General features: G+C 40.7%; 59 protein-coding genes (2 of these 59 cut by a window edge). 23 read left to right on the forward strand and 36 right to left on the reverse strand.

What is annotated here, in order from left to right:
• A protein-coding gene (locus GSQ74_RS08230) for a hypothetical protein (RefSeq protein WP_158992072.1) crosses the window boundary here: on the forward strand, positions 1-146 show its final stretch. It extends 253 nt beyond the left edge of the window; 146 of the gene's 399 nt are visible here — the last part of the coding sequence; its start codon lies beyond the left edge, outside the window; its stop codon occupies positions 144-146.
• 12 nt (positions 147-158) lie between these two features.
• On the opposite strand, the gene GSQ74_RS08235 is transcribed toward GSQ74_RS08230, so the two are convergent.
• Complete coding sequence (locus tag GSQ74_RS08235; protein WP_158992074.1) at positions 159-1,463, reverse strand: energy transducer TonB; 1,305 nt, start codon at positions 1,461-1,463, stop codon at positions 159-161.
• The gene (locus GSQ74_RS08240; protein ID WP_158992076.1) at positions 1,456-2,025 is read right to left on the reverse strand and encodes an RNA polymerase sigma factor; all 570 of its coding nucleotides are present in this window, start codon (positions 2,023-2,025) and stop codon (positions 1,456-1,458) included. Before GSQ74_RS08240 ends, GSQ74_RS08235 begins: the two co-directional genes overlap by 8 nt.
• 82 nt (positions 2,026-2,107) lie before the next feature.
• On the opposite strand from GSQ74_RS08240, the gene GSQ74_RS08245 reads away from it, so the two are divergent.
• Positions 2,108-4,081, forward strand: coding sequence for a VWA domain-containing protein (locus GSQ74_RS08245; RefSeq protein ID WP_158992078.1), 1,974 nt, complete (start codon positions 2,108-2,110; stop codon positions 4,079-4,081).
• Between the two features lie 67 nt (positions 4,082-4,148).
• On the opposite strand, the gene GSQ74_RS08250 is transcribed toward GSQ74_RS08245, so the two are convergent.
• Together GSQ74_RS08250 and pdhA are read right to left on the reverse strand one after the other, a co-directional pair.
• The gene (locus tag GSQ74_RS08250; protein WP_158992080.1) at positions 4,149-5,792 is read right to left on the reverse strand and encodes a dihydrolipoamide acetyltransferase family protein; all 1,644 of its coding nucleotides are present in this window, start codon (positions 5,790-5,792) and stop codon (positions 4,149-4,151) included.
• A 37-nt stretch (positions 5,793-5,829) separates the two neighbouring features.
• Entirely contained in the window at positions 5,830-6,825 is a 996-nt protein-coding gene (gene pdhA, locus GSQ74_RS08255; RefSeq protein WP_158992082.1) for a pyruvate dehydrogenase (acetyl-transferring) E1 component subunit alpha, read from the reverse strand.
• A 385-nt stretch (positions 6,826-7,210) separates the two neighbouring features.
• Between pdhA and GSQ74_RS08260 the strand changes: the two genes are divergently transcribed.
• The gene (locus GSQ74_RS08260; RefSeq protein ID WP_158992084.1) at positions 7,211-7,801 is read left to right on the forward strand and encodes a C40 family peptidase; all 591 of its coding nucleotides are present in this window, start codon (positions 7,211-7,213) and stop codon (positions 7,799-7,801) included.
• Between the two features lie 509 nt (positions 7,802-8,310).
• Here GSQ74_RS08260 and GSQ74_RS08265 read toward each other — a convergent pair.
• Positions 8,311-8,496 (reverse strand): hypothetical protein, encoded by a 186-nt coding sequence (locus GSQ74_RS08265; protein WP_158992086.1) that lies wholly within the window; start codon positions 8,494-8,496, stop codon positions 8,311-8,313.
• 87 nt (positions 8,497-8,583) lie between these two features.
• Here GSQ74_RS08265 and GSQ74_RS08270 point away from each other — a divergent pair, with 87 nt between their 5' ends.
• Positions 8,584-9,537, forward strand: coding sequence for an SPFH domain-containing protein (locus tag GSQ74_RS08270; RefSeq protein WP_158992088.1), 954 nt, complete (start codon positions 8,584-8,586; stop codon positions 9,535-9,537).
• Positions 9,538-9,541: 4 nt separating this feature from the next.
• The gene (locus GSQ74_RS08275) at positions 9,542-10,102 is read left to right on the forward strand and encodes a DUF922 domain-containing protein (RefSeq protein WP_158992090.1); all 561 of its coding nucleotides are present in this window, start codon (positions 9,542-9,544) and stop codon (positions 10,100-10,102) included.
• Positions 10,103-10,210: 108 nt separating this feature from the next.
• On the opposite strand, the gene GSQ74_RS08280 is transcribed toward GSQ74_RS08275, so the two are convergent.
• From GSQ74_RS08280 to GSQ74_RS08305, 6 genes are all read right to left on the reverse strand, one after another.
• The gene (locus tag GSQ74_RS08280) at positions 10,211-11,473 is read right to left on the reverse strand and encodes a hypothetical protein (protein WP_158992092.1); all 1,263 of its coding nucleotides are present in this window, start codon (positions 11,471-11,473) and stop codon (positions 10,211-10,213) included.
• A gap of 183 nt (positions 11,474-11,656) precedes the next feature.
• Positions 11,657-12,724 (reverse strand): hypothetical protein, encoded by a 1,068-nt coding sequence (locus tag GSQ74_RS08285; protein WP_158992094.1) that lies wholly within the window; start codon positions 12,722-12,724, stop codon positions 11,657-11,659.
• 119 nt (positions 12,725-12,843) lie between these two features.
• Positions 12,844-13,731: a class I SAM-dependent methyltransferase gene (locus GSQ74_RS08290; protein ID WP_158992096.1), complete on the reverse strand. Its 888-nt coding sequence runs from the start codon at positions 13,729-13,731 to the stop codon at positions 12,844-12,846.
• 24 nt (positions 13,732-13,755) lie between these two features.
• Positions 13,756-14,103, reverse strand: coding sequence for a four helix bundle protein (locus GSQ74_RS08295; RefSeq protein WP_158992098.1), 348 nt, complete (start codon positions 14,101-14,103; stop codon positions 13,756-13,758).
• 41 nt (positions 14,104-14,144) lie between these two features.
• On the reverse strand, positions 14,145-14,897 hold the full coding sequence (locus GSQ74_RS08300; RefSeq protein WP_158992100.1) for an ABC transporter ATP-binding protein: 753 nt from the start codon (positions 14,895-14,897) through the stop codon (positions 14,145-14,147).
• Positions 14,894-15,625 carry an ABC transporter permease gene (locus tag GSQ74_RS08305; protein ID WP_158992102.1) on the reverse strand — a complete coding sequence of 244 codons (732 nt, stop codon included), beginning with the start codon at positions 15,623-15,625 and terminating at the stop codon, positions 14,894-14,896. Before GSQ74_RS08305 ends, GSQ74_RS08300 begins: the two co-directional genes overlap by 4 nt.
• A gap of 204 nt (positions 15,626-15,829) precedes the next feature.
• Between GSQ74_RS08305 and GSQ74_RS08310 the strand changes: the two genes are divergently transcribed.
• From GSQ74_RS08310 to ispG, 6 genes are all read left to right on the forward strand, one after another.
• Entirely contained in the window at positions 15,830-16,534 is a 705-nt protein-coding gene (locus GSQ74_RS08310) for an SDR family oxidoreductase (RefSeq protein WP_158992104.1), read from the forward strand.
• Positions 16,535-16,553: 19 nt separating this feature from the next.
• Positions 16,554-17,099: a PspC domain-containing protein gene (locus GSQ74_RS08315; RefSeq protein ID WP_158992106.1), complete on the forward strand. Its 546-nt coding sequence runs from the start codon at positions 16,554-16,556 to the stop codon at positions 17,097-17,099.
• 3 nt (positions 17,100-17,102) lie between these two features.
• A complete protein-coding gene (locus GSQ74_RS08320) occupies positions 17,103-18,098 on the forward strand; it encodes a LiaI-LiaF-like domain-containing protein (RefSeq protein ID WP_158992108.1) in 996 nt (331 codons plus the stop codon).
• A 1-nt stretch (position 18,099) separates the two neighbouring features.
• Positions 18,100-18,723 (forward strand): RDD family protein, encoded by a 624-nt coding sequence (locus GSQ74_RS08325; protein WP_158992110.1) that lies wholly within the window; start codon positions 18,100-18,102, stop codon positions 18,721-18,723.
• A gap of 70 nt (positions 18,724-18,793) precedes the next feature.
• Positions 18,794-19,984, forward strand: coding sequence for an alpha/beta hydrolase-fold protein (locus GSQ74_RS08330; RefSeq protein ID WP_158992112.1), 1,191 nt, complete (start codon positions 18,794-18,796; stop codon positions 19,982-19,984).
• Positions 19,985-20,108: 124 nt separating this feature from the next.
• A complete protein-coding gene (gene ispG, locus GSQ74_RS08335) occupies positions 20,109-22,151 on the forward strand; it encodes a (E)-4-hydroxy-3-methylbut-2-enyl-diphosphate synthase (RefSeq protein WP_158992114.1) in 2,043 nt (680 codons plus the stop codon).
• 62 nt (positions 22,152-22,213) lie between these two features.
• Here ispG and GSQ74_RS08340 read toward each other — a convergent pair whose 3' ends face one another.
• The 3 genes from GSQ74_RS08340 to GSQ74_RS08350 form a co-directional block, all read right to left on the reverse strand.
• Positions 22,214-23,209 carry an MBL fold metallo-hydrolase gene (locus tag GSQ74_RS08340; RefSeq protein ID WP_158992116.1) on the reverse strand — a complete coding sequence of 332 codons (996 nt, stop codon included), beginning with the start codon at positions 23,207-23,209 and terminating at the stop codon, positions 22,214-22,216.
• A gap of 52 nt (positions 23,210-23,261) precedes the next feature.
• Positions 23,262-24,092 (reverse strand): alpha/beta hydrolase, encoded by an 831-nt coding sequence (locus GSQ74_RS08345; RefSeq protein ID WP_158992118.1) that lies wholly within the window; start codon positions 24,090-24,092, stop codon positions 23,262-23,264.
• Between the two features lie 74 nt (positions 24,093-24,166).
• Complete coding sequence (locus GSQ74_RS08350; protein ID WP_158992120.1) at positions 24,167-24,538, reverse strand: DoxX family protein; 372 nt, start codon at positions 24,536-24,538, stop codon at positions 24,167-24,169.
• 161 nt (positions 24,539-24,699) lie between these two features.
• Here GSQ74_RS08350 and hemA point away from each other — a divergent pair, with 161 nt between their 5' ends.
• The 9 genes from hemA to hemJ all read left to right on the forward strand — a co-directional run bounded on the left by hemA (position 24,700) and on the right by hemJ (position 34,314).
• Entirely contained in the window at positions 24,700-25,923 is a 1,224-nt protein-coding gene (hemA, locus tag GSQ74_RS08355) for a glutamyl-tRNA reductase (RefSeq protein ID WP_158992122.1), read from the forward strand.
• Positions 25,924-26,363: 440 nt separating this feature from the next.
• On the forward strand, positions 26,364-27,938 hold the full coding sequence (gene hemC, locus GSQ74_RS08360) for a hydroxymethylbilane synthase (protein ID WP_158992124.1): 1,575 nt from the start codon (positions 26,364-26,366) through the stop codon (positions 27,936-27,938).
• 87 nt (positions 27,939-28,025) lie between these two features.
• Positions 28,026-28,997 carry a porphobilinogen synthase gene (gene hemB, locus GSQ74_RS08365; RefSeq protein WP_158992126.1) on the forward strand — a complete coding sequence of 324 codons (972 nt, stop codon included), beginning with the start codon at positions 28,026-28,028 and terminating at the stop codon, positions 28,995-28,997.
• 104 nt (positions 28,998-29,101) lie between these two features.
• A complete protein-coding gene (gene hemL / locus GSQ74_RS08370; RefSeq protein WP_158992128.1) occupies positions 29,102-30,448 on the forward strand; it encodes a glutamate-1-semialdehyde 2,1-aminomutase in 1,347 nt (448 codons plus the stop codon).
• 6 nt (positions 30,449-30,454) lie between these two features.
• The gene (locus GSQ74_RS08375; protein ID WP_158992741.1) at positions 30,455-31,330 is read left to right on the forward strand and encodes a cell wall metabolism sensor histidine kinase WalK; all 876 of its coding nucleotides are present in this window, start codon (positions 30,455-30,457) and stop codon (positions 31,328-31,330) included.
• Between the two features lie 11 nt (positions 31,331-31,341).
• The gene (locus tag GSQ74_RS08380; protein WP_158992130.1) at positions 31,342-32,046 is read left to right on the forward strand and encodes a response regulator transcription factor; all 705 of its coding nucleotides are present in this window, start codon (positions 31,342-31,344) and stop codon (positions 32,044-32,046) included.
• A 9-nt stretch (positions 32,047-32,055) separates the two neighbouring features.
• Positions 32,056-32,580: a tetratricopeptide repeat protein gene (locus GSQ74_RS08385; RefSeq protein ID WP_158992132.1), complete on the forward strand. Its 525-nt coding sequence runs from the start codon at positions 32,056-32,058 to the stop codon at positions 32,578-32,580.
• Between the two features lie 86 nt (positions 32,581-32,666).
• Positions 32,667-33,692, forward strand: coding sequence for a uroporphyrinogen decarboxylase (gene hemE / locus GSQ74_RS08390; RefSeq protein ID WP_158992134.1), 1,026 nt, complete (start codon positions 32,667-32,669; stop codon positions 33,690-33,692).
• Between the two features lie 88 nt (positions 33,693-33,780).
• Positions 33,781-34,314, forward strand: coding sequence for a protoporphyrinogen oxidase HemJ (gene hemJ / locus GSQ74_RS08395; RefSeq protein WP_158992136.1), 534 nt, complete (start codon positions 33,781-33,783; stop codon positions 34,312-34,314).
• Positions 34,315-34,408: 94 nt separating this feature from the next.
• Here the strand turns inward: hemJ and GSQ74_RS08400 are convergent, their stop codons facing one another.
• The 3 genes from GSQ74_RS08400 to GSQ74_RS08410 all read right to left on the reverse strand — a co-directional run bounded on the left by GSQ74_RS08400 (position 34,409) and on the right by GSQ74_RS08410 (position 35,802).
• Positions 34,409-35,152 carry a hypothetical protein gene (locus tag GSQ74_RS08400; RefSeq protein WP_158992138.1) on the reverse strand — a complete coding sequence of 248 codons (744 nt, stop codon included), beginning with the start codon at positions 35,150-35,152 and terminating at the stop codon, positions 34,409-34,411.
• Between the two features lie 66 nt (positions 35,153-35,218).
• The gene (locus tag GSQ74_RS08405; RefSeq protein WP_216846706.1) at positions 35,219-35,623 is read right to left on the reverse strand and encodes a PIN domain-containing protein; all 405 of its coding nucleotides are present in this window, start codon (positions 35,621-35,623) and stop codon (positions 35,219-35,221) included.
• Positions 35,623-35,802 carry a type II toxin-antitoxin system VapB family antitoxin gene (locus tag GSQ74_RS08410; protein ID WP_158992140.1) on the reverse strand — a complete coding sequence of 60 codons (180 nt, stop codon included), beginning with the start codon at positions 35,800-35,802 and terminating at the stop codon, positions 35,623-35,625. The genes GSQ74_RS08405 and GSQ74_RS08410 overlap by 1 nt, the downstream gene beginning before the upstream one ends.
• Positions 35,803-35,924: 122 nt before the next feature.
• Here GSQ74_RS08410 and GSQ74_RS08415 point away from each other — a divergent pair, with 122 nt between their 5' ends.
• Both GSQ74_RS08415 and GSQ74_RS08420 read left to right on the forward strand, forming a co-directional pair.
• The gene (locus GSQ74_RS08415) at positions 35,925-36,731 is read left to right on the forward strand and encodes an outer membrane beta-barrel protein (protein ID WP_158992142.1); all 807 of its coding nucleotides are present in this window, start codon (positions 35,925-35,927) and stop codon (positions 36,729-36,731) included.
• Positions 36,732-36,767: 36 nt separating this feature from the next.
• Positions 36,768-37,769, forward strand: a complete 1,002-nt coding sequence (locus GSQ74_RS08420; RefSeq protein WP_158992144.1) for an ABC transporter ATP-binding protein — start codon at positions 36,768-36,770, stop codon at positions 37,767-37,769.
• Positions 37,770-37,956: 187 nt separating this feature from the next.
• Here GSQ74_RS08420 and GSQ74_RS08425 read toward each other — a convergent pair whose 3' ends face one another.
• The 12 genes from GSQ74_RS08425 to ilvD all read right to left on the reverse strand — a co-directional run bounded on the left by GSQ74_RS08425 (position 37,957) and on the right by ilvD (position 51,249).
• On the reverse strand, positions 37,957-38,742 hold the full coding sequence (locus GSQ74_RS08425; protein WP_158992146.1) for a methyltransferase domain-containing protein: 786 nt from the start codon (positions 38,740-38,742) through the stop codon (positions 37,957-37,959).
• Positions 38,742-39,992 (reverse strand): threonine ammonia-lyase IlvA, encoded by a 1,251-nt coding sequence (gene ilvA / locus GSQ74_RS08430; RefSeq protein ID WP_174236925.1) that lies wholly within the window; start codon positions 39,990-39,992, stop codon positions 38,742-38,744. The genes GSQ74_RS08425 and ilvA overlap by 1 nt, the downstream gene beginning before the upstream one ends.
• Before the next feature lie 2 nt (positions 39,993-39,994).
• Complete coding sequence (locus GSQ74_RS08435; protein ID WP_158992150.1) at positions 39,995-41,158, reverse strand: 2-isopropylmalate synthase; 1,164 nt, start codon at positions 41,156-41,158, stop codon at positions 39,995-39,997.
• 99 nt (positions 41,159-41,257) lie between these two features.
• Positions 41,258-42,013 (reverse strand): trans-aconitate 2-methyltransferase, encoded by a 756-nt coding sequence (locus tag GSQ74_RS08440; RefSeq protein ID WP_158992152.1) that lies wholly within the window; start codon positions 42,011-42,013, stop codon positions 41,258-41,260.
• 93 nt (positions 42,014-42,106) lie between these two features.
• On the reverse strand, positions 42,107-43,183 hold the full coding sequence (gene leuB, locus GSQ74_RS08445; protein WP_158992154.1) for a 3-isopropylmalate dehydrogenase: 1,077 nt from the start codon (positions 43,181-43,183) through the stop codon (positions 42,107-42,109).
• A gap of 72 nt (positions 43,184-43,255) precedes the next feature.
• Positions 43,256-43,852, reverse strand: a complete 597-nt coding sequence (leuD, locus tag GSQ74_RS08450; RefSeq protein WP_158992156.1) for a 3-isopropylmalate dehydratase small subunit — start codon at positions 43,850-43,852, stop codon at positions 43,256-43,258.
• A 5-nt stretch (positions 43,853-43,857) separates the two neighbouring features.
• Entirely contained in the window at positions 43,858-44,145 is a 288-nt protein-coding gene (locus GSQ74_RS08455) for an antibiotic biosynthesis monooxygenase (protein WP_158992158.1), read from the reverse strand.
• A gap of 107 nt (positions 44,146-44,252) precedes the next feature.
• Positions 44,253-45,668, reverse strand: a complete 1,416-nt coding sequence (gene leuC / locus GSQ74_RS08460) for a 3-isopropylmalate dehydratase large subunit (protein ID WP_158992160.1) — start codon at positions 45,666-45,668, stop codon at positions 44,253-44,255.
• 191 nt (positions 45,669-45,859) lie between these two features.
• Positions 45,860-46,918, reverse strand: coding sequence for a ketol-acid reductoisomerase (gene ilvC, locus GSQ74_RS08465; protein WP_158992162.1), 1,059 nt, complete (start codon positions 46,916-46,918; stop codon positions 45,860-45,862).
• Between the two features lie 105 nt (positions 46,919-47,023).
• Positions 47,024-47,674 carry an acetolactate synthase small subunit gene (gene ilvN / locus GSQ74_RS08470; RefSeq protein WP_254060833.1) on the reverse strand — a complete coding sequence of 217 codons (651 nt, stop codon included), beginning with the start codon at positions 47,672-47,674 and terminating at the stop codon, positions 47,024-47,026.
• Between the two features lie 48 nt (positions 47,675-47,722).
• Positions 47,723-49,462, reverse strand: coding sequence for a biosynthetic-type acetolactate synthase large subunit (gene ilvB / locus GSQ74_RS08475; protein WP_158992164.1), 1,740 nt, complete (start codon positions 49,460-49,462; stop codon positions 47,723-47,725).
• Between the two features lie 83 nt (positions 49,463-49,545).
• Positions 49,546-51,249 (reverse strand): dihydroxy-acid dehydratase, encoded by a 1,704-nt coding sequence (gene ilvD / locus GSQ74_RS08480; RefSeq protein ID WP_216846707.1) that lies wholly within the window; start codon positions 51,247-51,249, stop codon positions 49,546-49,548.
• A gap of 385 nt (positions 51,250-51,634) precedes the next feature.
• Between ilvD and GSQ74_RS08485 the strand changes: the two genes are divergently transcribed.
• Entirely contained in the window at positions 51,635-52,432 is a 798-nt protein-coding gene (locus GSQ74_RS08485) for a Fic family protein (RefSeq protein ID WP_158992166.1), read from the forward strand.
• Between the two features lie 53 nt (positions 52,433-52,485).
• On the opposite strand, the gene atpC is transcribed toward GSQ74_RS08485, so the two are convergent.
• The 7 genes from atpC to GSQ74_RS08520 all read right to left on the reverse strand — a co-directional run.
• Entirely contained in the window at positions 52,486-52,737 is a 252-nt protein-coding gene (gene atpC / locus GSQ74_RS08490) for an ATP synthase F1 subunit epsilon (protein ID WP_158992168.1), read from the reverse strand.
• Positions 52,738-52,862: 125 nt separating this feature from the next.
• Positions 52,863-54,368: a F0F1 ATP synthase subunit beta gene (atpD, locus tag GSQ74_RS08495; protein ID WP_158992170.1), complete on the reverse strand. Its 1,506-nt coding sequence runs from the start codon at positions 54,366-54,368 to the stop codon at positions 52,863-52,865.
• Between the two features lie 157 nt (positions 54,369-54,525).
• Positions 54,526-55,521: an NAD(P)H-quinone oxidoreductase gene (locus GSQ74_RS08500; protein ID WP_158992172.1), complete on the reverse strand. Its 996-nt coding sequence runs from the start codon at positions 55,519-55,521 to the stop codon at positions 54,526-54,528.
• Positions 55,522-55,573: 52 nt separating this feature from the next.
• Positions 55,574-56,317, reverse strand: coding sequence for a hypothetical protein (locus tag GSQ74_RS08505; RefSeq protein ID WP_158992174.1), 744 nt, complete (start codon positions 56,315-56,317; stop codon positions 55,574-55,576).
• Positions 56,318-56,319: 2 nt separating this feature from the next.
• Complete coding sequence (locus GSQ74_RS08510; protein WP_158992176.1) at positions 56,320-56,697, reverse strand: GntR family transcriptional regulator; 378 nt, start codon at positions 56,695-56,697, stop codon at positions 56,320-56,322.
• 1 nt (position 56,698) lies between these two features.
• Entirely contained in the window at positions 56,699-57,502 is an 804-nt protein-coding gene (locus GSQ74_RS08515) for a hypothetical protein (protein ID WP_158992178.1), read from the reverse strand.
• Positions 57,503-57,509: 7 nt separating this feature from the next.
• On the reverse strand, positions 57,510-57,671 hold the final stretch of the coding sequence (locus GSQ74_RS08520; protein WP_158992180.1) for an ATP-binding cassette domain-containing protein. Its footprint extends 678 nt past the window's final position; only the last 162 of its 840 coding nucleotides appear in the window; its start codon lies off the right edge, out of view — the gene reads right to left on this strand; it ends in the stop codon at positions 57,510-57,512.

The raw sequence follows: 57,671 nt of genomic DNA on the forward strand, positions 1-57,671 counted from the left end.
TAGCAGATGTATCAGGTGGGGGCAGGACTTTCACTTCAACTTCCTCAGAATATTTAATGAGCAAAGAGATTTATTTGAGTTCATCAGCTTATGCTTTGTACCTGAATACTTTAATCAACATTGAGAAAAAGCCCGCTAAAAAATAATTGCTATAGGATTTACCTTGTAGTAAACCTTATTTTCACTTTTACTACTTCGGGTTTGTGGTCGGTGTTAGTTAACCAATGCGGGCCATTTTGTATTAATTGAATAGCGGCGTTATCGGTTTCATCACCCAGGCTTTTCTTGATCTTAAAATCACTTAAAGCGCCATACTCATCTACTGTAAATGAAACTTTAACCACGCCCGCTTTTCCATCAGGCGATTTTGCATTATCTTTTAAATACTTTTTAAAATCACTCCAGCCATTAGTCGGATGTGCGCCTTCATATACTTGCTGCTCATCATCGCCATTATTCCGTTTAATTCCATAAGCATTAGTTACTACTACTTCGGCTAAACTATTGCTTGATGCTTGTAGGTTTACAGCTAATAAGTTCTTGTTCACAATAGGTACTTCTTTGGGCAAATAACCCACCATTGCAAAGATGAGCACTGAATTACCTGGTACAGAGTGTATGGTAAAATGCCCGTTGGCATCAGTTTGAGTGCCTAACGAAGTACCCTTAATTTTTACCGTTACACCCGGCATAGGCTGGCCATCTTCTTTTGCTGTTACTATACCGCTAATTGAGTTGTTTATATCTTTAGTCACAGTTATCCCTGCAACTCTACCCGAAAGTTCATTATTGACTGGCGATGTGTTGCCTTTTAATTTTAAGTAATCCGGTGAAATAGTTTGTACACTCGCGGTAATTGATGATTTTTTCTGAGTGCCGTAGCCAATAACGGTAACCTCGCCTAAGCTTGTAGTATCTTTTTTGGTTTCCATAACTTTAGCCTCTGCCAATGCGGGCGCATACATAGCATTATCTGCATTAATGTTAGGGGCTGCGTTGCGAGTGCTTCTGCTAATAGTATGAGGTTTATTTTTTGCTATTTGTTTAGTGATGATAGGCGTTGCTGTTATAATTGCTTCTGGCGTATCAATGCCTGATGGTTTGGTTAAAGGCGGTGCCTGTTTTGGTTTCGATATTTTTACAAATGTCTTAGTTATTTCATGTGGTTGATGCCTTAACAATAAGCCGCCAATAGTTAACACGATAAGTATAGATGCCGCGATAGCTATTATCCTCCAAGGGATTATGCGCCGCTCCGCTTTATGGGTACGGTCATACAAGCGCGTGTATACATCCGTCAGGTTTTGCTGCTGGTCAGCACCCGATTGCTCATAGCCCTCCAATGCTTCCATCAGGAAAGGATCATTCTGCGCTTCCTTTTCCAGCTGGTGCATAGCATGGGCATCAAGCTCACCTTTAAGGTACTTGTGTATCAGTTGCGATATGTCGTTTTTTTTACTCACCCTGCTTTTCTATGCAAATTTTAAGGTTTCGTTTGCCATTTTGTATATAACTTTTAACATCGTTCAAAGCGTACCCGGTATTATCTGCAATCTCTTTATAACATTTTTCCTCCAGATAGAACATTTGTACACTTTCCTTTTGTTTTGCCGGTAATTTATCCATGCACTTCTCTAAAACCTTCAAATATTCCTCGTTGTATTTATTGTCAGGATGCAAAACATGCTCACTTTCCATAACATCATCCAAGCCTACTACCTGCATTTTTTTATCATTCCGCAACTGCATCAGGCAATAATTTCTTGATAATACATATACCCAGGGCCTGAATTGTTTGATGTCATGCTGTTTAGCTTTGGTTACCAGTTCTTCAAATATCCCCATCACGGCGTCTTTTGCCAATTCTTCGTCCTTTAAATACTTTAAGCAAACCCCGTAAATAAGTGATACATATTTCTCATACAATTTACCCAGCACAGCAATATCGCCGTTCAGGCGATAGCTGTTCAGCAAATCTCCGTCATCTGCTTCATCGGGTTTAATTGTGCGGTTAAAGAAGTTCATGTATCGTGCTACAAAATAATTTTTTTATATGGTTTATGGAAATCGCTTTTTATCTGCATCCTGTAATAAAACACATACGATTATGAAAAAGCTATTATGTATTATTTTAATGTTCGCCGGTTTAACAGGGTTTAAACCGGATAGCAGCCGGACAATTACCGGTATAGTAACCGCCAGAGAAGATGGCCAGCCTATACCCGGAGTTACTGTCATCATTCCAGGTACAACGCTTGGCGCGCAAACTAATTCCGCAGGTAAGTATAGTATTAGTGTACCCAAAGGGTATCATAAATTGGTGTTTTCTTTTGTTGGATACCAAAGGCAGGTAGTTTCTATTGGTAAAGCTGACAGCCTTAATGTTGTCATGGTAGTATCCGGAAAGGAATTAAGCGAAGTGGTAGTTACAGGGTACGGTGTTCAGAGAAAATCATCAATTACCGCGAGTGTACAAACTATTTCACCGGATTATATGAAAAGCAAAGATATAAATGCTGCGTTGTCCGGCAGGGTATCGGGCCTCATAATCACTAAGCAAAATGCGCATGCTTATAATAAGGCTGTTCCGGCTTCGTCGGCATATACGAATAATGTTTCCGTTCCACCAACCTACGCGAACGATGAAAGCTATCAGTCAATAGTAGAAAACGGCTTTAATAATGCTAAGGATAACCCGCTTTCCACTTTTTCTGTTGATGTAGATAATGCCTCATACAGTAATATGCGCCGTTTTATTAATAACGGACAATTGCCTCCTGCTGATGCGGTGAGGATAGAAGAGATGATCAATTATTTTAATTATGACTTGTCGGGGCCAAAAGATAATGAGCCTGTTGCTATTCATACCGAATTATCATCAGCCCCCTGGAATCCTGCCCATCGCCTGTTGCGTATTGGATTAAAAGCAAAAACTATAGCCACTGATAAATTACCGCCTTCAAATTTGGTTTTTTTGCTGGATGTTTCGGGATCGATGCAGGATGCTAACAAGTTACCATTGGTTAAAGCCGCCATGAAGATGCTGGTTGATGAGTTGAGGCCTAAAGATAAAGTGACCATAGTTGCTTACGCCGGAGAAGCCGGACTAAGGCTGGCACCCACCAGCGGCGGCGATAAGACAAGGATAGATAGCGCCATTGATCAATTATATGCAGGGGGATCAACAAATGGCGGCGAGGGAATAAAACTGGCCTATAAAATGGCTGCAGATAATTTTATAGAGAATGGAAACAACCGCATTATTATGGCTACTGATGGCGATTTTAACGTTGGTCCATCAAGCGATGGGGACATGGAATCGTTAATAGTTAAGGAGCGGGAAACAAACGTCGCTATTTCAATAATGGGTGTTGGCATGGGCAATGTTAAGGATAGTAAAATGGAGACCCTTGCAGACAAAGGCAACGGTAACTATTTCTACATAGATAACATTACCGAAGCCCGGAAAGCACTGGTTAGCGAGTTTGGCGGTACCATGTTTACCGTTGCTAAAGATGTAAAACTCCAGGTTGAGTTTAATCCGGTTAAAGTGCAGGCATACCGCTTATTGGGTTATGAAGACCGGATATTAAACAAAGAGGATTTTAATAATGATAGAAAAGATGCCGGCGATATGGGTAGCGGCCACACCGTTACCGCGCTTTATGAAATAGTCCCTGCCGGAATTAAGGATGACTATTCTGTTTCAGTAGATCCGCTTAAGTATCAGAAAACAGATAAGGTGCAAAATTCATCTTCCGCAACCAATGAAATGCTTACTATAAAATTCAGGTATAAACAACCGGATTCCATGGTGAGTAAATTGAGCCAGGCTGTGGTAAATGATAATCCTGAGAATTTAAACAATACTTCTGCCGACTTTAAATTCGCTGCCGCGGTTGCTGAATTTGGGATGCTACTGAGAGATTCTCAATTCAAACAAAAATCAAACTATGATCAAGCTATAAGTCTTGCGCGTGCTGGCAAAGGAGAGGATAACGATGGTTATCGTTCCGAATTTATAAAATTGGCCGAAAGTGCAAAGTTGCTTGCGAAGAGTGAGCTGGTTTCTAATAAATAACAACAAAAACAAAAAGAGCGGCAAATCATTGATCTGCCGCTCTTTTATATTAAGGTCTTGATTCTGATTAAACTAAAAGTCTAACCGGTTCTTCAAGTAATGATTTTAATGTTAACAAGAAAGCTGAAGCCGTAGCGCCATCAACCACACGGTGGTCTGAGCTTAGGGTTACTTTCATTACGTTACCCGGTACAACAGCGCCGTTTTTAACAACCGGAACTTGTTGTATACCGCTTACCGCTAAAATACAAGCATCAGGTGTGTTAATAATGGCGGTGAATTCATCAACACCAAACATACCTAAGTTCGATATAGTGAAGGTTGAACCTTCCCAATCAGCAGGTTGTAGTTTTTTAGCTTTCGCGCGTTGTGCGAAGTCTTTTACCTCACCCGAGATCTGGCTTAATGATTTTCCATCAGCAAAACGAACTACCGGTACCAATAAACCATCTTCGATAGCTACCGCAACACCTATATTGATATGCTCATTAAAGCGAATTTTATCTCCCTGCCATGATGAATTGATTGCCGGGTGTTGTTTTAAGGCAACCGCGCAAGCTTTCAATACAAAATCATTAAATGAGATTTTAACCGGGGCAACTTCATTTATTTTGCCACGTGCCACGATCGCCTGGTCCATATCAATCGACATGGTAACATAGAAATGCGGTGCGGTAAATAAGCTTTCAGACAAACGTTTGGCAATAACCTTACGCATTTGGCTAACCGGTTTCTCAGTATATTTCTCAACACCAACATACGGTGCAGCTACTACAGCAGCCGGAGCTGATGGTGCAGGCGTTGGAGCAGCAGGTGCAGCAGCTGTTGATTTTGCAGTAGGCGCAGACGATGGTACAAATGATTCAATATCTTTTTTAACAATACGGCCACCTTCGGCAGAACCTTTCAACTGGTTAAGGTTGATGCCTTTTTCCTTCGCGATCTTACGCGCTAACGGAGATGCTTTAACACGGCTATCATCAGCGCTGAATTGTGGTTCGGCAGCAGCAGCTTCAGCAGGTGCTGATGGTGTAGCAGGAGCGGCTTCAGATTCTTTAGCGGCGGGGGTGCCAACACCATCCTGTAATAAAGGAGTAATATCAGTTCCTTCTTTACCAACAATAGCAATAATGCCATTTACCGGTGCAGCTTCGCCTTCTTTAGGGCCTATGTATAATAAGGTACCATCTTCGTAACCTACAACTTCCATGGTAGCCTTATCGGTTTCCACGTCAGCTAATGAGTCGTCAGACTTTACTTTATCACCAACTTTAAAATTCCATTTGTTTATAACACCCTCGGTCATGGTATCGCTCAGCGCCGGCATGCGTATTACAGTTGCCGGTATGCTTGATGTATCAACTTTAGGTGCTGCGGCTACAGCAGGTTTTGGCGCTTCGGCAGCAGGTGCAGCCTCAGCTTTTGCAGGAGCAGCATCAGGCACAGCGCTTAACGCGGCTTTGTAATCTTCTCCTTCTTTTCCTATCACAGCAATAACAGAATCAACAGGTGCACCTTGTCCTTCTTCAATACCGATAAATAGCAAAGTGCCATCCTGATATGATTCAAAGTCCATAGTGGCCTTATCTGTTTCGATCTCGGCAATTACATCGCCTGATTTTATTTTATCGCCAACTTTTTTATGCCACTTCGCTAAAACACCATCGGTCATGGTGTCGCTCATTTTGGGCATTTTAATTACTTCAGCCATTCTGTTTTGAATAGTTTAAATTCTGTGTATTATATAATTAGTCCCTAATGTAAGGGTAATCTGCTTGCACGTAAACATCAGTATAAAGCTCTGATGCTTCAGGCCATGGTGATTCTTCAGCAAATTTTACTGCTTCTTCAACCTCAGCTTTAATTTTGGCAGCTATTTCTTCAAACCATTTTTCATCAGCATAGCCTTCTTTTTCAATAGTTTCTTTAACCATTTCAATCGGGTCTTTTGCTTTGTAGCTTTCCAGTTCCTCTTTAGTACGATACTTTTGCGGATCTGACATCGAGTGGCCTTTATAGCGATAGGTGCGCATTTCTAAAAATGTTGGTCCTTCACCACGGCGTGCACGTTGTACAGCCTCGTCCATCGCGTTATGTACCGCAACAGGGTCCATACCGTCAACAGCTGATGATGGTATACCGTAAGGTAAGCCTAATTTATAAATGTCTGTTTGGATAGTAGTCCGTGCAACTGAAGTACCCATGGCGTAACCATTGTTTTCGCAAACAAAAATTACAGGCAATTGCCATAAAGCAGCCATGTTAAAGGTTTCGTTTAACGCACCCTGACGAACAGCACCATCGCCCATATAAGCAATGTTCACATTGTCGGTACCTTTATATTTTTCAGCAAAAGCAACACCTGCTCCCAAAGGGATCTGGCCGCCTACTATACCGTGGCCACCGTAAAAATGCTTTTCCTTACTAAACATATGCATACTGCCGCCTTTACCTTTTGAGCAACCGGTAGCTTTGCCATACATTTCGGCCATTATCGCATTTGACGGTACACCTTTAGCAATAGCATGCGCGTGATCACGATATGCAGTGATCATACTGTCCTCTTGCCTTATAACCGACATGGCTCCGGCTAACACAGCCTCCTGGCCTATATATAAGTGGCAAAAGCCCCTTATTTTTTGTTGTCCGTATAATTGCCCGGTTTTCTCTTCGAACCTGCGCATTAGCAGCATCCACTCGTACCACTTAAGGTAGGTATCTTTATTTATTTCGATCGAACTCATTTGTAAACAACCTATTTTTTTCTGAGTAAAGCGCAAATCTAATTATATCCTGCAAATTATCGAAACTACTATGCATTTCTTCAAAAAGATTTCTTAATTATTACACTACATTATAATAATGTACCTCCAGGAAAATGTTGAATTGACATTTATGTAACTATTTTGCTACAAAAAACGTAAGAATAATTGTTAAAAATTACAATTGTTTACTAATAGTTAATAAGTTATAGCAAATGGAAAGTTTTTCGGCATTGTATTTTTTTTTAAAAATGCCCCTTTTTATTTGCATAATTGAAAAATATGGATAGTTTTGTATCCTACGATGTACACATTGTATAATTTAATAAACATTTTGTTGACCTAATAACAACAAACTAAGGATTAAATGAAGAAAATATTAATTGTTATTGTCTTATTTTTCAGTGTTTTAGCTGCTCAGGCTCAAACAAAAATAATACCAGCCCAGCCTGTTGTAAAAACACAGGACGACGACGAAAGTTTAGCAAAAGATTATCTGTCACAAATTATGGGAGTTGCTTTATCCGCAACCTCAAACATGAAACTTTTCCATTTTGTATATGATTGGATCGGCACCCCTTACCGTTTCGGCGGAAGCTCAAAAAGAGGTATCGATTGCTCCGCGTTTACAAAAGAATTATACAGCGAGGTTTTTAACCTGGATATCAAACGTAACTCACGTGATATTTTCAGCATGGTTAGCCCTGTTGGTAAAGACGAATTAAAAGAAGGAGACTTGGTTTTCTTTAAAATACACAGCCGCCGTATATCGCACATTGGTATATACCTTGGCAATAACCGTTTTGCACACGCTTCCTCAAAAGGTGTAGCCATCAGTAGTTTGGATGACGCTTACTACAGCAGATACTTTTATAAAGGAGGCCGCTTGCTAAGCTCATTTAAAAGCCAGATAGACGATTCGCCCGATGCTGGCACGGGTAGTACTAGTACTAACTAATTCTAAACCTAAATATAAAAAGTCCTTTCAGCCGAAAGGACTTTTTTTTGAGTATTAATTAGTAAAGTTGTCAAAATAACTTATCCAAAATCTCCGCCTAACCCTCCAATGTCGTTAAGTTAAAGGAATATATTTTTTAATGCTTTTTTACCCTCTTTTTTGCTTGCAAAAGAGAGGGTGGCCGAGCGAAGCAAAGACCGGGTGAGTAAAATATACGAGCGATATTGGCGCAAATGCCAAGCGCACAGTTTACTCACCCGACTTCGCTGCGCTGGTCGACCTCTCTGCGCCTGCGGCGCAAAGAGGTGGAAAATAGTTGTTTTTGGGTTAAGCATTGACGCTTGATGGGTCGCGTAATTGTGATTTGTGGCTAAAGCTAAATAGTATCATTTATTATCCGTTGGCTGAAGCCAACGGCAATGAGTTAATTGAAATTGCCGTCTGCTTTAGCTGACGGTAAAATTGTTTTCCGCGATATTTTACAAACTCCGCCTATTTATAACGTCCTACTATGCTTCGTCCTTGGTGTTTTTTACCAGGCTTATCCCCGAAAAAAAGAATAGCAATGCAATTAAGCCAACTACAATAAGTGTGGTTGCGCCAGTCGTGTGGTTAATAATACCGATGCCGGCATAAATAAGCCCTATAATTCCAAGCACGGTAAGGATAGCACCGAAAGTACGTTTTAAGTTCATGGTTGATTTTTTTGTTATGATTGTTTTATTAAAAACAAATAACACACCAATAATTAGTTCTATATTAGATTATAAATTTTATCACCCATGTCAACTTCAATAATTGTATTATTTGTTATTGTTTTTATTGCGCTGATCATTTTATCGTCATGCTTTGTGACTGTAAAACAGGGCACTATTGCCGTAATTACGGTATTCGGTAAATACCGTCGCATCATGTCGCCGGGGTTAAACTTTAAACTTCCGCTTATCGAAAATGTATATTCACGCATCTCTATCCAAAACCGTTCGGTCGAACTGGAGTTTCAGGCTGTAACATTCGATCAGGCTAATGTATATTTTAAAGCCATGTTGCTTTATTCGGTACTCAATCAATCCGAAGAAAGTATAGTTAACGTAGCATTTAAGTTTGTTGATGAGCGTAACCTGATGCAGGCGCTCATTCGTACTGTTGAAGGTTCTATCCGTGCTTTTGTGGCTACCAAACGGCAGGCAGAAGTATTGGTGCTTCGTCGTGATATTGTGGAGCATGTAAAAGAGCAATTAGATGTAATTTTAGAAAACTGGGGTTACCATTTACAGGATCTGCAATTGAACGATATTACTTTTGATGACATCATCATGAAATCCATGAGCCAGGTGGTTGCCTCAAACAATCTGAAAGCGGCAGCTGAGAACGAAGGACAGGCATTATTGATTACCAAAACTAAAGCTGCCGAAGCTGAAGGTAACGCGATTAAGATTTCTGCCGAAGCTGAACGTCAGGCTTCACAACTACGCGGACAGGGTGTGGCCCTATTCCGTCAGGAAGTAGCCAAAGGTATGAGTGTAGCTGCTAAAGAAATGCAGGATGCGCATATGGATACCTCCGTTATCCTATTCACCATGTGGACAGAATCTATCAAGCACTTCGCGGAGAACTCGCAGGGTAATGTGATCTTTCTTGATGGATCAACTGATGCCATGCAGCAAACCATGAAAGAGATGATGAGCCTAAACCTTTTGCATAATGAGCAGTCGAAAGGGAAAAGTTCTAAATAATTAAATGAAGATTAATTTACCGGGGTTGATTTGTGCTGTTGTTTTGAGTTTGCCTGCTTTGCAAAAAGCATCGGCACAGAGTGATTCTTATCAAAAATTAACGCCCAACGATTTTCAGGGTATGCCATGTACCAATGGAGATGGGGTGGTTGCTTACACAAACTGTACTATTGATTTTCATTACGAAGCCAATCCGAAAGATAATTATTACCTGCTTAAATTCGATATTAAGGTAACCATGAACAGGAATAGGTCATGGATGAACCGCAGGATGATAAAATCACAAGATCAGCTTACCGAAATACTGAGACATGAGCAGGGTCATTATACAATTGCTTACATGGAGCAACAGGAATTATTACGCACGGTTGGCAAAACGGTGTTCTATGCTAACTACCGGCAACAAGCCCAGGCAATATTTGACCGGATTGATGCCAAGTACAAACAATTGAACTTGGATTACGATGCGGATACCGACCATATGGTAAACCGAGTACAACAAGCTAGCTGGAATGCCTACTTTGATAAAAAGCTGGCTTATATGCCACCGGTTAATGAGGATTAAGCGTGAGCCCTGCTTGTCATTCTGAACGGAGTGAAGAATCTGTAAAGTAGTTTACAAGCGTACAGATGCTTCGTTCCTCAGCATGACATTTGATGAAAGTTTCTAAGATTAAAATGCTTCGCCTACAGAGATAAATAAGCCTCGAGAGCCTTCGTTGCCAAAGCCATAGTTGATAGAGATATTAGTATTGGATACTTTATTCAGCTTTACACGTAAGCCCGGCCCGAAACCCGGCTGTATGGATTGTAAGCTTGTACCCCGTTCCGCGTTAAACGTTTCACCATTTAAAAATACAGTACCGCCAAGTACACCATCAGCCGTAATTTTGTAGCGATATTCTGCCTCGCCATATAGCATATCATTACCACGGAACCTGCCCTGGATGTAACCACGACCGGTAGCGAAATTCGCATCCCAGCCTGTTGCGGGCAGATCAAGATATGGTGGTTTACCACCAACAATCAGCCAGTCATAACTCCATAAGGCAAGTGTATTGTCCGATCCTTCAGGGAAATTAATGTATCTACGTACGTCAATAATTAAAGATTGCCAGTTTTTTGTCGCGCCAAAATTTTTGTCGCTATTTCGCAATTGTAGCCCTACGTATGTTCCTTTTGATGGGTTAATCGCGTTATCACGCGAATCAAACTGACCGTTAATTGTAAAACCTGATGATATAGTACGTGTTGCTGTACCGTATTTAGCATAGTCAGATTCAGACCCGTCAGGATTACCTCTTTCGGATATATCCCAATGGTCATCAAAATCATAACCAAGGCCTGCATAAAAATTCCCGCCAACATGCCTTAATATGGTTTCATAAAACTGTATTAAAGAATAATCCATCGGGTCATCGGCAGATATTCTTGAATTGCTGCCTAACCCATATGTACTTTGCGGGTACTTTAAATAGCTGTAATTGCCAACAAACTCATAGCTGTTATCCTTAGTCCAAAAGTTGGTTTGTATTGGCATAATAAACTGTTTATTTTCAGTATACGATGCGCTTGCTACTACGGTTGATATTCTGGATTGAGGGCCATTACGAAACGCTATATTACCCGATACCACAACTGCGAAGCTGGTTACCAGCGTATACCCAATTGCCGGTACTACCGAAACCTGCGGTTTTGAGGTAATAGAATCAATTTCGGGAGTGGTTTTATTATGGAATAGTTTATGTAAAACGTCGCCTATATCCTGTTGCTTTGTACCTCTAACCATAACGGTAGTATCCTTTGAACCAGGATTAATGCCGACAGGGGATAGTTTTGTAATAGGAATACCTGAAGATTGATTTTGCTGAGCATAACTATCCAGGCCAATAAACATGGCGAAGATAAATGCACTAAGAACAAAATAAAACTTCATTAGGGATGGTAAGTAATTAACAGATCTGTATTATTAGATAATATATTATAATCGGCGAAAATAATAATTATGCCTTATACGCTGATATTAAGTTTGTAATATTAGTTTGAGATGGCTTTACTTTAACTAAACAAAAAAGCCTCATCCGTTTAAGATGAGGCTTTTTGTTTATGGCAGATAAACCTATTGGTATTGTATGTAAATAGGGTAAGGCTTGTATTTTAATACCTCCTGTGGGGTTAGCATGTGGTGTGGGGCCTTTTTAATATCGTTTTTGTAGAACAATTTGAATCCTGTAAATTGAACCGGTTCAGGGTAAATAAAGTTACGGTAGGTGCCTGTTTTCAAGTCAGGTTCACCCCATCCATCCATGTTCATTACAAATTGAACTTCTTTATGTAATTTAATCTCTTTGTAATTGGTTACCATCTTCCTGGTAAAACGGTGCACTATGAAAATTTTCGGAGGCAGGTTATATTTGCGAACAACATTAGCCAAATAATCAGATACATAGTTAATATCAGCTGCATCAAAAGTGCCTATTTTTCTACCCGGTAAAGTTCCGTCTTTCATAGAAAATTCAGGGTCGATGCCGATATGTACTTGTGGCATTTCAATGTATTTTTCTAACAAAGGCAACTCAGCACGGATGTTACTTAATGATACCTGGATATCTAAAAATACAATAGCATGTGCTCTTTTGGCCAGATACAATACGGTATCAATTTGTTTAAATGGCATGCGGTGGCGGTATTTACCATCCTTACCCGGGTCGCCACTGGCAACAACGGCTATATAATGCAACGCAGGTTGTACCGGGGTTGATGGATCAGCTTTTTGCCATTCTTGTACCGCCTGGTGTAAACGAGCCAACATTTCATTCGGCGGAAGTTCGCCCAAAATGCCCATCTTTTTTGAATATAGGTTACCATAATAAGCAACCACACGTTTAAACGGTAAAATGGCACCCGGTAAAGGGTAAGGTGCATTTTTTACCGGCCATTTTCCTGTAGTGTCGCCATGGGCAAGTTTTTTCATTAACGAATCGTACAGCTTTTTATTAAGCGGCGGATAAGTTACGTGACTTACAGTAGTGTCGGTTTCCGTAGTGGTGGTAGTTGTTGTACCTATTGGTTTCGCAGTAGTTTTAACCGCATCTTTTGCCGAAGAACTGCTTTGACTGCAATTGGTGAATAATATTAAAGGTAATAGCAGAAAAGTGGCAGAAAAAATAATGTTTTTCAATTTCATAAAACGCGGGTAATGTATAAATAGCTAATTGTAATGTTGTTGTGTATTATTGGGGTTATGATTGATAAGCCATAATCAAAATAATACTATCGTGTAAATATAAATTTTTAACGGGCTAATTAATTTTTATTTTTATAAAACTTGCCAAACACACCCAACGGCAATTTTGGGCCCGATGTTGCCTGAAGATATAATTCGCCAATTTCAAGGTTTTCTACCTTAGTATAAGCGCCTCTGATCAGGTTTTCAATAATTACAGATGAAAACCCAAGAGAGTAAGTATTCAATATTAGGAAATGCTCTTCGGGGTCCAGCAGTTCCACTACATCATGCATCATTTCATTGATATGATCTTCCAGTTTCCATTTTTCACCATTAGGGCCATGGCCATAAGCAGGCGGATCAAGGATGATACCGTTATATTTTTTGCCGCGTTTAAGTTCACGCTTCACAAATTTTAATGCATCCTCAACTACCCAACGGATATTTTTTATACCCGATATTTCCTGATTTTCATTTGCCCAGGTAACTACCTGTTTAATTGAATCCACATGTGTGGTATCAGCACCGGCAGCAGCAGCTATTAATGATGCGCCACCTGTATAAGCAAACAGGTTAAGCACTTTTGGCTCGGGTATTTTAAATTGCTTAATGTTTTTGGATATATAATCCCAGTTAACCGCCTGCTCAGGGAAAATTCCCAAATGCTTAAACGAGGTCATTGCCAACCTGAATTTTATAGCGGCATCTTTATTTTTATATTCAATATGCCAGCGGTCGGGGATATTGGGGCTTTTCTTCACCCATTCGCCCGATGTGGCGGAGCGACCTTTAAATTTTATATGATGTAGTCGTTGCCATTCGCTTGCAGGCAAAGCTTTGCTCCAAACCGCTTGTGGTTCGGGGCGTATTAAAATTACGGTACCAAAACGCTCCAGTTTTTCAAAATCGCCGCAATCAATCAGCTCGTAATCTTTCCAGTGCGTAGGTGTGAGGAGTTGGATCATGTTTTTAGTATCAAGTAGCTAGTATCAAGTATTTAGACTTTTTTGCAAGCCGCTAATCATCTTTTGAATCTCGATGATCATATCGCAAATACTTTCTGCCTTTTCTGTTCTTATATAGTTAAATTCTCTCGCTATTATTATTTGTGTTTCAAGCTCAAATGATGAAACTAATGCAATATTAAGAAATTGATATAGTTCCTTATTAGATTTTCTTCCGCAGCCTTCAGCAATATTAGATGGTATTGAAACAGCTGAACGTGTCATTTGAGATATAAGGCCAAACTTTTCTTCATTTGGAAAACTACGTGTTAACTTAGTTTTCCAAATCTCAATCCCAGCTTTCCATACCTTTAATTCTTTGAAGTTATGCATCCCTAATGTCTTGCTACTTGATACTAGCTACTCCATACTTTCTAAAGCCTCGCTTTCGCTGCCCGCATAAATTTACTGGCGAATACGAAGTCGTTGAGTTCTTTGTTATCAGTATGCGCAATTTCGTCTTTGGTGCCTTCCCACCATTTTTTGCCTTGATGTAAAAAGATGATGTGATCGCCGATACCCATTACCGAGTTCATATCATGCGTTACAATTACGGTAGTGATCTGGTATTCTTCGGTTAGCTCATTGATCAGTTCATCAATCAAAATAGATGTTTTTGGGTCGAGGCCCGAGTTGGGCTCATCCACAAACAAATATTTTGGTTGCATGGATATGGCGCGGGCAATACCCACCCGTTTTTTCATTCCGCCTGATAGTTCCGAAGGATATAGTTTATTTTTGCCTTTCAGGTTAACACGTTCTAAACAAAAATTAGCACGGTCTAGTTTTTCCGCATGGGTTTGGTTGGTGAACAAATTTAAAGGAAATATGATATTTTCCTCAACGGTCATCGAATCAAACAAAGCCGAGTTTTGGAATAACATACCAATATGCGTACGGATAGGCACACGCTGCTCGAAACTCATTTCGGTAAAATTTTCACCATCAAAAATAACATCACCTTTTGTAGGTTCGTGCAGGCCAACAATGCATTTAAGCAATGTGGTTTTTCCTGAGCCTGAACCGCCGATGATGAGGTTGTTTTTGCCCGGTTTAAATTTTGCGCTTATCCCTCTTAGCACCTCATTATCGCCAAAAGTTTTAGTTATGCCTTTTATCTCGATCATAGCATTATACGGGTTATAACCAAATCGGCAAATAAAACCATAACGCAACTATATACAACACCCTTGGTAGCAGATTGCCCAACCTCAAGCGCGCCGCCATTAGTATAAAAACCCTGGTAAGCACATATCGAGGTGATAATAAATCCAAAAACTATCGCCTTAACTATGGCGACTCTAATAGTTAAACCTTCAAAGCCCTCATGTACACCGCTAAGGTAATCAGCAGGAGAAACGTCGCCTGAAAGTACACAGGCAAGCCAACCTCCGAAAATACCTAAAGCGATTGATGCAATAACCAATATCGGGAACATGGTAACACCCGCGATAATTTTGGGCGATATTAAATATCCCGGAGCATTTACGCCCATGATCTCCAAAGCGTCAATTTGCTCTGTAACACGCATGGTGCCAATTTGTGATGCCATGCTGGACCCCACACGCCCCGCCAATACCAGTGATGATATGGTTGGACTGAACTCTAATATCGTGGAATCCCGCGCGATACTGCCTGCAATACTGCGGGGTACTAACGGACTTGACAACTGGAAGGCTACCTGTATAGTAGTTGCCGCCCCGATAAATACCGAAATGATAGATATAATGCCTAGCGAACCCACCCCTACAGAAACCATCTCGCGCATTACTTCGGCCCAATAAACGCTAAATTTTTCAGGCTTCCTGAAACTTAAACGTAGTAAGAGTATATATTTTCCTAAGCTATGAAACATGTAAAACTAAAAAATCGGTTAAAAATACATCTTTTTAACAATAAGGCTTGCTGCTTGTTGTATTTCAAGTACATTTATTCTGTTTACCGTAATTATATGGCATTTTACCGACTTTTTAAATCGCTTTGCCAAAAGCTATAATAAAGCCGTGCCCATCCATATTACATTTGTATTGTTATAACAAACCAAATAATAAATTATAGAATGAAAAACGCACTTATCACCGCAGCAACAAAAGGAATTGGCCGGGCAATTACCATCGCGTTAGCCAAAGAAGGCATTAACGTAGCTGTTTGTGCACGCGGTGAAAAGGACCTTGCCGATTTAAAAGCTGAACTTTTTACCATCAACCCAAACATGAAAATATTTACCGCCGCTACCGATGTAAGTGTAAAAGCCGGAATACTAAAGTTTGCCGCTGATGCCGAAAAGGAGCTGGGTGCCATCAACATCATTGTAAATAATGCAGGTATATATGAGCCCTTCAGTATTTTAGATGATGGTGAAGATACTTTTCAAAAAAGCATCAACACAAACCTTGCCCCGGCTTATGAATTGTACCGTTACTTCGGTAAAAAAATGATAGCGGCAGGCGAGGGGCATATCTTCAATATCTGCTCTGTTGCATCGCTAAATCCGGTGGTTGAAGCGGGTACTTATAGCGTAACAAAATTCGCATTGTTTGGTCTAACCAAAGTAATGCGTTTGGAGTTACAAGCACATAATGTAAAGGTAACCGCTGTAATTCCCGGCTCAACATTAACCAGCTCATGGGATGGCGTTGCCGTAGATAAAAACGTAATGGTACTGCCCGAGGATATCGCATCGGCTGTAGTAAACATCTACAAGCTGAGTCCCGGTGCCAATGTAGATGAAATAGTAATAAAGCCGGTTAACGGCCAGGTTTAAAAATTTAATATCAAACAAAATGGAAAAGAAATTATATCGCGACCCGCACCACAAAATGATTGGTGGTGTTTGCGCAGGCTTAGCCGAATATTTAGACATGGATATTACCGTTGTGCGCTTATTATTCGCATTTGGGTTTTTTATAGCGGGTGTAGGCCTTATCCCTTACATTATATTATGGATTGTGCTGCCTAAAAAATATTATAACCCATTTATTACACCATCAGACCCGGCTACGGTTGATTATATTGTTCCGCCGATAACATCAAATCTGCCGTTGGGAACTATACCGCCCAAACAACGCTCAAATGCAGGTTTAGTAATTGGTGTGGTGCTGATATTTTTAGGCGCCGCTTATTTAATGCACGAATTCGATCTCATCCCCGATTTTCATATTCATCGCCTTTGGCCGGTATTTATAATTGCCATAGGTATAGGGTTGATTCTTAAAGGCCAACAAAAACAACCATGGGAAGATCCTAACTGGCAAAATCCTGTTAATGATGCTCCTAAGGCAGATGAAACAACAACTAATCCATCAACTGACAACACTCCAACTGTATAAATCATGAAAAACGATAAATTAATTCCAGGCCTTATCCTGGTACTCATAGGCCTCGCTTTCCTGCTGGATAATTTTGGCTACATCAACTTCCACTGGATGAATATATTACACCTATGGCCAATATTCCTCATTATAGCCGGTGTTAACCTGGTGTTTGTACATAATAATACACCTGTAGCTTACGCCGCAAAAATCGGGGTGATCATATTAGGTTTTGGTTTACTATTATTTGGCAATTTCGGCGACAGATTTAGTTTCCCATATAGTTATACCTGGCACAGCCATAATCATGACAATAATGATAGCGATGACGACGACGATGATGACGATGATACAACAGGTGTTAAGGGCATTGTAAAAATAGCAGGCAGCAGCAATTTTGTTTTACCTTATAGCGCTGATGCAAAAACTGCTGAATTACACATTAGCGGCGGTGGTACCCAATACAATTTAACCGATACAACTAATCAGTTGTTCAAGGCTGACACCAAAGAACACTTCAGCAGTTATGAGCTTTCACATTCAAATAACGGCTCAAACTATGTGCTTAACTTCGATATGAAGCAAAAAAATGGAGGCCACTTTAATTGGGGAAGTGACGATAATAAAAACGCGGTGAACTTTGAATTAAATAATAACCCGGTATGGAGTATTTATGTAGAAGCAGGCGCAGCAGGTATCGATTTTGATTTAAGTAACTACAAAGTGCAAAAACTTAAATTAAGTGGAGGCGCAGCATCTTTCAAAGTAAAATTAGGACAACCTTTAGCGACTACTGATGTGGAGGTTTCAACCGGTATGGCCAGCGTAAATATCAGTATCCCGCAAAATGCCGCTTGTGAAATTGAAACTGATTCAGGCTTGTCTTCCAATAATTTTGATGGGTTTGCAAAAACAAGCGATGGCAATTACCAAACTCCAGGCTTTGCATCCGCTAAAAATAAGATACATATTAACATCAGCGGTGGAATGTCCGACTTTAAGGTGAACAGGTATTAATATGCCGGATAATATTTCGGTAAACAAATACCTGCTGGTTATAAACGGTAAACCCGAAGGTCCGTTTAGTATAGATGAATTAAAACAGCGCAAAATCAAATCGACTGATTTTGTAAGATCATCCACCATGGATGATTACAAGGAAGCTCATGAAGTTGAAGAACTTCGTGGGCTTCTTGGCTTTAGTAAACAACACCTCGCTCCCCAATATTTTGCCGGTTTCGATCAGCGCTGGATGGCCTCGGCATTGGATTGGTTTATGGTATCGCTGGTATTTATATTTTTCGGGGTGATAGCGTTGCTGTTTATTTCAGAGAAATCCACACAAATAATTATAGCAGCAAGTGTATTAGGCATAATTCCGATAGCCAACCTCATCTACCACGTTATTATGGAAGCATCAGCAAAGCAAGGCACTTACGGCAAGCAAATACTCAAAATAAAAGTCACCGATATGCAAGGTGAACGCATTGACTTTGGACAATCCCTTGGCAGGAACCTCGCGAAGATATTATCCTTGCTTACTTTATTTATCGGATACCTGTATAGCTTTTTTAATGCCAAACAGCAATGCTTGCATGATGTGGTTGTGGGAACTTTGGTGATTAAAGACAGGTTGATTTAAGAAATTTTGAGTGTTTTCATTTATTACTAACTGTATGGCTATTGATTTTATTTAGCTTTATACTATGAATATGCAAGTTAAATTTGGAAGATATTTATTTTATGCTCGTTTAATAATCTTTGTAGCTTTTTGTGTCCCAAGGTTAGCTATTGCGCAGCTTGATTCTTTACCTAACCGGAATGAAACTGCAGTGTTACTAAAATCCAGGATACTGTCAGAAGACAGAAGCATTTGGGTTCACCTTCCCGCAAACTATAATAATACGACAGATACTTATCCTGTTATGTATTTGCTTGATGGGGAAGGTAATTTTAACTATGCCTCTGAAATGGTAAACTTTTTGGCGGGATATGATCGCAACAGGATACCTGACATGATCGTGGTAGCGATTGTAAACGTTAATCGTGGAAGAGACTTTACACCAATTTATTTAAAGAACGCAGATGGTTCTTCTGATACTAACAAGGTAATATCAACTGAAGGTGCGGGCAAGTTTCTTAAATACATTACCGATGAAGTACTCCCTTATATTGATACGCACTATCGGGTACAGCCCTATCGTATATTGGCTGGCCATTCTTTAGGTGGTTTATTTGCACTTTATGCTAAAGAAACCAAACCAGAGCTTTTTCCTGCAACAATACTGATAAGCCCTGCAATTTCTGTAGTTCATGACCATATGATCAATAATATCAGTTCATTTTTAACGGGATCACATCTTCATAATGGCAAGTTGTTTTTTAGTATTGGTAATGAAAATACCCAAAAAGTAGATCTATTGGCGGTTAAACTAAAGCAATCGGCTCCTATCTGGTTTAATTGGTATTACAAAGAATATGAGGATGAAAATCATTTTTCCGTTCCTTATAAAAGCCTTTTTGACGGGTTGAAGTTTATTTATAAAGATTGGTTTATTGATTATTATGGAAACAGCAGTCTTTCCTATCAGGATATTGTGCGACATTTTAATACGCTGTCGGTTGAGTTTGGCTATGAAATTAATCCAACTGAAGACTTTTTAAATAATTGCGGGTATAATCAATTGAGGTCAGGACATTTAGGAAACGCCACCGAAATTTTTGTCGAAAATGTCAAAAAACATCCGAAATCTTCCAATGCCTATGACAGCCTTGCAGAAGCTTATATGAAATCGGGTAGTACTGCACTTGCCATTTTAAACTATAAAAGATCTATTGAACTAAATCCTAATAACAATAATGGGAAAGAAATGCTCCAAAAATTGGAGGGAGCCAATAAATAATTGCTCTTTTATTTTATAAATAATGCAGTTAGAATTATTCTTAACCTAAACTTTACAAGCTTTAAACTATTCAGTGTTAAATCCATAAAACCTATTTCGTATTTTTGCATTATAAATTTCATGCATGAATACTGATGCCATTAAATTGCTGCAAGGCCGTTATTGTAATTCGTTAACTGAATATTCGCGTTTTGTAACCCGCGAGGTTTATATTGGCGATGTGCCAATGGGCGGTAACAACCCCATCCGCATACAAAGCATGACCACCACCGATACCATGGATACCATTGGTACGGTTGAGCAATCTATACGTATGATAGAGGCTGGTTGCGAGTACGTGCGCATCACCGCGCCAAGCATTAAAGAAGCCCAGAATTTAGCAGAGATAAAAAAGCAATTACGCCAGCGTGGTTATACTGCGCCCCTGGTTGCCGACATACATTTTACGCCAAATGCTGCCGAAGTTGCCGCACGCATAGTTGAAAAAGTACGCGTGAACCCCGGTAACTACGCCGACAAAAAGAAATTCGATCAAATAGATTATACCGACATTGAATATCAAGGCGAACTGGAACGCATTAATAAAAAGTTTGCGCCGCTGGTTAAGATATGTAAGGAATACGGTACTGCTATGCGTATCGGTACAAACCATGGTTCGCTATCCGACAGGATCATGAGCCGTTATGGCGATACCCCGCAAGGCATGGTGGAATCCGCCATGGAATTTATGCGCATGTGCGAGGCGCTGAATTACTATAATTTGGTGATCTCCATGAAATCCAGCAATCCGCAGGTAATGGTGCAAGCCTATCGTTTACTGGTTGAAACCATGGTAGCCGAAGGCATGAACTACCCGCTACACTTAGGCGTAACCGAAGCCGGCGACGGCGAAGACGGCCGAATTAAATCTGCAGTAGGGATCGGAACATTATTGGAAGATGGCTTGGGCGATACCGTCCGCGTTTCCCTAACCGAAGAACCCGAAGCAGAAGCACCGGTGGCAATTGCATTAGTAAATAGATATGTTGAAAGAAGTCAAAAGTCAAAAGTCGAAAGTCAAAAAACAGAAAAAATAAAAGTCTCCCCAACCGGGGGAGATTTAGAGGGGGCTCATAGCCCTTATATCTACAAAAAACGCGAAACCTATGAAGCCAACGCTTTCATCGGTGGGCATATGGTGCCTCGTGTAGTTATTGATCTGTCGAAAAGTAATCTAAAAGACCCATCTGTTTTGAATGATGCAGGTTATATGTACTCGCCACTACTGGATAAATACAATATGGCTGAGCAGTCGGTTGATTTTGTTTATTTGGCTGATGAGTTGCCATCTTTCACATTACCCGGCAACCTTAAGCAGCTTTACAATTATAATACCTGGCAAAAGCTTACCAATAAAACGCTTTGCCACCCGGTATTTACCTTACAGGAATATATTGGCGATGCCGACCGCTCATCAGCATTAAACTTGGTAAGGTTAAAACCAACCGACATCGATACCGAAGAATTCGGACGATTACCATTAAATAACACGCTAGTTTTTATACTCGAAACGGATGCCCTAAACAGTATGAGTGATCAACGCTCATTCTTCTTCAAAATGGAAGAGTTGAGTTTGGATGTTCCGGTTATAATAAAGAGAGACTATTCTTTTAATAACGAAGAAGCCAAAAAAGTCTCCCAAACCGGGGGAGATTTAGAGGGGGCTGCTACTCTTCTCCAACTCTACGCCGCTACCGATCTTGGTGCTTTATTAGTTGATGGTTTTGGGGATGGCATCTGGATAGACGCGCCACAACTACCTGCTAATATTATTACCTCCACAGCCTTCGGTATATTACAGGCTACACGTTCACGCATTTCCAAAACAGAATATATCTCCTGTCCAAGCTGTGGTCGTACTTTATTCGACCTGATGGAAACAACCCAAATGATCCGCAGCAGAACAAGTCATTTAAAAGGATTAAAAATCGGCATCATGGGCTGCATCGTAAACGGCCCCGGCGAAATGGCCGATGCTGATTACGGCTACGTAGGCTCTGGTCCGGGTAAGGTAACCTTATATCGAGGAAAGGAAGCGGTGAAGAAAAACATCACCAGCGATAATGCTTTGGATGAATTGATCGGTATTATCAGGGAAGATGGTAATTGGATTGAGGTGGAAGGATAAGCTAAAGAGGCTGTCATGCTGAGCGTAGTCGAAGCATGACAGCCTCGTTTTTCTTAAAATTTCTAACTCAAATATTCCTTCCACCACTCAGAATTATACTCCTTAACCTCGGTTGGCTCACCTGGTTTAGGTATAAAAAGCTTAATGTTTTTATCCTTACCGTACTGAACCAAACGTTCCACCGGTTCAAACCAGGCATGTGGTGCCAGGCTGAATGTACCCCAGTGTAAAGGCATCATTAGTTTTCCTTTAAGGTCGATGTTGGCATTGCTTGCATTATCCGGCCCCATGTGTATGTCCGGCCAGTATTTGCCATAGGCGCCAATCTCTAACATGGTCAAATCGAATGGACCGTACGCTTCACCGATTTCTTTAAAATCAGGAGAATACCCGGAATCGGCGCCAAAGAAAATATTATGTTTTGGTCCTTTAATAACAAATGACGACCAAAGTGTTTCATTGCGGTTAATAACTCCCCTACCCGAAAAATGCCTTGCAGGCGCAGCAGTTAGTACTACATCATGATCTATCATGGCGCTATCGCCCCAATCCAATTGGAAGATGTAATTCTCCAATATACCCCAGTTTTTCAAATATTGCCCAACACCCAGGGAGCAATAAAAAGGGATGCTTTTACCCGCGAAAAATTTGATAGTGTTCTTATCCAAATGATCATAATGATCATGCGAAACAATTACCGCATCCAAAGTCGGTAAATCATCCAATGCGATCGGTGGTTGAAAAAAACGTTTTGGCCCAAATGATTGAGAGAAAGATACCCTGTCGCTCCAAACCGGATCAGTTAAAATACGTTTACCGTCAATTTCAATCAACAAGCTGGAGTGGCCAACCCAGGTTATCCTTAAACCGCTTTCGGGCGGTGTTTGGTAAATACTTACATCCGTTTTAAATGGCCCTAATTGTTTCTTAGGTATGTTTTCGGCTTTGTTGTTAATGTACTCTTTTAGTATGGGTATCATTTTACCAAAACCCGCTTCATCTGTTGGTATAGTATTCTGATACTTCTTACCTTTTTTAGTTGACCCGCTTAAACTCATAAATATTATTAATCAATTACCAGGCATTGCCGTGGATTTATATTCAGGGGTATTATTTTTTGAAAAACTCGATCGACAGATCACAAAACTCTAATAAGTCCTTTGGTAAACTATCCTTCGCATAGGGGTGCGATCCGCCAAAGGTATGGTCTCCGCCTTTTATAATTACAAGTTCTGCCTGTTTATCTGCTTTTTTTAATTGCTTCGCGTGAGCTAACGGAACCGTAGGATCTTCATCACCATGCACAATTAGCCAGGGCTGTTTTATATGAGTGGCTTTTTCTAAAATATCAAGTTTGGTGGGGTTATTCATCCAATCATCCAAAATAGAAACCTTTAACGGCATGTCCTGTCCGGTACGCGAGTTGGGCATATACATAATTCCGGATAACCTCCATTGTTCTTCTGCTTCCTTTGTCCATAAATTGGCAAAGCTAGCCAAAGAAGCCATGGTAACCAGTTTTTTAACCCGATTATCACCGGCGGTTTGCAAAATACTGATGCCACCGCCCATACTGTGCCCGATCAAGTAAACACCAGTTACCCGTGGCATTGACGAACCATTGCACACAAAGTCGATCACATCATTCAATTCCTCCAACTCCATCGAAAAGGTGTTTTCGCTAAAAGCGATTAGATCAGCAAAATCAATTGGCTTGTCTGCTGTAGTGCCATTATGCGAAAAATTGAACTTTAAGTACCGGAAGCCACTCCTTGCAAAATAATCAGCTACCATGTTATGGGTACCCCAATCCTTAAAACCTTTAAAGCCATGCACAAAAATCACCAATGGCGCATTTCTGATAGCATCGTCGTAGGTTATATCCATTAACATACCGCGGCCTTTAACGCCGGGGATGTTGTAGTTTTCTTTTTTGATCATTTTGTTAATGAATATTGGAATAACATTACTGCTATTTGTTACAAGTGCTCAGGTCATGAACTATTAACCATCAACTAATTCCTCGTATGCCACCATGCCCACAAAATCAACACCGGTTGAAAAAACAACCTCGCCCAAGCCAAAACCGGTTGAACATGCGTAGCGCCGATTTGTGTGTGCCCCGACAGCATGGCGGTGTGTACCGGGATAAAAGCAATCAACAATAACACAATTCCCCATGCAGCAAATTGACGGGTTGATTTAAAAATAAGGCCCAGGCCACCAGCTATCTCGAGCACCCCCGCTAAGGTATTTAAAATATTCGGGAAGGGCATGTACGCTGGTATAATGCCGATGTAAAATTGTGGTATCCTGAAATGATTTATTCCTGCTGCTACGTAACCGATAATTAACAGTACTAAGCTGATTTTTTTTAGTGTCGACATATTTTATGTACGAATAAAGTTTCGTTTAGGTTTAATTGGCTGTATTTAAGTGCCTTTTGAACTCAATTTATAACCGTTCTAAATACTCGTGTTTGACAAAGTGTTGACATTGAATCCTGTTTATCCTGTTATTTTTGTTGGGTCAAATTTAAAATACTGCTTTGAAGTACTTAAAGGTAATCGCTTTTACACACAAACAGATCGAGCTGAAGGAATTGGGAAGATTGGTGATTTGCCAGGAAAATCTAACTGAGAAACTTCAACAGGTAAAAAATCAATTTCAAATTTCCGAGATTTTTTATTTGGCGACCTGTAACCGTGTTGAATTTGTTATTGTTACCGACCAGGTTGTTGATGCCGCTTACACCGAACAGTTTATTGATTCATTAAATATTGGTGTATGCGACCACTATATGGGCGTATTTTTAAAAGGCGCTTCTATTTATGAAGATCAGGAAGCGTTAAATCATCTGCTGCGTATCTCATGCTCTTTAGAGAGTTTGATCGTTGGCGAAAAAGAGATCCTGCCACAATTACGCAAGGCTTATGATTGCTGTCGCGAGGCCGGCCTGACGGGCGATTTTTTACGCATGGTGATGAACTGTGTGGTAAAAACAGCCAAGGAGGTTTATACCGATACCAATATCTCTAAAAATCCTATTTCGGTTGTATCATTAGCTTACCGCAAACTGCGCGATCTTAAATTGTGTACCAATGCCCGTATCCTGATCATCGGCGCAGGCGAAACCAATTTTAATATCTCTAAATATCTTCAGAAACATAAATTCTCAAACTTCTCGGTGTTTAACCGTACCATATCCAAAGCGCAGCAATTAGCTGCTGATTTGAATGGTGAGGCTTTTGAACTGGAAGACCTGAAAAACTACCATAAAGGTTTTGATGCGATTATTACCTGTACATCAGCTACAGAGCCCATCATTACTCCTGAAATATATAGCATACTACTTAATGGCGAAACCGATAAGAAAACCATAGTTGACCTTGCCGTACCAAATGATACCGCACCTGAGGTTTTGGAGCAGTTCCCGGTAAATTTTATCGAGGTACATTCTCTAAACGAAGTTGCCAAGAAGAACTTACAGGAACGTTACGAAGAACTGGTACACGCCGAAGTGATCATCGATCAAAATATTACGGAGTTTATAACCATGTTAAAACAGCGCCGTATTGAATTAGCCATGCGCCAGGTTCCGGAAAAGATCAAAGAAATCCGCAACATGGCTATGAATACCGTGTTTGTTGATGAAGTGCAAGGCATGGATGAGCAATCCCGAGAGATCCTTGAAAAGGTGATCAACTACATGGAGAAAAAATATATCAGCGTGCCCATGATCATGGCAAAGGATATATTGATCAATAGCTAAGAATTCCTCTACTGACAAAATACTGTCAGTACCAAAATAAAATTTCCTTCGTAATTTGCATTATCCGATAGGCAAAAGCACAACAATCCGTTCACCGAAAAAATCGGCATCAGGACTGATCCGGTAACCACAGACCCAACTGAAAGCACAACCCAAAGTAGGATCAGAACGTGGCCGAGAGTTTTCTTTTGGTTACTTTTCTTTTGGCGGTCATAAGAAAAGTGACGCTTAGCGCAGCGATACCAAAGATAAGTAACAGCCTTGTACAGTCCGCGATTACTTCGTTCCTCCAATGATATAATAAGATCCGTTGCACAATCAATAAAGCGTCAAATATTCACTTTTAACTTCCTCTCAGTCACTCAACTTTCATATCCTCAATTAATCCTATATTCATAAGCGCAAAACGTTAAATTTGCGCTTGCAAACACATAACCCCATTGGACAGAACTCTTACTATTGGAACACGCGGCAGCGACCTAGCCTTATGGCAGGCTAACTTTGTTAAAGATAGCCTTGCAGCTATAAATATCAAGGCTGAATTAAAGATTATTAAAACACAAGGCGATCGTATTTTGAACCTGAGTTTTGACAAATTGGAAGGCAAAGGCTTTTTTACCAAGGAATTGGAAGATGAGCTTTTAGCCGGAACAATTGATCTTGCCGTACATTCTCATAAAGATTTGCCAACTGAAAATCCACCAGGATTGATCATCGCCGCTGTTTCTGAGCGCGAAGATCCATCTGAATTGTTATTGATTTTGAAGGATTGTGTGGATGTTCATCAAAAACTGTCACTCAAATATGGAGCGACAGTAGGTACATCATCCAACAGGCGTAAAGCGCAATTACTGGCACATCGCCCAGACCTGGAAATCGAGGAATTACGTGGTAACGTGCCAACTCGTATCCAAAAATTGCGTAACGAAAGCTATGATGCCATTATGATTGCCAAAGCAGGCGTGAGCCGCTTAGGTTTGGATCTGAGCGATCTGCATGTGGAAACCTTAACTCCGAATGAATTAATACCTGCGCCAGCGCAAGGTGTTTTAGCTATACAAATACGTGAAAGCGATACAGAGCTATTCAACTCTTTACAGGCATTAAACCATTTACATGTTGCCGAAGAATTAGCTGTTGAGCGTACCGTTCTTAAACTTTTTGGTGGCGGATGCCATTTGCCATTAGGTTGTTATTGCCGTAAGGAAGATGGGCTGTTCCAGGTATTTACCTCAAAAGCTGATGAAGGTGATGATTTCCCCGACAGGTTATTTGTAGAGGCCGAAAGCACTGAAGGTTTGCCTGAAAAAATCGTAGCCAAGTTTGCTAAAGACCGCAAATTACCACAAAGCGTTTTCATTACCCGCGAACTTTCAGAGCAAAGCTATTTCCGCAGGGCGATAGAAAAACATAAAATAAATATTGAAGCAAGATCATTGATACGTACCGTACCGGTGATCACCAAGTTAGATTCATATATACTAAAGCATATCGACTGGATATTTTTCTCCAGTAAAAATGCGGTTGAATATTTTTTCGAACTAAAACCCTTATTACCTAAAGATGTAAAATTTGGCGTAATGGGTAGCGGATCAGAAGAGATGCTGCGCAAAAAAGGTCACTTTACGGAGTATGTGGGCGAAAGTACCGATACCACCGACGTTTCCGCTGATTTTGCCGAATTGGTTAGAGGACAAACAGTATTATTCCCGGGAGCGGAAGGTTCATTGAAAAGTATTCAGCAAGGTTTATCTGCCGATACTAAAGTGATCGATCTGCCGGTTTATGAAACTGTACTGGAAGAAGCGGTTGAAGCATCGGGCGCTGAGGTGTTGGTATTTACCAGCCCATCAAACGTAGATGCTTATTTTGCCGAAAACTTGCTTGATCCTTACCAAAAAGTGGTAGCGATAGGTAAATCAACTGGCAAAAAATTTGACGAAATGGGTGTTAAATATGCGCTGCCTTTCTCCCCCGACGAAGTTGGGCTGGCTGAGGCGGTGTTTGGGTTATAGGCCCCAGCCAACCCTCCCCGGTAGGGAGGGCTATAATGACTTTAATTTTTAAAGTCCTCCCTACCGGGGAGGATTTAGGAGGGGCTAATGTTACAAAGACCAAGAAGAAACAGGAAAAGCGAAGCGATACGCCAAATGGTGCAGGAAACGCATGTTACCGCGGCAAACCTGATATTCCCGCTGTTTATTATTGATGGCGAGAACCAGAAAACCGAAGTGGCATCCATGCCTGGCATTTATCGGTATTCTATTGATAATTTGCTGCGCGAGGTAGAGAGCTGCATGAAGTTGGGTTTAACTTCTTTTGATCTGTTCCCGAATATTGATGACTCGTTAAAAGACAGGTTTGCTACCGAAAGTCATCGCGAAGAAAGTTTGTATCTGCGTGCTATCCGCGAGGTAAAAAAGGAATTTCCGGATGCTTGCGTTGTTACCGATGTAGCTATGGACCCATACAGCAGCGACGGCCATGATGGTATTTTCGAAAACGGTGAGATTCTGAACGACGAAACGCTTGAAGTTTTAGGCAAAATGGCTTTGGCCCATGCCCGTTGTGGTGCCGACATCATTGCCCCATCGGATATGATGGATGGCCGGGTAGGCTACATCAGGAAGGTATTAGATGAGAACGGTTTTACCGGCGTTTCTATCATGTCATACTCCGCTAAATATGCCAGTGCGTTTTATGGTCCGTTTAGGGATGCTTTGAATTCTGCACCCAAATTCGGCGATAAAAAAACTTACCAGATGAACCCGGCTAACCAGCGCGAAGCATTGATCGAATCAAGACTTGATGAGGCCGAAGGTGCCGATTTCTTGATGGTAAAACCGGCACTTCCGTATCTGGATGTGATCAAATTAATAAAAGATAATACCGAATTGCCAGTTGCTGCCTACAACGTAAGCGGCGAATATGCCATGATAAAAGCCGCCATACAAAACGGCTGGTTAAATGAGCAGCGTGCCATTATCGAGGTGCTTACCAGCATTCGCCGGGCAGGTGCTACCGCGATATTAACCTATCATGCTAAAGAAGTTTTGAAAAATAAGTGGCTGTAAGATAAGAAGGATAAATAATAATTGTCATTGCGAGGAACGAAGCAATCGCACGGAAGCATAGTTCGCGATTGCTTCGTTCCTCGCAATGACAAAAAAGATATAAGATGGTAGACTCAATAAATAAAAAGGATAAAAAGCAAGCGAAACCTGATATCAGCAGGGAAAAATCTGCCGAGTTATATGCTAAGGCTAAAACCTATTTCCCAGGTGGGGTCAACTCTCCGGTACGGGCGTTTAAATCGGTATATGGTACCCCGCTTTTTATTGCCAAAGGCGATGGCAGTCATATTTGGGATGCTGACGGTAACGAGTTCATCGATTTTTGCTGTTCATGGGGTCCGCTGATCTTGGGTCATAACAATGTTAAGGTTCGTGAAAAAGTGATTGAAGTGATGCAGCATGGCATGTCGTTCGGTGCGCCAACTGCTTTAGAAAATGAATTAGCCGAACTGATCCTTAACAACAATCAGTTTATTGAAAAACTGCGCTTTGTAAGTTCGGGTACCGAGGCGGTTATGTCGGCCATCAGGCTGGCGCGTGGCTATACCAAACGCGATAAAATATTAAAGTTTGAGGGCTGCTACCATGGTCACTCAGATTCATTATTAGTTAAAGCAGGCTCCGGATTGGTTACCTTCGGCGAGACTTCATCTGCCGGTGTACCCAAATCATTTGCTGATGAAACTATAGTTGTTGCCCTGAATGATGTTGAAGCGTTGAAAGAAGCATTCAACGAATTCAAAGACCAAATTGCCGCTGTTATAATTGAACCGGTACCGGCAAATAATGGCTTGCTATTGCAAACCCGTGATTTTTTACAGGCGCTTCGCGATATTTGTACCGAAAACGGTACGCTGCTAATCTTTGATGAGGTAATCTCCGGGTTCCGCATCGGCTTTGAAGGCGCTGCCGGTTACTATAAAATTAAACCTGATATACTTACTTATGGCAAAATAATCGGTGGGGGTTTGCCGGTTGGCTGTTATGGTGCATCTGCCGAGATTATGGATCATATCTCTCCGGTAGGTTCCATTTATCAGGCAGGCACATTATCAGGTAATCCGGTGGCTATGGCTGCAGGGATAGCCCAGTTAAGTGAATTGCTAACCAAAGGTTTTTATGATGAACTGCACAGCAAGACCGAAGAGTTTGTGGCAACCATCCAAAACTATGCAACCAAGCGTAACTACAAACTAAAAGTATTTACCATTGGTTCTATATTTTGGTTTGCTTTTACTGATCAGGAACATATCACTAAAGCAGACGATATTGACCCGGCAAGCATGGATAAATTCAAAAAAATGCACCGTGAACTGATCAACAGGGGCATCTATTTAGGCCCCTCAGGTTACGAAGTTGGATTTATATCATCTGCCCATACAAAAACAGACTTAGAAACCGCTAAACGTGCTATCTTTGAGAGTCTTGACTTAGTATTTAACGAAAAATAAGCTATGATAAAACGTTCGTTAGTTATTTTTTACGCGGTAATTATTTACGCTGTTGCCGAGTTGATCTGGTGGGGTTACCAGTTGGTGAGCCTCCAACCTAAGCGTATCGGAATGATTTTGAGCGAAGGTTCGATGTTTGTGATCGTATTTTCGGTGGGTGCCTATTATTTGCATTCATCAATTAATAAGGAGCAGAAATTACAGGAACAAAAGAAAAACTTCCTGCTTTCGGTAACTCACGAGCTAAAATCGCCCCTGGCATCAATCAAAATCTTATTACAAACTATTCAAAAGCGAAATCTTACCAGAGATCAGGCATTGGATTTTATCGATAAATCGTTATTAGATATTGAGCGCCTGGACGATATGGTGGAGAATATGTTGCTGGCATCAAAAATTGATAACCGCTCTTATACTTTCCCTAAGGCCCAGTTTAACTTATCGGTTTTGGTGGATAGTATTGTCAATCGTTTGCAGATCACCAAATGCGATTGCAACCAGCAGATTATCGAAGCAGAGATTGAACCTAAAATTGAAATTACTGGTGATAAATTTGCGCTAACGTCGGTTGTAACTAACCTGGTTGAAAATGCTATCAAATATTCAAGCCCTTGTGAGGCGGTGGCTGTAAAGCTATTTTCGAAAGAAGGCAAGATCCATTTGCAGGTTGCGGATCATGGTATCGGTATAGCTGACAATGAAAAAAACCGTATTTTCGATAGGTTTTATCGGGTGGGCAGTGAAGATACACGTAACACAAAAGGCACCGGCCTGGGTTTGTTTATTGTGAAACAAGTGCTGGATAAGCACGAAGCAACCATCAGGGTTAAAGATAACCGCCCTGCCGGAAGCATTTTTGAAGTAGAATTTGCATTAACCTAAATTGTAAAGATATGCCAAACAAGAAAAGAATTTTATTAGCCGAAGATGAAGAACATTTATTAGAGGCCATCAAGCTTAACCTTGAACTGGAAGGTTATAAAGTATCAACCGCTAAAAACGGTAAAAAGGCATTACAGCTTTTTAAAGAAGAGCGTTTTAACTTAGTGATATTGGATGTGATGATGCCCGAAATAGATGGTTTTGTAGTTGCTGAAACTATCAGACTTGAAAATACCGAGGTGCCTATCATGTTCCTTACCGCTAAAAACACCAATGAGGACAAGATCACCGGCCTTAAAAAAGGTGCGGATGATTATCTAACTAAACCTTTCAACCTGGAAGAATTGATCCTTCGTGTTAACAATTTGGTTAAACGTAGTCTAAAAGGCGACGACCTGAAAGAGTTTAACAGCTATAAAATCGGGGATAAAACTATTCACTTTAACTCGTTTGAATTGGTTAATGGCGATGGCTCTATCACTCCTTTAACTAAAAAGGAAACCATGCTGTTAAAGCTTTTAATTGAGCGCAGGAATGATGCTGTATCGCGTGAGCAAATATTGGAAACCGTATGGAACTATGATGTATATCCATCAACCCGTACTATTGATAACTTTATCCTTACTTTCCGCAAATACTTTGAACCAGATCCTAAAAACCCGGTTTATTTCCATTCTATACGCGGTGTAGGTTATAAGTTTACTGATCAGCACTAAAGGAGATAGATGTTTACCAATACGGCACGGATATTTTTGATAGGGCTGTTTTTAGCTATGGGGCTTTTCTTTAGCTATGAACACGTGTACCAGTTGATGGCGGTGTCGTTAATGTTTATAGTGGTGCTGATCTGGGGGTATTTTAAAGAGGGTACTGTTATTATGGCGGCCAAAAGCTTCCATAAAAAGGATTATGTAAAATCGGAAGCACTGTTAAAACAAATAACAAACCCGGGTTGGCTCGCCAAAAAACGTCGTGGTTTTTACGAGTTCATCATGGGAGGTATAAGTCTGCAAAAACAGGATTATGACGCTGCCGAAAAGCATTACGAACTTGCCGCACAATTCCCGCTACGATCCGTTAATGATCATGTGGCGGCATTAGTGCATGTGGTGAACATCAGCATAAGGCAACACAATTATGATAAAGCTGCCGCTTATATTGAGCTGGCAAATAAACACCAGGAAAAGATCAACGCCAAAATGAAGGACGTGATAGAGAAACTGGAAAAAGAACTAAAACAACACAAATAGAGCGAGGAGTTAGGAGCGTGGAGCCGGATAAGCAAAAAGTATACTAATCCTGATTCTTGACTCTCAACTCTTGGTTCTCTGATATTATGAGAGATTCATTATTAACAAAAGCTGCATTTTCTGAGAAAACAAACCGTCCACCTGTATGGATGATGCGCCAGGCGGGTAGGTTTATGCCCGAGTACTGGGAAATTAAAAACAAATATTCTTTCCTGGAGATGTGTAAAACACCGGAGCTTGCTGCCGATGTTACCATGCTTCCGGTTGATTTATTAGGCATTGATGCAGCGATATTATTTTCGGATATATTGGTTACCGGCGAAGCAATGGGTGGAGATTTAAGCTTTACCCAGGGTGTTGGCCCTAAGTTTGCCAATCCTATACGTACTAAGGCTGATATTGATAAACTGGACACTCAGGTAGTACATAAACTACAATACGTGGCAGATGCTATTAAAGTAATACAGCAACGTTTAAACGATAGTATCCCGCTGATTGGTTTTGCAGGAGCGCCATTTACCGTAATGAGTTATTTGGTTGAAGGCGGGTCATCAAAAGACTTTAAGCTTACTAAATTGCTGATCCATAATGAGCCGGCATTAGCGCATCAACTTTTATCAAAAATCGCAACAGTAACGGCAGATTATTTAAACCTGCAAATTGCAGCCGGTGTAAATGCCGTACAAATATTCGATAGCTGGGCACAAGCATTGGCTTGGGATGATTATAAAGAATTTTCTCATCGCTATATTGTTGAGATCATCAGCAAACTGAACAGAAAAGATATCCCTGTGATCTCTTTCTGCAAAGGTAGCTCAGTTTTTGCGCCGCTAATGGCAGAGGCTAAACCGGATGTAATCTCTATTGACTGGAATGTTGACTTGTTAGATATTAAACAACGTTTACCGAAAGGCATAGCCGTACAAGGTAACCTTGACCCGCATGTTTTGTATGCTGATAAAAGGGTGATCAAAGAGCGCATCTACCGTTTATTCGATAGGATGAAAGGCGAAAACGGTTTCATATTCAACCTGGGTCATGGCATTATGCCTGATATCCCTTTTGATAATGTGAAATACGCGGTTGATGTGATTAAAGAGTTTAGTTACTAATACTAAATGTCATTGCGAGGAACGAAGCAATCGCGAACATGCTTACGTGCGATTGCTTCGTTCCTCGCAATGACAATTTAAATAAGCAATGTACCAATACATATTAGCCATACACATCATTTTTGTAGTCTGCTGGATGGCGGGGCTATTCTACATGGTACGCCTGTTTATTTACCACACAGAGGCGCAAGTCAAACCCGAACCCGATCGCACAATCTTATCCGACCAGTTTGAGATCATGGAGCGTAAGCTGTGGTATATTATCGCTACGCCATCAATGTATTTGGTGTTGGCTGCGGGTATAACTATGTTGTGCATAGCACCTGGATGGCTACAGCAACCCTGGCTGCATATTAAACTGGCTTTTGTAGGCTGTTTGGTTGTTTATCATTTTATCTGCCAAAATAAAATGAACCAAATGCGCAAAGGTATCTATAAATGGACATCAACCCAACTCCGCATATGGAATGAGTTAGCCACCATTCTTTTATTCGCGATAGTGTTTTTAGCAGTGCTGAAGAACACAGTTAGCTGGATATTCGGATTGATAGGTCTTATATTACTTTCATTGATCCTGATGTCGGCCGTGAAAATTTATAAGTACTATCGTACAAAAAAATAAATCTACTTCCTATTCGGCCCAGCCCTCCCCGGAAGGAAGGCCTTAAAAAGTCTCCCCTACCGGGGGAGATTTAGAGGGGGCTAAAAAAGTAAATCTATTTCTTTTCCTCAGACAAATAAAACGGCGCGGTCATAGCGCAGTAATATCCTAAAAACAGGAAAGATATTAACGGTATCCCTAAAACGCTTTCCATCACATAACGCCAGGTCATCGGCTTTAACGTGATCATGAGCAGGCTGAATAATACCGGCCTTACCAGCATAATAAATTCGTAAGCAAGCTCATTAAATAGCCAAAGCGCTATCAATAAAAAGCCAATATGTTTTGCGTTAAATTTACCAATGCACAGCTGTATTACTATAGCGAATAGCACCAATGGCAAATAGTTCCTAAGCAGCAGCACTATCTCATTAAACCAAATTAAGGCATGTGGATTAGTCGAAAATAACGTTTGCAATTGGGTATTCAGCCTGAACAATGCGCAATCCAGCAAAGCACAAACGGCTAGTGTTCCAACCAGATAAATAATATTTTTTATAGTTACTTTTTGGGTGAGATTAACTGAAAATATCGCCACAAAAAATATAAAAAGGGTTCTTGTCAGGTCGACAAAACTGTACGTGCTATTTACGCTGAACTTTAATATAAAAAAGCTCAGTACACTTACCGGTTGTGCTCGTATACCGGGGTCATAACTGCAATAGGTTGCCAATACCTGCGTTATCGCGAAGCAAAGTATGGTCCATAACAAAGCCACTTTTACAGTTGATGAGAAGTGCTTTTTATACACATCAACAAATTCGGTCAATAGCTTTTTAAGAAATAATGAAAATTGCATGTATACCTATTTGGGTCAAAAGTAAGATTAATCTTGATTGATAGATGTTTGATAACATTAATATTACTAAGTGAAGATGATAGTTTTTAAAGAAGCATGTCTGGCAATTTCTCTGAAATCTTTATCATCATTCAATAAAATGAGATCATTTTTCATAGCATAGGCAGCAATGAGGCAGTCGTTTGGTTTTCTTATAGTAACGCCTTTCTTGCGAAGGTCGCGATATAGTTTTGCCGCATTGTGGGCTAATTCATACTGATCCTCCACAAGCTGTATGAAGTTGTTAAAGTAATCAGCGATTAAGTCAAATTCCTTATCGTTCACTATTCCCTGTAAAACTTCCTGAACGATTACAGGGCAAGTGGCAATAATTAAATTGCTTAAGTTATTTCTCAAGTATAAGCTTGCATCAGTCTCTTTTCCCTTAAAAAAATTGATCCAAACAGATGTGTCAACTAAAACAATATCCACTATTCGTAAGCTTTATCATCTATCTCAATTTTACCCCAAAGTGCAGATAGTTTTCTTTGGTTTTCAATCGTAATATATAAGCGTAATGCTTCTTCAACTACAGCCTTCTTAGTTTTTATATTACTTAATTTTTGCGCTTTGGCCATTAGATCATCACTGATCTCAATATTCGTTCTCATACACATTAATTTTATTAAAGGTACACATAAAATACAAATTGCCCTAATATTTTAACAATAGCCAAACATTTCCCCTTTAAATTCATCTTACCTTTAACCTTTCAATCTAAATACTTCCAATTATGAGATTAACCTCTACTATTATATTATTGATGCTGACGATGAGCGTTTTTGCTCAAAGCAAAAAGTATAGGCGGGTAATCGATTCAACCAATAATCCCGATGGTAGAACGCTTAAATACGGTTATGCCAATGCTGGTTCTGATTCGGCAGGTGATACTATCCGCCATACCCATCATAAAGCGCCTGGTTTTAGGTTTGGATTAACGTTCTCCCGTATAGATTTTGGTTTATCCACCCTGCTAGATAATAATAGTTTCAGGCTATCCCCGCAAAATCAATTTCTGCGTTATCGCTCGTGGAAAACAACTAATGTCGGGTTTGATGTTATGCAATTCGGTTATCGCTTCAGTAGTTCGTTTAAAATTAATCTGTCGGCAGGTTTCGACTGGACATTGACCCGCTTGCGCGAGAATGTTACTATTTTACAACACCAACCACAGTTGAGTTATGTAAATGACAATATAGATTTCAGTAAGAACCGGTTTTCGGCAACATATCTACGTTTACCACTTGGCTTTGAATTCCGCACACATGACGATGCTGATGGCACAGCATTCCATTTTGTTATAGGCCCGGAAGGTGGCATTTTACTTAGCGGCCGTTTAAAACAAGTAAGCGCTGAACATGGCACCCAAAAGTTTACCAGCGATTATAATTTTCAAAAGTTCCGCTATGGTCCATTTGTGCGGATCGGTTACGGCGCATTTGGTGTTTATGCCAAATATTACATGAATGATATGTTTGCGGATAGCCCCGACCAAAAAGGGCTCAAAAATCTTTCCTTTGGTATAATGTTAGGTTTTTAACATCGCCATTTACTGTTTTACGTATCTTTACAATCAATGGCAGATCCTACTTTTTTACAGGCAATATCAATCAGTAAAATATATCCCGGTGAACGGATTTCGGGCGTTTCAAAAACCAGTCTTACTATTCAGCAAGGAAAAATTACTGCCATAATAGGCGAAAGCGGCAGCGGCAAGAGTACTTTGTTACGTTTGCTATATGGTTTGCTTGACCCAGATGAAGGCATTATTCATTTTAAGGGTGAACGTGTTTGGGGCCCGGTTGAAAAGCTTATCCCCGGCCATGATGCCATGAGGATGGTTACCCAACACACCGACGACCTTAATCTGTTTGCCAAGGTTTGGGATAATATTGCGGTACTGATACCTAATACCAATATCCAAACCAAGCAAGAAAAGGTAAGTCAGATATTAAGTCTTCTTAACATGGCACACTTGGCAAATAGGCGTGTATTTGATTTGAGCGGCGGCGAGAAACAGCGTGTTGCTTTGGCTAGAGCTATTATCACCCGACCAGAAGTGTTATTGCTGGATGAACCATTTAACCAGGTTGATACATCGTTTCGTGAAGACTTGCAGCAGGACATCCGCAACATAGTTAAGGAAACAGGCCTTACGGTTATTATGGTATCACATGACCCATCCGAAATACTTTCTATGGCTGATGAGCTGATCGTGATGAAGGATGGTGAAATACTGGAATCTGGCGATCCAGTTGCCATGTATTCAAATCCTCAGTTTTTGTATACTGCCAGTCTTTTAGCCAATTGCAATATTTTAGATAAAGAGAAAGCTAAGCTTTGTGGTATAACGCTAAAGCCTAAAAAGAAAACTATCGCTATCTATCCCGAGTGGATCGAAATAAGCCCGGCTAAAACTTCTGAGTGGACAATTAGCTCAATATTATTTAAAGGGTTTTACGAGGATGTAATGGTGGAGAAAGATGGAGTAGAATTAAGGGTGCGCATCCATTTTACTAGAAAATATGCGGCAGGCCAAAAAGTGAATTTAAAGGTCAACAAGTATTTAGAGTATTAAAATAAAAGCCTCCTTACACTCGCTGTTCGGAGGCTTTAACCTAAACCTTATCACAATCACACGGATGTGTGTATGAATAACAAAGCTAAACATCTACTCATCGTAATACATTGGCTATATATTCCAAATATTGGGCTTAATTGCTGATTAAATATTCCTGATTGTTGTGTTAAGATCAATGATGGATTTATACCAATCCTCTTACTTCCTTAAGCACCATGGTCATGCTTTCAGCTTCTCTATTTACCCAGTTGTCGTAATCTTCGATAGCTTTTAGGCGGTCATTATTGGAGATATAACCTTCCTCTACCATTTGAGTTGAAACGGCCACTTTAGACCATATCCCAACCCGTGGGATAAAATTATCCTGCCCTTTCGTATAAACCTCATCGGCATTAAATACCTGGATGTTTTTAAGCCCCGCTTCTGCAAAATAGCTTGACAGGTCTTCGGCTATATGGTTATTCATGCCAGCATCTGCCCGCCATCTTAAAAAAGTAGCGTAAAACTGCAGCATGCTTTCCGGTGGGGACGGAGCCCATGATAAAAGTTCGTGATTATAATCTAATACAGAGATTTGTCCGCCGGGTCTTAAAAAATGTTTAAAGCGAGTCAAGGCCTCAACCGGGTTATTCAACCATTGTAATACCCGTGCTGATACCACTAAGTCGAATTTTTCAGTAGTATCAAACTGAAAAACATCAGCATAAATAAGCTCGAGGTTCTTTACGGCTTGGTAAGTTTCTTTACCGCTTTCAATAAAATGCGCTGTATTATCAATCCCGGTTACGGAACCTTGTGGGCCAACTATGGCGGCAATATCTTTAGATATGGCACCTGTACCGCAACCAACATCTAAAACCCGCATGCCGGGTTTTAGGATGGGTATTAATGTAGAATAATCTGTTTGTAGGCTTCGGTTATCAAACAATTTGGTGCTGGTATCACCATCCCTTTTGATGTTCTTATTCATTACACCAGGTATTCAAATAAAGTTTGATTACTATTGATCTCGATCACCTCAAATCTATGAGCAACCATCCGTTGCAATAACGCAGGGTAGTCGTTAGCATCTTTTAGTTCGATACCTACCAAAGCAGGGCCGTTTTCTTTAGATGTTTTTTTGATGAACTCAAAACGGGTAATATCATCGCCGGGTCCTAATACATTATTCACAAATAGTTTTAATGCACCCGGACGTTGCGGAAAACGAACAATGAAATAATGCTTCAAACCTTCATACAGCAGAGACTTTTCTTTGATCTCCTGCATGCGTTCAATATCATTATTGCCACCGCTAATAACGCAAACAACTTTTTTGCCTTTGATCTGCTCTTTGCATAAATCAAGCACCGCTACCGATAACGCACCTGCAGGTTCAACCACAATAGCATCCTCGTTATATAATTTGAGGATAGTAGTACACACTTTACCTTCGGGCACCAGTAGCATATCATCCAATATCTCGCTGCATATCTGGTAGTTGAGTGATCCTACACGTTTAACTGCCGCGCCGTCAACAAAACGATCAATCTGCTCTAAGGTAACCGGGCCTTTATTTTCAAGAGCCCCAACCATTGATGGCGCGCCTTCAGGTTCAACCCCGATCAATAAGATGTTCGGATTTTGTTGTTTAAGATAACTGCCTGTTCCGGCTGCCAAGCCACCACCGCCAATAGGCATAATAACCGCATCAACATCCGGCAGATCATTCATTATTTCAACACCAACCGTTCCCTGGCCTTCAATAATCCGGTGATGATCAAAAGGAGGGATGAAGGTCATATTATGCGCTTCGGTATAAGCCAAAGCTTCACGCAGGCAATCATCAAAAGTATCGCCGGTTAATACCAGTTCCACGTTGCCGTTCCCAAACATCTCTGTTTGTTTAACTTTTTGTTTTGGGGTGATCTCGGGCATAAAAATTACACCACGAGTACCTAATTTTTTGCACGAAAATGCCACACCCTGTGCGTGATTACCCGCACTGGCGCAAACCACACCACGGCTCATCTGCTCTTCAGTCAGCTGACTGATCATGTTGTAAGCGCCACGTAATTTATACGAGCGTACAACCTGCAAGTCCTCACGTTTTAAATAGATCTCGCATTCGTATTTTTCAGACAGGCCGGCGTTATATTCTAAGGGCGTGTTCCTAACTACACCGTTAAGCCGCTCGGATGCTGCTTCAAAATCAAGCTTATTTTCAGTTTCCGTATCCATCATTAGTTCTTCTCCAACTTGAATGAAACTAAACTGTGCAGGTCGTCATCGTTAATGTCCAGCTTGCTATCAGCAAGTGTTAAAAAGTTATGGTAGGCTGTATTTAACTCATTTTTATCCAGGTTGATGCCAAGACGCTCCAAGTGGTATTTTAAAGCATGCCTGCCGCTGCGTGCGGTAAGTACAATACTAGCACTCGGGAAACCAACATCTTCCGGACGAATGATCTCGTAATTCTCGCGATTTTTCAAGAACCCATCCTGGTGTATGCCTGAGCTATGCGCGAAAGCGTTAGCGCCAACAATAGCTTTATTAGGCTGAACGATCATACGCATCTGCGTGCTAACCATGTGGCTCAACTCATAAAAGTTTTTTGGGTTGATGTTGGTATAAAGGCCAATATCATGCGTTTTCAATATCATCACTACTTCTTCTAACGAAGTATTGCCTGCACGTTCGCCGATACCGTTAATGGTAGCTTCAACTTGGCGCGCACCGTTTTGCAAGCCTGCAATAGAGTTGGCAGTAGCCAGGCCTAAATCATTATGGCAATGCACCGATATAATGGCTTTATCAATATTTTTAACGTTTTCTTTTAGGAAACGGATCTTGCTACCATATTGATCAGGCAGGCAATAACCGTTAGTATCAGGGATGTTCACCACTGTTGCCCCTGCGGCGATAACTGCTTCAACCATTTGCGCTAAATAAACTACATCGGCACGACCAGCATCTTCAGCATAAAACTCGATATCCTCAACAAATTTTTTGGCATATTTCACTGCATCAACGGCACGTTCTAAAATTTCTTCGCGCGTACTGTTAAATTTATGCTTGATATGCATATCAGATGAACCGATACCGGTATGGATACGCGGATGTTTAGCATATTTTAATGATTCAGCCGCAGCATCAATATCACCTTTATTCGCACGGGTTAAGGCGCAAATGGTAGGGTGTTTTACCGCTTTTGATATCTCAACCACGCTTTGAAAATCGCCAGGGCTTGAGATAGGGAATCCTGCCTCAATAATATCTACACCCAAAGCCTCCAGTTCGCGGGCTATTTCAACTTTCTCAGGGGTTGTCAGCTGGCAGCCCGGTACCTGCTCGCCGTCGCGAAGCGTAGTATCAAAAACATAAACGCGGTTGGGATCGTGTAACATAATTTCTCCTTTTAATATTTTTTATTCAGTATCAACTAGCTAGTATCAAGTATCGAGACAAAAAGAATTAGATCTCACTGTCTTGATACTAAATACTTGCTACTCTTTTATCGCTATAAATCTTAATCTCTTGTAATCAGCATGCCATTCGCCATCATTGTTATAATCGGGCTCAAGTGCGTCTGCAATCTCTTCTAATATCTGGTCGGTTTCTTCGGGTTTAACTCCTTTGAAGAACGTTGGGCCGAACATTTTCAACCATTTGGCAACACCTTCGCGTTCGCCCTGTAACAATGTCTGCCTGTCGAAATGTGCTGCAAACGTTACCCTAAAACCTTGTGCTTCCAATTTGCTGGTGTATTCGCCTAATGATGGAAAGTACCACAATTTATTTTCTGCCATGGGCTCATGGCCATGTTTTTTTAATACCTGTTGTGTGGCCGCTATCATTTTTTGTACGTTCCCTTTACCACCCATTTCGGCGACAAATCTGCCGCCGGGTTTAAGGCTCTGGTACACACATTTAATAGCCGCGTCGGGATTCAATATCCAGTGTAGGGTAGCGTTGGAAAAAACCGCGTCGAAAGGTTTTTCAAAACTGAAATCAGCGCCATCGGCTACTTCAAAATCAACACCAGGATAAGTTTCCTTTGCTAATTTAATCATTTCCGGCGAGGAATCAATTCCCGTAACTATGCCGCCACGATCCTGTATGCGCTGCGTTAAATGACCTGTTCCACACCCCAAATCCAACACACGTTCCTTGCGTTTTACATCCAATAACTCCAGCACATTCTCGCCGTATTCAAATACGAAGGAATGTTTATCGTCATACAGTTCAGCGTTCCATTGCATAGTTAAGCCCCCTCTAAATCTCCCCCGGTAGGGGAGACTTTTAAATTGTCAAATTTTGTTAAGCCCCCCTACCGGGGAGGGTTTGGGTGGAGCTTATAAGTACTCCAGTACTTTTTGCCCCATTGCTTTAGTGCCCAGTATTTTATCTTTAGCGGTATTGCTATCAGCTATATCACCTGTACGGAAACCGTTTTTCAAAGTTTTATCAATTGCCGATGTTATTTTTTTAGCTTCTTCTTTCAATCCAAAGCTAATTTCCAACATCAATGCTACCGATAGGATAGACGCTAACGGATTAGCTTTATCCTGTCCTGCAATATCATGAGCTGAACCATGTATCGGTTCAAAAAATCCTGTGCCATCACCTGTAGAAGCAGATGCCAGCATACCCATTGAACCTGTGATTTGCGATGCCTCATCAGTTAAAATATCACCAAAGAGATTCGCGGTTAATACCACATCAAACTTTTTAGGATTTTTAACCAGTTGCATAGCCGCGTTATCAATAAACATGTGTTCAGTTTCCACATCAGGGTATTGTTTAGCTACATCCTGAACAACCTCGCGCCATAAGCGTGATGTTTCCAAAACGTTTGCCTTATCTACCGAACATAATTTCTTACCACGAAGACGTGCAGCTTCATATGCTTTTATAGCGATACGTTCCACTTCGTAGCGTGAATAGATCATTAGATCAGATGCGGTAGCTCTGTCTTCGCTGCGTTTTTTCTCGCCGAAATAAACATCACCGGTCAGTTCACGGAAAAATAGAATATCTGTTCCTTTAATGATCTCAGGTTTCAGGCTTGATGCATCCAGCAGCTCATCAAATAACATGATGGGGCGCAGGTTTGCATACAAACCAAGCTCCTTACGTATCTTTAATAAACCCTGCTCAGGTCTTACCTTAGCCGAAGGATCGTTATCATATTTCGCATGACCAACTGCGCCGAAAAGTATGGCATCGCTGGCTTTTGCTTTAGCTAAAGTTTCGTCAGGTAGCGGGCTGCCGGTTGCTTCAATAGCAACATGACCCATCAAAGCTTCGTCAAAAGTAAACTCATGACCGAAATCTTTACCAATTTGTTCCAATACGGCCTTACCCCAGGTAGTAACCTCAGGTCCGATGCCATCACCGGGTATTACTAATATGTGTTTTTTTAGTCCCATGAACCCCCCAACCCCCTAAAGAGGGAGTATTTTAGTGTGTGAATTATTATTTTTAGCCCTCTTGTTCTCCCTTCAGGGGGCTAGGGGGTTTTCAAACTCCGTTATCAATTCCTTTTTACTCAATATATAATCAATATCATCATAGCCGTTGGTCATGCAAGCTTTTTTGTAAGGGTTAACCTCAAAGCTTTCCTTTTCGCCGGTAGCTACAATTTTGATGAACTGATCAACCAGATCGATCTCAATAACTGCATGCTCATCAGCAAAAACAGCATCGAATATTTTCTTCAGGAAATCTTCGCTTACCTGTACTGGTAGTAAACCGTTGTTTAGCGCGTTGCCTTTAAAAATATCAGCAAAAAAGCTGCTTACCACGGCATCAAAGCCGTAATCGGCAATAGCCCATGCAGCATGCTCGCGACTGCTTCCGCAACCGAAGTTTTTGCCTGCGACTAATATTTTGCCGCTGTAGTTAGGGTTATTCAGGATGAAATCCGTTTTAGGGTTATCATTCTCATCAAAACGCCAATCGCGGAATAAGTTATTGCCAAAACCTTCGCGGGTAGTGGCTTTCAAGAAACGAGCTGGAATAATCTGATCTGTATCGATGTTCTCGATAGGTAAAGGCACCACGCTGGTTTGTATGTGTTTGAATATTTTAGTCGCCATAGCAATTAACTATTTTCGTAATGTTCAACAATCGGAAAAGGATCATAAAAATGATGTAACAGGCTTTTCCACTCCTGGTATTCTGTTGATTCCCTGAAACCAACCGTATGATCGGTTAATGTTTCCCACTCAACTAATAAAATGAACTGACTTGTATTTTCAATACATCTTTTAAGCTGATGAGAGATATAACCTTTCATTTTTGATATGATATGCTTTGCTTGAGAAAATGCTTTCAAGAAATCATCTTCCAAACCGGGTATCACATTTAATATAGCTACTTCAAGTATCATTATTTTTTATATTTTATGTCATTGCGAGGAACGAAGCAATCGCGAACTCTGTATAGTCGCTTTTCTCTGTGCGATTGCTTCGTACCTCGCAATGACAATTATTTAGTTCAGACTAATTCTTTCTCTTTCAAAAATTCTCTAATATCCGTAACCTTCCCAGTTATTGCCGAAGCTGCCGCGGTTAAGGGGCTTGCCAAAAATGTGCGGGAGTTTGGTCCTTGTCGGCCTTCAAAGTTTCTGTTTGAGGTAGATACGCAGTATTTTCCTGCGGGGATTTTGTCCTCATTCATACCTAAGCAAGCGCTGCATCCTGGCTCTCTCAACGGGAAACCTGCTGCATCAAATACTTTATCTAAACCTTCGCGGATTGCTTGCTCCTGTACCTGTTTTGATCCCGGAACCACCCAAACCGTAACATTATCGGCTTTGTGTTTTCCTTTTACAAACTCAGCTACCTGGCGCAGATCCTCAATACGGGAGTTGGTACAGCTACCGATGAATACATAATCAATAGGCTTGCCTAGTAATTGCTCATCATCATGCAGGCCCATATATTCAAGGGCTTTTTTGTACGATCCCTGTTCTTTAGCTTCAAATGATGCGGTTTCAGGAACATGTTGCGTTACGCCGATACCCATACCCGGGTTAGTACCATAGGTTATCATCGGCTCAATATCTTCAGCTCTAAAGCTTAGTACCGAATCAAATTCTGCGTCATCATCAGAATATAATGTTTCCCAATAAGCTACCGCTTTATCCCATTCTTCACCTTTAGGGGCAAATTCACGGCCTTTAACATAGTTAATGGTCGTTTCATCCGGAGCGATTAATCCGCAACGGGCACCCATTTCGATGCTCATGTTACAGATGGTCATACGGCCCTCCATACTTAATGAGCGAATGGTATCGCCTGCATATTCAACCGCGTAACCTGTACCGCCTGCGGCAGAGATCTGCGCGATGATGTATAGGATGATGTCCTTAGCGCCAACGCCTTTTTGTAATTTGCCGTTAACTTCAATTTTCATGCGTTTTGGGCGTTGTTGTAACAGGCATTGTGTTGCCATTACCTGCTCAACCTGCGATGTGCCTATACCAAACGCGATAGCTCCAAAGGCGCCATGGGTTGAGGTGTGGCTATCGCCGCAAACATAAGTGCCACCCGGACGGGTAATACCCAGCTCAGGGCCTATTACGTGGACTATTCCTTGAAAGGGGTGGCCCAAACCATATAGTTCAATACCAAATTCTGCACAATTTTTTGTGAGCATGTCAACCTGGTAACGGGAAAGTTCTTCTTTAATGGGTAAGTGCTGGTTCCATGTAGGAACGTTGTGATCGGCTGTCGCGACCGTTTGTTTTGGCCTGAAGACCGGTAACCCTCTTTGGCGCAAGCCATCAAATGCCTGTGGGCTGGTTACTTCGTGAATAAAATGTGTATCGATGTAAAGTATATCCGGAAATCCCTCGTTGCTACTGACGACGTGTGCATCCCAGATCTTATCAAATAATGTCTGTCCCATTGTAGTATTAAGTAGTTAGTATCAAGTATCAAGTAAAAACTTAGTACCTGGTACAGGTAGTTTTTGGTTTATTAACTGGTATTAATTTATTGGTAAAAATACTAATAAATTAATACCAGTTATATATCAAGTTTTAGCATCAGGCGCAATCAAAGAAGTCTTGATACCTGATACTAAATACTTGATACTAATTACGCTTCTACAACCTGATTTTCAGGGCGAAGGCTGCGTACAGTTTTACCTGATTGCCAGATTTCGCTTTCGCGTAGTTCTTTTAATTCAGCATCCAGTTTTTCGCGGTAATCAGGTTGGCTATTTAAGTCGATTGAGCGTTGTGACTCTTTACCTGTTGCTACGCTATTGTATAATTCTTCAAATACTGGTTTAGTAGCATCACGGAATTTTTTCCACCAATCCAAAGCACCACGTTGTGCTGTAGTTGAGCAATTTGCATACATCCAATCCATGCCATTTTCTGCAACTAAAGGCATTAATGATTGAGTTAATTCTTCAACAGTTTCGTTGAAAGCTTCAGATGGAGAGTGACCATTTGCACGCAATACATCGTACTGAGCTGCAAAAATGCCCTGGATACATCCCATCAAAGTACCACGCTCGCCGGTTAAATCGCTATAAACTTCTTTTTTGAAGTTAGTTTCGAATAAGTAACCGCTACCTACAGCGATACCTAAAGCTATAACACGATCAAATGCTTTACCAGTAGCATCCTGAAAGATAGCATAGCTTGAATTTAAGCCACGACCTTGTAGGAACATACGACGCAATGAAGTACCTGATCCTTTAGGAGCAACTAAAAATACGTCAACATCCGCAGGAGGGATAATGCCGGTTTGCTCATTAAAAGTGATACCGAAACCATGAGAAAAATATAATGCTTTACCCGGAGTTAAGTGTTTTTTAACAGTTGGCCATAGCGCAATTTGTGCAGCATCGCTTAATAAATAGCAAATAACGGTTCCTCTTTCAAGCGCCTCTTCAATTTCAAAAAGGGTTTCGCCCGGTACAAAGCCATCATTCACAGCTTTATCCCATGTTTTTGTGCCTTTACGTTGGCCAACAATTACGTTGATACCATTGTCTTTTTGATTTAACGCCTGGCCCGGACCTTGAACGCCATAGCCAATTACTGCTACAACTTCATTTTTTAATACTTCCTGAGCTTTTGATAAAGGGAACTCCTCGCGGGTTACTACGTTTTCTTCAGTTCCGCCGAAATTTAATTTTGCCATTGTTTTGATTTTTGATTTCACCGATGTTTTTTGATTTCATCGATGTGTTGTTTTCTATTTAAATTTTATCAGTTAACTAATTTATATTCCCTTGCGGGATATGGTTTACATGGTGAATACTTTTTGACCTTGGTTCAAGTATTCATTTTCAATCACGTCTTCGCCCGGTTCCAGTCTTTCAAACTCTCTTAATTTAGAGTTGAAGCCATCGCTATCTTTAATAATAGCAACCCTTGCACTGCGAACAAACTCGATCAAACCGTAAGGCTGCAATATATTGATCAGTGCATCAGTTTCTTCACGGTGGCCGGTGGTTTCAAACACGGTATAGTCCTTACGCAAAACTACTACACGTGCACCATTTTCGCGCAATAAGCGTTCCACACTTACCTGCTCGGCAATTACATCGGTAGATACCTTGTATAACGCCATTTCCTGCCATATCACATCTGCATTGGTGTGGTAATATACTTTTAACACTTCCACCTGTTTTTCAATCTGGCGGCAAACTTTACGTACTACCTCTTCAGATTCAGTAATCACGATATTGAAACGGTGAATACTGTCGATCTCCGATGGAGAAGTATTCAAGCTATCGATATTGATTTTACGGCGTGTAAATATAATAGCTATCCGGTTTAAAAGACCAATCTGGTTCTCCGTGTAAACCGTGATGTTAAATTCCTGTTTATCAGCCCCACCTAAATCCTCCCCGGCAGGGAGGACTTTATTATTTTGAATTTTAAGATTTTCCATTTTTTTATTTTTTTTACTCCTCCCTTCCGGGGAGGTCGGGTGGGGCTGTTATTTTAACCTGATTTCGCTTACACTGCATCCTTGCGGTACCATAGGGAATACATTATTCTCTTTAGTAACCATTACTTCAAGCAGATACGAGCCGTTATGGTTCATCATCGTTTTTAAAGCATCAACCAATTCTTCACGTTCGTTTATGCATTTGCCTTCTATGCCGTAGCCTTTAGCTACCATTACAAAGTCGGGGCTCTGAATATCAACGAATGAGTAACGGCGGTCATTAAATAACTCCTGCCATTGGCGCACCATACCTAAAAAACGATTGTTCAATATGATTATTTTAACGTTGATTCCTGTTTGCATAATGGTGCCTAATTCCTGCAAAGTCATTTGGAAACCGCCATCACCAATAATGGCAACAACATCACGATCCTGAGCGCCAAATTTAGCGCCTATCGCCGCAGGCAAAGCAAAGCCCATAGTGCCTAAACCACCACTGGTAACATTACTGCGTGTTTTGTTAAGTTTAGCATAACGGCAGGCTACCATTTGGTGCTGGCCAACATCACTAACGATAACTGCATCACCATTGGTTAGTTCGTTTAGTTGTTTGATCACTTCACCCATGGTCATTTCACCGGATGTTGGGTTAAGCTCATCATGTATTACAGCATCAACTTCTTTTTGGGTGTACTCATTAAAAAGTTTAAGCCATTCGGTATGTTCTTTTTTGTCAACCAAAGCAGTAAGCGCTGGCAAAGTTTCTTTGCAATCGCCCCAAACCGGAACAGTGCTTTTTACATTTTTGTCGATCTCGGCAGGGTCAATATCCAAGTGGATAACTTTGGCTTGCTTTGCGTATTTATCTAAACGGCCAGTTACACGATCATCAAAACGCATCCCGATAGCGATCAATACGTCGCAATCATTAGTTAATACGTTTGGTCCGTAGTTACCGTGCATGCCCAGCATACCCACGTTAAGCGGGTGATCTGTTGGGATAGCGCCAGCACCTAAGATAGTCCAGGCAGATGGAATGCCACTTTTCTCAACAAAAGCTTTAAACTCCTGCTCGGCGCTGCCTAAAATTACACCTTGTCCCCAAAGTATAAACGGTTTTTTAGCTTGATTGATCAGCGCTGCAGCTTCCTGTACGTATTGCTGGCGGACGATTGGTTTCGGCCTGTAGCTGCGGATATGATCGCACTGTACGTAACCTTTATAATCGAACTTCTGGATCTGCGCGTTTTTGGTAATATCGATTAAAACCGGTCCTGGTCTGCCGCTTTTAGCAATATAGAAAGCTTTGGCAATAACCTCAGGGATTTCAGTTGCATCAGTTACCTGATAATTCCATTTGGTAACCGGGGTAGTAATGTTGATCACATCAGTTTCCTGGAAAGCATCGGTACCCAACAAATGCGCAAACACTTGTCCTGTGATACACACTAACGGCGTGCTGTCAATCTGTGCATCAGCCAAACCGGTAACCAGGTTGGTAGCACCCGGGCCGCTGGTTGCAAACACCACACCCACTTTGCCAGATGTACGTGCGTAGCCCTGCCCTGCATGTATGCCGCCTTGCTCGTGACGGACCAATATGTGATTTAATTTTTCTTTGTAATCATACAAAGCGTCATAAATCGGCATAATAGCGCCACCTGGATAACCAAAAATGGTATCCACACCCTCAATGATCAATGCCTCTAATAAGGCTGCCGATCCTGTGAGTTCAACTGCTTTCTCTTGAGTAGCAGGTGCTTTTAGTGTTTCATTTGCAACTTCCATATTTTATTTAAGTTTCACCGATGTTTTATTGATTTCACCGATTTATTCTGAAAATTCTTTAATTCTTTTAATTCTGGTTCAGACTACATTTCATCAGTTACACAACCTTCTGCGGCGGTGCTTACTGTTTTCGCGTATTTATAAAGTAATCCTTTGCTTACCTTTAGAGCCGGTTGTTTCCAGGCTGCTTTGCGGGCGGCAAATTCTTCATCGCTTATCATTACATTAATGGTGCGGTTTATGGCATCAATAAATATCCTGTCTTCATCCTTCACAAAGGCAATACCCCCGCCGTCATAAGCTTCCGGCGTGATGTGACCGACGACAAACCCGTGGGTGCCACCAGAGAAACGACCATCTGTAATTAAAGCTACCGAGCTACCCAAACCTGCGCCAAATATGGCGGATGTTGGTTTCAACATCTCAGGCATGCCGGGTGCGCCTTTTGGCCCAACGTTACGGATAACCACTACATCGCCTTTTTTTACCAATCCAGTTTGGATACCATGTATCAACTCAAATTCACCGTCGAATACACGGGCAGGGCCTTCAAAGCTAGTGCCTTCTTTACCGGTGATCTTGGCTACGCTGCCACCTTCGGCAAGGTTTCCGTATAATATCTGTAAGTGGCCGGTGGCTTTTATCGGGCTTTCAACAGGGAAAATTACTTTTTGTGTATCAAAGTTTATTTCCGGGATTTCCTCCATGTTTTCAGCAATGGTTTTGCCTGTAACAGTAAGGCAATTGCCATTCAGCAAGCCTTTTGCAAGCAGGTATTTCATTACGGCGGGTACACCACCAATATTGTGCAGGTCTTCCATCATGTATTTACCGCTTGGCTTCATATCTGCCAATACAGGGATGCGGTTACTTACCGCCTGGAAATCATCCTGCGTTAATTTTACACCAATACTTTTAGCCATCGCAATCAAATGCAATACAGCATTGGTTGATCCGCCTAATACCATAATTACCACTATCGCATTTTCAAATGCTTCGCGGGTCATGATATCTGATGGTTTTATATCTTTTTCTAATAGAATCTTGATTGCTTTACCTGCTGCTAAGCATTCTGCTTTCTTCTCATCGCTTAAAGCAGGGTTTGAAGAAGAGTAAGGCAAGCTCATTCCCAAAGCCTCAATAGCTGCAGCCATAGTGTTGGCAGTATATATACCACCGCATGCTCCGGCGCTTGGACAAGCATTTTTTATCACGCCTATAAAATCCTCATCGGCTATTTGACCGGCTATTTTTTTACCTAGAGCCTCAAATGCTGATACGATGTTCAGATCTTCACCTTTCCAGTGGCCTGGTTTAATAGTTCCACCGTAAACCATTATAGACGGGCGGTTTAAACGGCCCATGGCCATAATAGAACCCGGCATGTTTTTATCGCACCCCGGGAGAGTGATAACACCATCATAATATTGCGCGCCAACAACCGCTTCAATTGAATCGGCAATTACATCACGACTAACCAATGAGTAACGCATACCTTCGGTACCATTGCTCATACCATCGCTCACACCAATGGTATGGAAAATAAGGCCAACCATTTCAGCATCCCAAATACCTTGTTTAATAATTTTAGCCAAATCATTAAGGTGCATGTTGCAGGTGTTACCATCATAACCCATACTTGCCACGCCTACTTGCGGTTTCTGCATATCGTCATCAGTCAGACCGATTCCGTATAGCATGGCCTGTGCGGCTGGCTGTGTAGGATCCTGTGTAAAGGTTTTACTATATTTGTTTAATTCCACATTATTAGTGCCTGGTGTACTCATACTATATCTTAATTTCTTTCAGGGTTATACCGATCTGTTGTTGTATTGATAATTAGTGAATCAATATTTGAAAGTTAGTTATAGCTATCGCCAATAACAATAGCTGCAAAAATAAATTTTGATTTAGTATTATATTTTATTTTTATACAATATTTCAGAATTTAATTCTGAAATATTTATTTATGAAGATACATAATTTTTTTATAAATATACCAAAGTTCAAAACGGTATTCGGTACGTAATTTATGCATGCATAGTAATAGGCTGATTTTCTGCCTGAAATGGGGGAATGGCTTGAGAAATAATGTGTATCTTCTGTGAAATAATGTATAATCGGAAATAACAATCAATATCTTTAAAACTTTAAATCACAACGAAGTTATTGATGGTAGAATTAGATTTCGAAATATTACCAATTAGTTTGTTGGGCGACTATCTGAAAGTAGCTGATAGGAGTATTCAGCAAAATTTTGACAATTTAACTGATAGCGAATTGTCGGCAGGTGCATTTAGTTTTTATACTTCGGTATCCGCAGTATTTTCATCAAAAATAGAGGGGGAGGATATTGAGCTTGATTCTTTTATTAAGCATAAGAAATGGGATGTAAAGTTTCTTCCCGATCATACCCAAAAGATTGATGACCTGTATGAAGCCTATCAATTCGCCCAAAAAAGTGAATTGACAGCGTCGGCAGTTGAACAGGCGCATATTCTACTAACCCAACATATTTTACAAAAGCATTATCGTGGTAAAATACGTACCGACAACATGTTTGTAACTACAAGCGATGGAAAAATTGAATATGTAGCTTGTTTGCCAAATAAGGTAGGTACTGAGTTAAGCAAGTTATATAATGATATAGCTTCGCTGATGAATATAGAACTCACCATAGAAGAAACTTTTTTCTTCGCATCCTTAATTCATTTGGTTTTTGTGAAAATACATCCGTTTGATGATGGCAATGGCAGAACGGCAAGATTAATTGAAAAATGGTTCCTGGCGAGGAAACTGGGCGACAACGCATGGTATCTGCAATCAGAGAAATATTATTATAATCAGCATCAAACCTATTATAAAAATATCAGGCTCCTGGGCTTGGAATACGAGTTGTTGGATTATTCAAAAGGATTGCCATTTTTGTTAATGTTATCCCATACATTAACAGCCGATAATAAAGCATAAAAAAAGCCTGCATAACAATATACAGGCTTTTTCAAAATCTTAAAAAGGATATTTTATCGGTGAGTGATGCCTTCGGCTAATACGGTAACCACATTATTCAAGGCTTCAACAACGCCACCCTGGATCAAAAACACCTCTTCTTTACCGGAGCCGCCGCGTACTATCAGTTTACCATCCTGCAAAGTAGAGATGATAGGGGCGTGGTGGTTCAATATCTCGAATGAACCCAGAGTACCCGGCAAGGTTACCGAAGTAGCTTCGCCTTCAAATACTTTTTTATCAGGAGTAAGAATTTCTAAAGTCATGTTTTTTGTTAGATATGAGATTTGAGATATGAGATGTGAGACAAATGCTCAACTCAATTCAAACCCGATGTCAAATTTAAAATGTTAGATATGAGTCTCAATTCTCATATCTAACAGCTCATATCTTAGTTATTAGCTTCTGCTAATAATTTTTTACCTTTTTCAATAGCGTCTTCGATGCCGCCTACAAGGTTGAATGAACCTTCAGGATACTCATCAACTTCGCCATCCATAATCATGTTAAAGCCTTTGATGGTTTCTTTAATATCAACCAATACACCTTTTAAACCGGTGAATTGCTCAGCAACGTGGAACGGCTGTGATAAGAAACGCTGAACACGGCGAGCACGAGATACAGTTAATTTATCTTCTTCAGATAACTCGTCCATACCAAGGATCGCGATAATATCCTGAAGCTCTTTGTAACGTTGTAAAATTTCTTTCACACGTTGAGCTGTATTGTAATGCTCATCACCTAAGATAGCAGGGCTAAGGATACGTGAAGTTGAATCCAATGGATCCACCGCAGGGTATATACCTAACTCGGCAATTTTACGTGAAAGTACAGTTGTAGCATCTAAGTGGGCAAATGTTGTTGCCGGTGCAGGGTCAGTTAAATCATCCGCAGGAACGTAAACGGCCTGTACAGATGTGATTGAACCACGTTTGGTTGAAGTAATACGCTCCTGCATGGTGCCCATTTCTGTTGCCAATGTTGGCTGGTAACCTACCGCAGATGGCATACGGCCTAATAAAGCCGATACTTCAGATCCTGCTTGTGTAAAGCGGAAGATGTTATCAATAAAGAATAATATATCACGGCCTTTACCTTCAGCATCACCATCACGGAAATATTCAGCGATAGTTAAACCTGATAATGCCACACGTGCACGTGCACCAGGAGGCTCATTCATTTGTCCGAAAACGAAGGTTGCTTTTGATTCTTTCAAATCTTCAGCATTTACTTTGCTCAGGTCCCAACCACCTTCTTCCATTGAATGCATAAATTCGTCACCATATTTAATGATGCCTGACTCAAGCATTTCACGAAGTAAGTCGTTTCCTTCACGGGTACGCTCACCAACACCTGCAAACACTGATAAACCAGAGTATGCTTTCGCGATGTTGTTGATCAATTCCTGAATTAATACAGTTTTACCAACACCGGCACCACCGAATAATCCAATTTTACCACCTTTTACATAAGGCTCTAGCAAATCGATAACCTTAATACCGGTAAACAGTACTTCAGTTTCGGTTGATAGATCCTCGAAACGTGGAGGAAGCGCGTGGATAGGGCGGCTATTAGTCCTGTCTATTTGCTCAATACCATCAATTGCATCGCCAACCACGTTAAATACACGGCCTTTAATGTTATCACCTACAGGCATCCTAATGGCAGATTCGGTATCAACTACCGGCATCCCGCGCAATAAACCATCTGTTGAGTCCATCGCTACTGCACGTACGCGATCTTCGCCTAAATGCTGCTGAACTTCAAGAATGATTTTTTGGCCATTATCTTTTGTAATTTCTAACGCGTTAAAAATTTTAGGAAGTTGCGAGTTATCACTAAAGCTTACGTCAACTACCGGACCGATGATCCGTGAGATTTTTCCAATGTTTGGCATATATAACCTGGTATTTTTAAAATTTTAATATGAAATAATATCCACAAATAGATAAGATGCTATTTCAGAGGCGCAAAGTTAAGATTTATTGACTAATATTTAAAGAGTAAATTTCAGATTTTTAAAGCCTATGGGAATTATAGTTAAAAAATGACCGTCAGGCCTTTATCTGCTCAAAGTCAAGCACTATTTTGCCAATATGTTCGCTGCTTTCCATCAGCCGGTGAGCGGCTGCAGCCTGGTCGGCCGGGAAAACTTTGTAGATGATGGGTTTTATTTCGCCGGATTTTAGGAGCGGCCAAATATTTTTTTCGAGATTTTGGGCGATGGCGGCTTTAAATGATATTTCCCTGGAGCGCAGCATAGAGCCGGTAATCGTTAATCTTTTGCGCATCACTATTGATAGATCAATATTAGCATCCTTGCCTTTCATGGTATTAATGAATACAAGTCTGCCATCTTCAGCCAATGATTGCAGGTTGGGCGCGGTATAGTCGCCGCCTATCATATCTAAAATAACATCAACACCTTTATTATGGGTAAGTTGTTTTATTACGTCAGCAAAGTTTTCTGTTTTGTAGTTGATGGGTTTTGCCGCGCCAAGTTCTTCACAGAACTTGCATTTTTCATCGCTGCCCGCCGTTGCATAAACCGTGCTGCCCAAAGCTTTTGCCATTTGAATGGCCGTTACGCCGATTCCGCTTGAACCACCATGAACCAGCAGACTTTCGCCTTTTTGCAGATGTCCGCGGTCAAACACATTGCTCCAAACGGTAAAAAAAGTTTCTGGCAGCGATGCCGCTTCAATAAACGACAAGTTTTGGGGGATGGGCAAGCATTGGTCTGCGGGTGCGTTGCAATAGTCGGCGTAACCTCCGCCTATTACCAGCGCGCAAACTTTATCGCCAACTTTCCAGCGGGTAACATTGGCACCGATTTCAACAATAGTTCCTGCGATCTCTAAACCTGGGATATCCTGAGGGGCACCAGCAGGTGGCGGATAATTACCCTTGCGCTGAAACACATCCGGGCGATTAATGCCCGCCGCCGCTACTTTAACCAATACCTCATCTGCAGTAAAAGTTGGTTTGGGGCGTTCGGTAAGTTGTAAAACTTCGGGGGCGCCGGGTTGGGTAATTATTATGGCTTTCATCAAGGATAAATGTAAATTAAACCTAACTTAACCCTGTATGTTTTTAGTAAAATTATTTTGACGAGGTTTTTAATGATCGCCCAGATAAAATAACAGCAGAACTATCGGATATATTTAGCTTCATATGATCAATGTAACCGCGGCCAACGTCTAATAAAGTATAGCCAGTCATGTTTGCTGTTACATTTTTAAAATTCATCATCGGAGATGCTTTCAAATCCGGCGACATTTCAAATATCACCTGCGATGAGTCGGATTGCGTTACATTTAGTGTGTCAAAATCTGGGCTATATGTTTCAACCTCAAGTCTTGATTTGCCTTTCAAACTAATGGTGAAATTTTTCTGCTTCATTTTCTGCAGCTCAAAGTTAGTTTCAGTGCCATCTACAGCTAATAACTGTGGTGCAAATAACCGAACTAATACCTCGCTCTGCATCCAGTTTTTTTCGCCTTGGTTGTTGTATTTATTGTTAAATTTAAGGTAAAGTGTATCATTTTTTACATAGGCATTTACACTGTTTTCTTTATGGAAATTATGCCATTGTTTTAATACCCTTACAGATGGGGTTGCACTTGGTTCAAATATTATATTAGTAACATTGCCGCCATCTATTTTGAGGTATTTATAGGGCTTTTCTAAAATTTTATCGTAATTCCAGTACAGGTCATTTTTATCGCGTTTATTATATTCATTTTTAAATACCATGTTAGTTGCAAATACACTTATTACTACTAATACCATCATCGTAATTAAAATGAGGGTGCTCAGTTTCAGGGATATTTTTCTGCGGATCATGATTATTTTTCTTTAAAATTTTGTTCGATAAATTTTTTGTAACGTGTTTCTATTTCTTCGGTAGATATATTTAGCAAATACATATTCCTGAATACAACAGAAAGCTCATTTTCAATAAACTGCTCTTTTCGGAAGGCTATTACCAGTTGTATTGCATTAGCTTCGATAAAATAGCCTACCCCGCGTTTGTTAGTTATAATTTCATGCTGTTGTAAAAAATCATAAGCACGTTGTACTGTATTGGGGTTTACCTCAATTGCTATGGCTAAATCCCTAATGCTTATAATTTTGCTGCCAAGCGGCCATTGCTTAAGCAATATTTGCTCACATACATATTCAGCTATCTGTAAATAAATTGCTTGTCCTTCTCTAAAATCCATTCTAAATTTCTTTTTCCCTAAGCCTGATATAGGCTGTGATCCATAACACTGTCGGAATTATAAATAATATAGCTACATGCACTATGTTTGAAACATTTGAGGGCAATTCAAGAATCCCCAACCCGTTTCCTACTTTAATCCTTATATTGTTAAAAGGAGAAGCCATATCAACATTGACAAAAGTGGCCTCGGCCAAAAACAGGTTCAAAAAAAAGATAATCGCTACGGCTCCGATATAAACTATAGCTGTTTTAATCGCACTTACTTTGTTAAAGTATAATGATCCTACCATCATAGCACCCACAAAGTTTACATATATAGTGATTGATTCCTTTACAAAACTATCATTGAAGGTATAAAACTGTACCGCGTTATACATTGCCTTATAAGTCGAGCTGTTTTTATCGAGCCCATTGTGATAGGCCATTACAAAAGAGGCATCCATCAATCTAAAAAAAACTAAAAACAAGCAGGGAAAACACACACCGATAATAAGCACGCCGCATAGCCATTTTTCAAAGGTGGATGCCGGCAGCGTGAGATAGGCAGAGCCGCTTGCATTGGTGCCAAAGTAGCCGAAAACGATAGACGATAAAAAGCAGCCACCCCCAAAAAAACACCATGCAAAAGTGAGGTTTTGAGCCAGATTCCATGCCTGCCATCCAAAAAAATGTAATAAAGCCGAGTATATAACAAGCGTGGCTGCAAGTACTAGGCCGCATAGCCCAACCAATTGTACAGGCCGTTCCATAACGGTCTTCTTTAATAGTAACCCGAACCGTTTAAGTTCAAATATATTGTTCATAGCTGGTTTAGTTAGATGAAAATAGCTGTTTTGCAATGGCTGGATTTTCTGTAACACCGGTAAAAAGTTGTTCCAGATTTAATTTGGAATCCTCCGCATAAATGTTTTCCATTACTACGGCAGTTCCTTTAAGTGCTTTTTCTTCGTAAAGTATTTTAGCGTCTACAGG

Source organism: Mucilaginibacter sp. L196, from assembly GCF_009765905.1.
GTDB lineage: Bacteria > Bacteroidota > Bacteroidia > Sphingobacteriales > Sphingobacteriaceae > Mucilaginibacter.

Excerpts from the sequence above, each read along its gene's own strand:
- GSQ74_RS08265 (WP_158992086.1), bottom strand. The coding sequence starts at position 8,496 with ATGAACTTAAAACGTACTTTCGGTGCTATCCTTACCGTGCTTGGAATT.
- GSQ74_RS08310 (WP_158992104.1), top strand. The coding sequence starts at position 15,830 with ATGAAAAACGCACTTATCACCGCAGCAACAAAAGGAATTGGCCGGGCA.
- GSQ74_RS08435 (WP_158992150.1), bottom strand. The coding sequence starts at position 41,158 with ATGTTACACGATCCCAACCGCGTTTATGTTTTTGATACTACGCTTCGC.
- GSQ74_RS08290 (WP_158992096.1), bottom strand. The coding sequence starts at position 13,731 with ATGATCCAACTCCTCACACCTACGCACTGGAAAGATTACGAGCTGATT.
- GSQ74_RS08300 (WP_158992100.1), bottom strand. The coding sequence starts at position 14,897 with ATGATCGAGATAAAAGGCATAACTAAAACTTTTGGCGATAATGAGGTG.
- GSQ74_RS08425 (WP_158992146.1), bottom strand. The coding sequence starts at position 38,742 with ATGAATAAGAACATCAAAAGGGATGGTGATACCAGCACCAAATTGTTT.
- hemE (WP_158992134.1), top strand. The coding sequence starts at position 32,667 with ATGAGAGATTCATTATTAACAAAAGCTGCATTTTCTGAGAAAACAAAC.
- ilvC (WP_158992162.1), bottom strand. The coding sequence starts at position 46,918 with ATGGCAAAATTAAATTTCGGCGGAACTGAAGAAAACGTAGTAACCCGC.
- GSQ74_RS08510 (WP_158992176.1), bottom strand. The coding sequence starts at position 56,697 with ATGGATTTTAGAGAAGGACAAGCAATTTATTTACAGATAGCTGAATAT.
- GSQ74_RS08410 (WP_158992140.1), bottom strand. The coding sequence starts at position 35,802 with ATGAGAACGAATATTGAGATCAGTGATGATCTAATGGCCAAAGCGCAA.
- GSQ74_RS08240 (WP_158992076.1), bottom strand. The coding sequence starts at position 2,025 with ATGAACTTCTTTAACCGCACAATTAAACCCGATGAAGCAGATGACGGA.
- GSQ74_RS08295 (WP_158992098.1), bottom strand. The coding sequence starts at position 14,103 with ATGCATAACTTCAAAGAATTAAAGGTATGGAAAGCTGGGATTGAGATT.
- GSQ74_RS08275 (WP_158992090.1), top strand. The coding sequence starts at position 9,542 with ATGAAGATTAATTTACCGGGGTTGATTTGTGCTGTTGTTTTGAGTTTG.
- hemL (WP_158992128.1), top strand. The coding sequence starts at position 29,102 with ATGGTAGACTCAATAAATAAAAAGGATAAAAAGCAAGCGAAACCTGAT.
- GSQ74_RS08250 (WP_158992080.1), bottom strand. The coding sequence starts at position 5,792 with ATGGCTGAAGTAATTAAAATGCCCAAAATGAGCGACACCATGACCGAT.
- leuC (WP_158992160.1), bottom strand. The coding sequence starts at position 45,668 with ATGGGACAGACATTATTTGATAAGATCTGGGATGCACACGTCGTCAGT.
- GSQ74_RS08325 (WP_158992110.1), top strand. The coding sequence starts at position 18,100 with ATGCCGGATAATATTTCGGTAAACAAATACCTGCTGGTTATAAACGGT.
- GSQ74_RS08455 (WP_158992158.1), bottom strand. The coding sequence starts at position 44,145 with ATGATACTTGAAGTAGCTATATTAAATGTGATACCCGGTTTGGAAGAT.
- GSQ74_RS08350 (WP_158992120.1), bottom strand. The coding sequence starts at position 24,538 with ATGTCGACACTAAAAAAAATCAGCTTAGTACTGTTAATTATCGGTTAC.
- GSQ74_RS08270 (WP_158992088.1), top strand. The coding sequence starts at position 8,584 with ATGTCAACTTCAATAATTGTATTATTTGTTATTGTTTTTATTGCGCTG.
- GSQ74_RS08320 (WP_158992108.1), top strand. The coding sequence starts at position 17,103 with ATGAAAAACGATAAATTAATTCCAGGCCTTATCCTGGTACTCATAGGC.
- GSQ74_RS08280 (WP_158992092.1), bottom strand. The coding sequence starts at position 11,473 with ATGAAGTTTTATTTTGTTCTTAGTGCATTTATCTTCGCCATGTTTATT.
- GSQ74_RS08340 (WP_158992116.1), bottom strand. The coding sequence starts at position 23,209 with ATGAGTTTAAGCGGGTCAACTAAAAAAGGTAAGAAGTATCAGAATACT.
- GSQ74_RS08415 (WP_158992142.1), top strand. The coding sequence starts at position 35,925 with ATGAGATTAACCTCTACTATTATATTATTGATGCTGACGATGAGCGTT.
- ilvD (WP_216846707.1), bottom strand. The coding sequence starts at position 51,249 with ATGAGTACACCAGGCACTAATAATGTGGAATTAAACAAATATAGTAAA.
- leuB (WP_158992154.1), bottom strand. The coding sequence starts at position 43,183 with ATGGGACTAAAAAAACACATATTAGTAATACCCGGTGATGGCATCGGA.
- GSQ74_RS08245 (WP_158992078.1), top strand. The coding sequence starts at position 2,108 with ATGAAAAAGCTATTATGTATTATTTTAATGTTCGCCGGTTTAACAGGG.
- GSQ74_RS08500 (WP_158992172.1), bottom strand. The coding sequence starts at position 55,521 with ATGAAAGCCATAATAATTACCCAACCCGGCGCCCCCGAAGTTTTACAA.
- GSQ74_RS08330 (WP_158992112.1), top strand. The coding sequence starts at position 18,794 with ATGCAAGTTAAATTTGGAAGATATTTATTTTATGCTCGTTTAATAATC.
- GSQ74_RS08305 (WP_158992102.1), bottom strand. The coding sequence starts at position 15,625 with ATGTTTCATAGCTTAGGAAAATATATACTCTTACTACGTTTAAGTTTC.
- GSQ74_RS08385 (WP_158992132.1), top strand. The coding sequence starts at position 32,056 with ATGTTTACCAATACGGCACGGATATTTTTGATAGGGCTGTTTTTAGCT.
- ilvN (WP_254060833.1), bottom strand. The coding sequence starts at position 47,674 with ATGGAAAATCTTAAAATTCAAAATAATAAAGTCCTCCCTGCCGGGGAG.
- atpD (WP_158992170.1), bottom strand. The coding sequence starts at position 54,368 with ATGCCAAACATTGGAAAAATCTCACGGATCATCGGTCCGGTAGTTGAC.
- GSQ74_RS08515 (WP_158992178.1), bottom strand. The coding sequence starts at position 57,502 with ATGAACAATATATTTGAACTTAAACGGTTCGGGTTACTATTAAAGAAG.
- GSQ74_RS08440 (WP_158992152.1), bottom strand. The coding sequence starts at position 42,013 with ATGCAATGGAACGCTGAACTGTATGACGATAAACATTCCTTCGTATTT.
- GSQ74_RS08485 (WP_158992166.1), top strand. The coding sequence starts at position 51,635 with ATGGTAGAATTAGATTTCGAAATATTACCAATTAGTTTGTTGGGCGAC.
- atpC (WP_158992168.1), bottom strand. The coding sequence starts at position 52,737 with ATGACTTTAGAAATTCTTACTCCTGATAAAAAAGTATTTGAAGGCGAA.
- GSQ74_RS08420 (WP_158992144.1), top strand. The coding sequence starts at position 36,768 with ATGGCAGATCCTACTTTTTTACAGGCAATATCAATCAGTAAAATATAT.
- leuD (WP_158992156.1), bottom strand. The coding sequence starts at position 43,852 with ATGGCGACTAAAATATTCAAACACATACAAACCAGCGTGGTGCCTTTA.
- ilvA (WP_174236925.1), bottom strand. The coding sequence starts at position 39,992 with ATGGATACGGAAACTGAAAATAAGCTTGATTTTGAAGCAGCATCCGAG.
- ilvB (WP_158992164.1), bottom strand. The coding sequence starts at position 49,462 with ATGGAAGTTGCAAATGAAACACTAAAAGCACCTGCTACTCAAGAGAAA.
- GSQ74_RS08380 (WP_158992130.1), top strand. The coding sequence starts at position 31,342 with ATGCCAAACAAGAAAAGAATTTTATTAGCCGAAGATGAAGAACATTTA.
- hemB (WP_158992126.1), top strand. The coding sequence starts at position 28,026 with ATGTTACAAAGACCAAGAAGAAACAGGAAAAGCGAAGCGATACGCCAA.
- pdhA (WP_158992082.1), bottom strand. The coding sequence starts at position 6,825 with ATGAGTTCGATCGAAATAAATAAAGATACCTACCTTAAGTGGTACGAG.
- GSQ74_RS08400 (WP_158992138.1), bottom strand. The coding sequence starts at position 35,152 with ATGCAATTTTCATTATTTCTTAAAAAGCTATTGACCGAATTTGTTGAT.
- GSQ74_RS08315 (WP_158992106.1), top strand. The coding sequence starts at position 16,554 with ATGGAAAAGAAATTATATCGCGACCCGCACCACAAAATGATTGGTGGT.
- hemJ (WP_158992136.1), top strand. The coding sequence starts at position 33,781 with ATGTACCAATACATATTAGCCATACACATCATTTTTGTAGTCTGCTGG.
- ispG (WP_158992114.1), top strand. The coding sequence starts at position 20,109 with ATGAATACTGATGCCATTAAATTGCTGCAAGGCCGTTATTGTAATTCG.
- GSQ74_RS08345 (WP_158992118.1), bottom strand. The coding sequence starts at position 24,092 with ATGATCAAAAAAGAAAACTACAACATCCCCGGCGTTAAAGGCCGCGGT.
- GSQ74_RS08285 (WP_158992094.1), bottom strand. The coding sequence starts at position 12,724 with ATGAAATTGAAAAACATTATTTTTTCTGCCACTTTTCTGCTATTACCT.
- GSQ74_RS08260 (WP_158992084.1), top strand. The coding sequence starts at position 7,211 with ATGAAGAAAATATTAATTGTTATTGTCTTATTTTTCAGTGTTTTAGCT.
- GSQ74_RS08505 (WP_158992174.1), bottom strand. The coding sequence starts at position 56,317 with ATGATCCGCAGAAAAATATCCCTGAAACTGAGCACCCTCATTTTAATT.